Genomic DNA, 55,679 nt, shown 5'->3' on the forward strand with positions numbered 1-55,679 from the left:
CCAGCAGGCGGTAAAAACTTTTGGCGAACACCTGCCCGCTCTGCGGCTGCATGACGATGAACACGGTGATAATCGCCGTATGCGGCTGCGGCAACTCCAGGCGCAAAGCCAGCCAGTAGGTCAGAAAAGCAGCGATCAATACTTTGAAAAGGTAAACCCAGGTCACCCCGTCACTGCGCGCCCAACTGCGAAATTCACGACGCCAGGGCAACGCCGCCATGTGCTCAAAAGCAGCAATCATTTCGCACACTCAAGATCGGCCGTGGTGCGTAAGGAATGGCAACTGCCGCTCTCCCCACCTAGCGCCACCACCAATCCGGCATAGGCATTCAGGCGCGCAGCCTCGACCTGTTGCTGAATCTGCTGCTGGCGAAACAACTGGGTCCGGGCGTTGAGCACGTTCAGGTAATCGGTCAGCCCGCGCTGCCAGGCAATCAATGCGATGTCATAGGTCTTTTGTGTCGACGCTACCGACTCGGCGGCAAATGCCTGTTGCTTGTCCATCGAGGCGCGACGAATAAGCTGGTCGGAAATACTTTTCAACGCCATCACCAGCGTCTGGTTGTAATGCGCCACGGCCTGGTCATAAGCGGCCGACGCCTGCCCCAGTTCTGCCCGCAAGCGTCCACCGTCGAAGATCGGCAGGCTGATGGCCGGTCCGACCTTGTAACCCAACTTGCTGCCGGTCAGAAACTCCAGCATGCCGCCGCCCGTGGCCATGTAGCTCAGGCTGCCGACCAGATCGACATTGGGATAAAAGCCCGCATGCGCGACATCGATACCGCGCGCCTGCGCCGCAACCTGCCAGCGCGCGGCCACCACATCGGGCCGCCGTCCCAACAGTTCGGCGGGCAATGCCGACGGCATTTTCAGCTCGGTGTGCAACGACAGCGTAGGCCGTTGCAGCGCCGCGCCCTCTCCCGGCCCTTTACCTGCCAGAGCAGCCAGCTGATTGCGGCTCAGGGCGATGGCCTCTTGCAGCGCATCAATCTGCCGGTGGGCCTCGGGCAATGGCGTTTCGGCCTGACTGATCTCGAAATGCGTGCCGATCCCGCCCTTGAGGCGACGCTGCGCCAGATCGAGTATCTGTTGCTGCTGGGCCAGCGCTGCCTCGGCGATATCCAGTCGGGCGTATTCAAGGGCCAGCTGGATGTAGGCGCGAACCACGTTTTCCTGCAATTCGAGCTGCGCCTGACGCTGCTCGGCAGCGCTCATGTGCGCCAGATCAAGGGCCTGCTCGCTGGCATTGCGTTCACGTCCCCAGAGGTCCAGCGCGTAGCTCAGACCCAGCGACGCATTGTTGTCCCAGGTGCGAGTATCGGCCAGCGCTCCGGGACCATAAAACTGATCCTCGGGCCAGTCGTGGCGCATCAGGCTGGCACTGCCCTGCACCTGCACCGACTCGGATGACTCGGCGATCTGCGCCATCGCTCTTGCCTGGCGCACACGGGCAGCGGCCAGCGCCAGACCCGGGCTGCCAAGCGTAGCAATATCGACCCAGTGATTGAGTTGCGCATCGCCATAGGCACGCCACCATTGCGCTGCGGGCCAATGGGCGTCGAGGGCAGCGCTCTGAATCGCCTGATCGGTGGCCAGGCTGTCCGCGTGCAGAAAACTGCCCTGCGGTTTGATTCCATGTGTTCCGATACAGCCGTTGAGGACCAGCGTAAAAGCCAGGATACCGACGGGCCAGAGCCCTCTGATGATGCGACGCGGCACAGCTGCGAGTTCCCGAACGGAGGTAATACACCTTGAATGGCGGCGATTCTAGGCGGCGCTTGACGCGGCGATAAGCGGGGAGATTTGTGAATCTTTGTTACTGAAACGGCGATAATCCTTTGGTCTGGATACATGCATCCGTTACTTCATGTCACAATTTGCCATCTACTCAGAGAAGTACCCATGGACACCCTGCAAAACATGCGTGCCTTCAGTTGCGTGGCGCAAGCGGGCAGCTTCACTGCTGCCGCCGCCGTGCTGGATACCACCACCGCCAACGTCTCGCGCGCGGTCTCCAACCTTGAAGCACATTTACAGACGCGCCTGCTCAACCGAACCACCCGGCGTATTGCCCTCACTGAAGCAGGCAAACGCTACTTGTTGCGCTGCGAGCAGATTCTGGCCTCGGTCGAAGAGGCAGAAGCCGAAGCCAGCGACGCGCATGCCCGCCCGGCCGGGCAACTAAAGGTGCATTCGATGCCCGGCGTCGGCCAGCATTACGTGATCGACGCCATCGCCCGTTATCGCCGCAACCACCCTGATGTCGCGTTCGACCTGACCATGACCCACCGCGTGCCGGACTTGCTGGAAGAAGGCTATGACGTGTCGATCGTGCTGGCCAGCGAACTGGCAGACTCGGGCTTTGTGTCTCAGCGGCTGGGCATTACCTATAGCATCGTGTGTGCATCGCCCGAGTACGTCAAAACCTTCGGCATGGCCCACAAGCCTGCCGACCTGCTGAATCATGCGTGCCTGCGCCTGGTCAGCCCGGTGTTCCCGCTGGACAAATGGCTGTTCGATGGCCCGGAAGGTCAGGAGATGGTCACCATCAACAGCTCGCCGCTGCTGGTCAATTCTGCGGATGCCATGAAAACCGCGATTTCCAGCGGCATGGGGATTGGCATTCTGCCGATCTACTCGGCGATCGAGGGGCTGCGCAACGGCACACTGGTGCGCGTATTGTCGGATTACCGCTCGCAGGAGCTGAACCTGTACGCCATCTATCCGTCACGCCAGTATCTGGATGCCAAGATCAGAACCTGGGTCGAATACCTGCGAGGTTCCCTGCCGGAAATTCTCGCGGCCGATGAAGCGGATCTGCATGTGCAGGCACTCAAGTCCTCGTTCTGACATCGTACAACTGTAAAAAGCGGCTGCCAAAGAGCGGAGAGGAATGTTAGCGTGCTACTCATTCAACCGCTCAAGAGTGACTGCCCAATGAAAAAAACCGTACTCGCCTTCAGCCGTGTTACTCCAGAAATGGCCGAGCGCCTGGCGCAAGACTTCAACGTGATCGTGCCCAACCCCAAGCTGGGCGACATCAACGCCCAGTTTGATGAGGCCTTGCCTGAATCCCACGGGCTGATCGGCTCCGGCCGCAAGCTGGGTCGCGAGCAGCTGCAAAACGCAGCGAAACTGGAGGTGGTGTCCAGCATCTCGGTGGGCTACGACAACTACGACGTCGACTACCTGAGCGAGCGCGGCATTCTGCTCACCAATACGCCGGATGTACTGACCGAGAGCACCGCCGACCTGGGCTTCTCGCTGATCATGAGCAGCGCCCGGCGCGTCGCCGAACTGGACGCCTACACCAAGGCCGGACAGTGGACACGCAGTATCGAGCCTCCGCACTTCGGCACCGACGTGCACGGCAAGACGCTGGGCATCGTCGGCATGGGCAATATCGGCGCAGCCATCGCCCGCCGTGGTCGTCTGGGCTTCAACATGCCGATCCTGTACAGCGGCAACAGCCGCAAGACCGAACTTGAACAGGAACTGGGCGCACAGTTTCGCAGCCTGGACCAATTGCTGGCCGAAGCGGATTTCGTCTGCCTGGTAGTGCCGCTGAGCGAAAAGACCAAACATTTGATCGGCCGTCGCGAGTTGAGCCTGATGAAGCCCGGCGCCATCCTGATCAACATCGCCCGTGGCCCGATTGTCGACGAGCCTGCGCTGATCGAAGCCCTGCAGAATGGCACCATTCGCGGTGCCGGTCTGGACGTCTATGAAAAAGAACCGCTGAAAGAATCGCCGCTGTTCCAGCTCAAGAACGCCGTCACCCTGCCGCACATCGGCTCAGCCACTACTGAAACCCGTCAGGCGATGGCCGACCGCGCCTACCACAACTTGCGCAACGCGTTGCTGGGCGAGCGGCCGCAGGACCTGGTCAATCCGCAGGTGTGGAAGGGCTAAGGCGTTTCTGCTCTATAACCGAGTATGAACATCGACTCAGGCCAGTTTGCCGCCGACCAGGACGGCAACCGGTCTGGTCTTCCTGAATACCAGCACGTTCCCCGCCATCACCAGCACAAGCCCCAGCAAGGCAGCCGCGGTCCACTGGTAGCCTTCGACCCACGTCGAGATGTTCAGCGCCACAATCGGAAACAGCACAGTGCAATAAGCTGCGCGTTCCGGCCCCATGCGCCCGACCAGGGTCAGGTAGGCGGTAAACGCAATCACCGAGCCGGGAATAACCAGAAACAGCAGTGAGCCTACGTAACGCGTGTTCCATTCGAAGGTGAACGGCGTGCCGCTGAGCAGGCAGTAGAGGCCAAGTATGGTCGCCCCGTAGAACATTCCCCACGCATTGGTGGTCAGCGGACGCAGGCCGGCTTTCTGTTGCAGGCTCGACAGCATGTTGCCCGCCGAGAAGCACAGTGTGCCCAGCAGGGCCAGGCCCAGACCGATCAGGGTCTCGCGGCTGGCGCTGTGCCCGGACAGCTCGGGCCAGAACAGACACGCCAGACCGATCAGGCCCATGGCACCACCGGCCATAACATTACCGGCGATTTTCTGGCGAAAGAATACCCGCGCATTCAGCGCATTCCACAGCGTCGAAGTCGAGAACACCACCGCGATCAAGCCGCTGGGTATCCACTGACTGGCCGTGTAGAAACACATGAAGTTGACGCAGAACAGGCACACGCCTTGCGCAAGACAAATCAACTGACCACGACGGTTGACCGGTTGCAGACGCTTTGTCAGCAGCAGGAATGCGAACAGCACCAAGGCTGCCAGCGCGAAGCGATAGACGATCGATACCGGAATCGCGACATCGCCGAGTTGAAGTTTCAGGGCGATCCAGGTCGTCCCCCAGATCAGCACAGTCAGCAGATAAAGCGAAATGTTCATGGTGCAGGCTCCTTGATGAGCCATCAGTCTGCTGCGTGCCGGTCTGCCAGCGCTTGCACAATCTTGCGCATTTGCGTCAGGCGCTACTGGCAGCGGCGTTGCCAGCGAGTAGGATACAAATCCTAGAGGAATCGTCATGCCCGCCATTGAATCCATCCAGGTCTTTCAGGCCCTGAACAGTTCACCCAATGCCAATCTGGAGCAGAGCGCGCCGCTGGGCGACGGGTTGGTGGCAGCGTTGTGGAACAATCGGCATGACTCGCAGGAATATCACGCACCGACCCACCACACGCTGTCGTGCTACATCGAGGACGGTACCGGGACTTTTCGGCGCGGCAGACCCGACCAGAAAGGTGCGCCGGGCAAGCTGTGCATCCTGCCTGCCGGTCATGAGTCCGCCTGGGTGGTGAACGGCGAGATCCGTCTGGCGCATCTGTATTTCAGCCCGGAACAGTTTGCGCTGGGCTGCGTGACACTACTGGATCGCGAGCCGCGCGAGATGCAATTGCGGGAAAACACCTTTCTGGAAGACCCCGCACAAGCCGCACGCTTCCGGCAGTTGATTCGCCTGAACTGGGCAGAACCCGGTGAGCGTTTGTTGACCAGCAGCCTGGCGCACGAGATGGTCAGCCATGCGTTGCTCAGTCAGGCAGGGCTGCGCGAAGGTTTACGTCTGAAAGGCGGCCTGGCACCGCACCTGCGGCGGCATCTGGTGGACTTCATCGAAATGCACCTCGCCGATCCGCTGAGCCTCGGTCAACTGGCTGGCATGTGCGCGCTGTCGGAATACCACTTCGCGCGAATGTTTCGCGAAAGCTTCGGCTTGCCGCCACACCAGTACTTATTGGCGCGACGTATCGAACAGGCTCGCCAGTTGTTGCGCAGCACCGGCAAGCCATTAGGCGAGATAGCGCTGGCCTGCGGCTTTGCCAGCGCCAGCCATTTCAGCAATCGGTTTCGTCAGGCCGTGGGGGCCACGCCGGGCGAATACCGGCTGGCGTTAGGCCAATAATTGACTCACGGCTGCCAACGGGCTGAGCAGCACGCCGCATCCTGCCAGCGCCAGCACCCAACTCGGCCGGAACGGCAGCAACGCAACCAGCAACACCGCACTGCTCATCAATGCGGCGAACCAGTGCACCGTGCCCATCATCCAGCCATCAGCCTGAACCGCCGCCCATGACGACAACAGCAGCGCGCCCCAGCCAACCAGCTTGAGCGCCCGACGCCGCTGTTCGGTAAACGGCCCCTTGAGCAGTTCGCTGTAATGGCGCGCCATGGACAGGCACAGGCAGGTAAACCCTACGTAGCACAGTAAGGCAGCCAACAGCATCAGTGGCTCTCCCGAGGTATGGCTTGCAAGGCGACGCGGGCTGTTTCGGCGGCGGGTAGCGCTTTGAATTTCAGCGCTGCCCAGCCAAGAAACAGCCCGGTGACCAGCGCCGTCAGGTCAAAGGCCGTCATTATCCAGCTTCCCGACATCAGCGAACCCAGCAGATAGCGGCCGCTGGTCAGCAGATCGAGCAGCGGCAGCCCGGCAAACAGCACCGCGCCCAGCCCCAGTTGTTCGCGCCATGCGCTGCGCCCTTTGCGCACCAGGGCGTGCACCACTGACAACGCCCAGCATGTGAAGAACACGCTGACTTCCCAATCGGCACGCCCGATGAAACCCGAAGGCAGCAGACGATTGGCCCAGAAGAAGCTGGCCACGGCAATCATCAACCCGGACATGCTGGCGATGTTCAGCACTTCCACCAGGCGCAACTCCAGTGGCAGCACGCCGTTTTTGGCGTGCTTGAGCTGACGCTTGCCCAGCCACATCACCAGCCCGGTGCCGATCATTGCGGTTCCGGCGACACCGAAAATGAAGTACATCCAGCGCAGCAGCGGCTCGGCAAAATGGCCTACATGCAGACCGTACATCCCACTGGAGATCAGCAGCGCAACGGGGCGCTCGGGTACTTCGTTCAGCAACGCGCCGCTGGCCCCGCTGAACGTCAGCGCGCCGCCCCGATCCGGCACGATGCTGCCCTTGTCATCACGCGTCAGCAGAACCGTGGCGGTGCTGTCGCCCGGATTATTGACGATCACCCGCCCCACCTGACCGCTGTCCCACTTCGCGTTCGCCGCATTGACCAACGGTGCAAGTGCTACCAGCGGCGCAGGTTTGCCTTCTCGCTTGAGCATTTCCGGGGACGGATAGGCTTCGCGGTAGAACGCTTGAACCGTGTCGTACTGGCTGAGGATGCTCGCGGGCATCACCATCGACATGAAGATCACCAGACTGCTGTAAGTGATCATCAGATGGAACGGCAACACCAGCACGCCAAGCGCGTTATGCCCATCCAGCCAGGAACGCTGACCCTTGCGTGGACGAAACGTGAAGAATTCCTTGAAGACTTTTTTGTGAATGATGATGCCGGTGATCAACGCAACGAACATCACCATCGCGGCGCTCGTCGCCAGCCAGCGCCCCCAGGGATAAGGCATCTGCAGTTGATAGTGAAAACGGTAGAAGAAATCACCGCCGCGCGTGTCACGTGCCAGCACCTCGCTGCCGGTCTGCGGATCGAGCAGCTTGCGCACGAAGTTGTTGCGCTGGCCCTGCTTGCCTTCGGGCAGCCAGCCGACCATCAGGCCGGGCGTGCGCTGATCGGGCAGACTGATGAACCAGCGCGTAGCCCCGGCGGCGTGGCTTTGCAGATAATCCTGAGCCCGCTGCACGCTGGCACCGGCATCCAGAGCGCGCACTGGAATTTCCGGCTGCATCCACTGGGTAATTTCATCCTTGAAGTAGGAAAGCGTGCCGGTCAGAAAAATCGCGAACAACAGCCAGCCGAACAGTAAGCCGACCCAGGTGTGCAACCAGGCCATCGACTGACGAAAACCCTCTTTCACAATAGCCACCGACCGCAGGCGCAGGCAGCCGCCAGCAATGCGCACGGCGCCAGCACTCCGACCCAGGCCTGCAACGCCGTGCGACAGGCAAAACACCAGAGCACCGCGGCCAGATAAACCAGAAAGGACAGCATCATGCCTGTCACCACTGCTTCGGCGCGGGAGATGGGCAGCCACTGCGCGACGCAGATGCTGACCACTGACGCGAGCAGATAACCGGCAAACACCGCCGCCAGCGCCCGCGAGGTAACGGCAAGCCGATAAGCAACCGTCAGGCCCTTGCTTCTGGCTTTCGCCATGCGTTTTTCCGGCAGCGAACCGCTTTCGGTGGTGACATCCATCAAAGGGTCTTCATTGATTCATGAAACCTGGGAAGCCGGATCACCAGCCCTCGGGAAGAGGCCGCAATGAGTGCCAGCTGTTTGCGCCATTCGTCCCTGAGCAAGACAAATGAACCGCAATATTAATGATAAATATTCTCATACGCAAAAGAGTCTGCCAGAATCCACGCCATCAACGAGTCCCCGTGGATTGTTCCCTGTGATGCCCATCGCCCACTCCGCTCTCAATCACACTGTCGAAAGCCTGTACAGGGCACACAACACCTGGCTGACGACCTGGTTGCGACGCAGGCTCGGCTGTCCGCACAGCGCAGCGGATCTGGCCCAGGACACCTTCATCAAGGTATTGGGCGCACGCGATACGCCGCAGATCATTGAGCCTCGCGCTTTTCTGACGACGATTGCCAAACGTGTATTGTGCAATCACTACCGGCGTCAGGACCTGGAGCACGCCTACTATCAGGCGCTGGCTGAGCTGCCGGAATGCGTGGCACCTTCGGAAGAAGAGCGGGCGATCATTCTCGAAACCCTGGTGGAACTCGATCAACTGCTGGACGGCCTGCCGGTGCTGGTCAAGCGGGCGTTCCTGATGTCGCAGGTCGACGGGTTGAGCCACGGCCAGATTGCCGCCGAACTGGGCATCTCCATCGCAACGGTCAAACGCCATCTGAACAAGGCCGCACTGCGCTGCTATTTCGCCTTATGAACCCGAGCAACGAGTCCTTGAACAAATCCGACATCTCGCCTGGCGTGGCGCAGCAAGCGGTCGGCTGGCTGCTGGAAATGCAGGAAGGCACGCTGGATGCGCGTCGTCAGCAGGCCTGGCAGCTCTGGCTCAATGGCAACGCTGAACATCAGCGGGCCTGGGCGCATATGCAGCGGGTCAATCAGCGCCTTAGCGGGCTGTCTTCGCCGCTGGCGCATGCGGCACTCAATGCGCCGAAATCCGCCGGCCGTCGGCACGCTCTGAAACTGCTGTTGCTGCTCGGCGCAGGCTCGGCAGCGGGCTGGAGCCTGCGCGAGCAGATCGCCCTGCAACCCTTGCTGGCTGACTACAACAGTGGCGTTGGCGAGCAGCGCAAGGTGGCATTGAGCGATGGCAGTCAGGTGCAGTTGAACACCGCCAGCGCGGTCGATGTGCGTTTCGATGCACAGCAGCGCCTGATCAAGCTATTACAGGGCGAAATCCTTATCAGCGCCTCGGCGGACAGCCGCCCGCTGAGCCTGCTGAGCACCGAAGGCACGGTCAGGGCGTCGACGGGGGCCAGCCGTTTCAACCTGCGCCAGCTGGATGGGCGCACGCAATTGGCGGTGTTTGCCGGAGCCCTTGAAATAGCCCCGCTCGGCAGGAGCGGTCCGGGTTTGATGCTGCGGTCCAGCCAGCAAGTGACTTTCAGCCGTGATGCCTGGGACAGCGTGAAACCGATAGATGCGGGCAGTGGCGCGTGGGCGGACGGGATGCTGGTGGCGTCGCGCATGAAGCTCTCCGACTTCCTTGCCGAGCTGGGTCGCTATCGACGCGGTCGTTTGAACTGCGACGCGAAAGTGGCCAACCTGTTGATCTCCGGCAGCTATCCGCTGGCCGACAGCGAGCGCATCCTCGACATGCTGGAACTCGCCCTCCCTGTGCATGTACAACGCTTCACCCGGTATTGGGTGAACGTACAGGCGCGGGTTTGATCGTGATTACCCGTTTATACGCTCAGCGCTCATGGTGACACAGTCGTCCTGGAGAGCCCGGAAGACGGGACTGAAACTACGCCGATTATCGTTCCCACGCTCCGCGTGGTAATGCAGTTCGTGACGCTCCGCGTCACACAGCGGTTCTTCGACATCAGGTGAGTTGGCGCCCGACTCAGGTCACCTTTTCGCCCCTCGGCGAGTTACTTTGATGGGGCCAAAGTAACCAAAGCCCCTCGCTCCTGTTTCCGGCCCGACTTCGTCGGGTTCCTTCGCCCTGTCACTGATCCGGGGGTCGCCGCAACGGGCCATCCATGGCCCGGTGCGGCTAGCCTGGCGTCCTGCCAGGCTACCCCCGGATCAGCGCCAGGACTCAGCCGTCACCAAGGTCGCAATTTGCGTCGTCTGTGCCATCGAGGTAGACAAGCGCTTTTATGCGCAGTGATCACTGCCGCACGGCGCAGAGCGTCGCCAAACGCATCACCACGCGAGGCGCGGGTACGATAATCAAACCCGGAAAAATAATTTCAAAAACCGTGAGCCGTTTTCTGTTGCTCGCGTGACAGACAGGGAAAGTATCTCTCAACCTTCCGGTCAAAGGACTCCTGCATGTCAGCCCGCCCTACCCAACTTTCACCGCTGGTGCGTACGTTGCGCCATGTCATTTTCGGTGCCAGCCTTTCGGTCGGCAGTCTGTCGATGGCGCAGGCTGCCGAGGTGGCACCCAAGGCGTATCACATTGCGCCAAGCGAGCTTGAAGCTGCGCTGAGCCAGTTCGGTCGAGAGTCCGGCGTGTTGATTTCCTATGGTTCGCAAATCACCAGCGGCCTGAAGAGCCGCGGCCTGGAAGGTCAGTACACGCCCGAGCAGGGCCTCAATGCGTTGCTCGAAGGCACCGGGCTGCAGGCCCTGGCCGACGGCAATAACGGCTTCACCCTGCAACCGGTCAATGCTGCTGGCGCGCCTATCGAGCTGGGTGTGTCCACCGTGGTCGGCGACTGGCTGGGTGCCGCGCAGCAGACCAACGTTTTCGAACACCCCGGCGCACGTGATGTGATCCGTCGTGAAGAATTCGAGCGTGTCGGCGCAACCTCGGCGCGTGAAGTGCTCAATCGCATCCCGGGCGTCAATGCCCCGGACAACAACGGCACCGGCAGCCACGACATGGCGCTTAACTTCGGCATTCGTGGCCTCAACCCGCGTCTGGCGTCACGCTCCACCGTATTGATGGACGGCATCCCGGTGCCGTTCGCACCTTATGGTCAGCCGCAGCTGTCCTTCGCGCCGATCAGCATGGGCAACATGGACGCGGTCGACGTGGTGCGTGGCGGTGGTGCTGTGCGTTACGGCCCGCAGAACGTGGGCGGTATCGTCAACTTCGTGACCCGTGCCATCCCTGACGCACCCACCCTCAAAGGCGGCATACAGACCGAAACCAGCCCGTCGTCCAGCCACGATGGCTTCAAGACCACCGGCAACCTGCTGGCAGGCGGCACGGCGGACAATGGTCTGGGCGGCGCGATTCTGTATTCCGGAGTACGCGGCGGTGACTGGCGCGAGCACAGCGATACCCAGATCGACGACTTGATCCTCAAGGGCAAATACCAGATCGACGAAGCCAACAGCCTCAATGCCATGGCGCAGTATTACGATGGCGAAGCGCAGATGCCCGGCGGCCTGAACGTCAGGGATTACGATGCCGATCCGTACCAGTCGACGCGTCTGAAGGACAAGTTCTGGGGCCGTCGCACCATGTTCAACTTCGGCTACCGCTATGAAGAGGATGCCCGCGTCTTCACCGCCAACACGTTCTTCACCAAAACCCTGCGCAGCGGCTATCTGGATCAGGGCAGCTTCGTTTCCCTGTCGCCCCGCGAATATTGGGTACGCGGTCTGGAAACGCGCTTCTCGCAAGGCTTTGCACTGGGCGAGACCTGGCATGAAGTGGGCGTCGGCTACCGCTACGTCAACGAAGCGGGTCACGAACTGCGCTATCGCGAACCGGTGACCGGTAACCTGCCGACCACCGCCAGCCGCAACGACCGTGACACCCGCGGCGCGACTGAAGCGCATGCGTTCTACATCGATGACCGTATCGACATCGGCAAGTGGACCATCACGCCCGGCGTTCGCTACGAGATGATCGACACCGCGCAGAACAACAATCTGACCAACGCCCGCTATCAAGGCGACTACAGCACCGCACTGCCAGCGCTGAATGTGCTTTACCACCTGACCGACACCTGGAACCTGTACGCCAACACCGAAGGCTCGTTCGGCAGCGTGCAGTACAGCCAGATGCCTAACCGCGTTACCGGCGATGAAGTCAAACCGGAAAAAGCCCGCACCTGGGAGCTCGGCACGCGCTATGACAACGGCAACCTGCGAGCCGAGATCGGTGCATTCCTGATCAACTTCGATAACCAGTACGACAGCAATCAGACCAACGACACCGTAATTGCACGCGGCGAGACGCGTCATCAGGGAATCGAGACCAGCGTCAACTATGCGCTGGAAGGCCTGAGCCCGGTATTGGCCGGTTACGATGTCTACGCGAGCTACGCTTTCGTTGACGCGACAATCCGTGAAGACGGCCCGAACAAAGGCAACCGTGTGCCGTTCTCGTCAAAACACAAAGGAACGATGGGCGTCAGCTACACCGAAGGGCCGTGGAAGCTGAATTTTGACAGTTCTTTCCAGAGCGACCAGTTCGCCGACAACGCCAACACAGCAACCGAAAGCGCCGACGGCAGCACTGGCAAGATCCCTGGGTACATGCTGTTCAGCACCCGCGCCAACTACGATTTCGGCCCGCAATTGTCGGACCTCAACGTGGCGGTCGGGATGAAGAACATCTTCAACCGCCAGTACTACACCCGCTCGTTCGACGACAACAACCGTGGCAAATATGTCGGCGAACCGCGCACGGTGTACGTACAGACGTCAGTCGCATTCTAGTTCCCGGACGCCAGAGCGTGAGAGAAGTGTTCTCCCGGATACTTCTCGTTCCTCACGCTCCGCGTGGGATGCCGTTCTGGACGCTCTGCGTCCGCTCCTGATTCTCAGCCTTGAATCAGGGCGGCCATTTTTTGCTGCGAAATATTTCTTACACATTGGGGTTGAATTGTCAGGCCATTGCCGCCAACACTGTGAATGAGCGCAAACGAAATCGATTCCGCAAGGAATCACGTAGTCCAGCCTCGCACGAGCAAGCCCTAATAAGGATTAACTATGCAAATCCAGGTCAATAGCGATAATCACATCGAAAGCAGTATCCGACTGGAGGAGTGGGTTCGTACCACCGTTGAAAGCACGCTCGAACACTACGATGAAAACCTGACCCGCGTGGAAGTCCACATCCGCGACGAAAACGGCGACAAGCCTGGCCCGCACGACATCAAGTGCCAGATGGAAGCTCGCCCCAAAGGACACCAACCTATTTCTGTTTCCCACAAGGCCGATACGGTAGATCAGGCTGTGGATGGCGCTGCTGTAAAACTCGATCACGCCCTCGAGCATCTGTTTGGCAAGCTGCGCGGCAAACGAGGTGCCGCACCGATTATCGCCGAACAGGATGAAGATCCGGTCAGCCCGGACGCGCTGCTCGAAGAAGAATTTCTGGAAAAAGAGCAGGAGAAAGAAGCCGCTCGTCTGACCTGATGTTCCACTGACACGTTTTGCAAAAAAAGGGCGAACCGACAGCGGTTCGCCCTTTTTGTTTGCCATGCGTTGTTCCCCATGAGCAGGCAAGCGCAGCGCTTCACGCACACCGAAAATTTGTCGGCCAGCGTGCCCGACAGACTGTTGTGCCCCAATCAATGCGCACCACAAACGCTCGCTGCACAGCTTTGGCCACCTCGCACCATCGCTCGCCTCGCAGCCATCTCGATCGCCGGTCGCCGTCCATCGAATTTAACATTCAGCACCGGGCAGCCTGAGCGCTGCATCTGACAGCAATTGGCGAGCAAAAAATCATGCCGCTCGCCTACATGAGCAGTCGGCTCAGCCCTTCATACGACAAGCGTTCAACACTCACCCCGCCGCTCTGCAGCAAGACGGTCAACATCAGGACCTGGACAGCAGGCGAGTACGGTTTCGACCCGTCTTTACGAATCTTTGACGCCAGGATTCGGTTGTCGGAGTGTCAGACAATCACTCAAAAAAGTCGTACGCAAACTGGATTCGCGAAAGGAGCAGGCCATATCCGGGAAGTGTTCTCCTCCCCTTTTCGAGAGCACGTTTGCCGGCCGGATCGACCGGTTCGCATTGCAGCAGAGTAAGCCGTGAAGCAACTGCAATGGGCTCCCGTTCAGCGGCCTCTCGCGCATCACCCCTGCAATATGGCCCGAACCATGCAGTGTCCTGTAGTACGCGCCACGAGGCCGGCCATCAGGACGGCCACCTCCAGGCGCGGACTCACGCCGTGGGTGCGTTAAAGCGTCTTAAACGAAACCTCTCATCAACGCGAAAGACGACAGCAAACCTGTCAGCAGCAAGCGAAGGAGTAACGCAACCGCTGATCAGTCGTCGAGAACCAAAAGGACTATTACCCGGTCAACTTATGCAGACCATTTAGCAGGTGAATGATATGGACAATCCTTTTCAGATGATCACGGATACTTTTCACCCCGACTATCGGGTGAATCTGAGCATTCAAGGGCTGGACGGCAGCATCATGCTGACCCTGTCCAACGAATGCGGAGTCGTTGCCAAGCGTCTGATCAGCGCAGCGCAACGCAATGACCCGCAACGCCTGCGCAAGCTTATAGAAAGCGTGCAATTCGGCATCGCCATCGAGCGTGGCGAAAGCGCGATCAAGATTCTTGCAGCGATGACCGACGGTGCCACGCTGAAAAAGACACCCGGTCCGGCCAATGGTCTGTGGTCGCAGAGTCAGGCCGCGGTGAATGCCGGGGTTTAACGGGGGTCTCTTCTTCCGGTTCAGTGCCTTAGATGGCGCTGAATCGGTATGGAATTTATTGATGCCGTTTTTTATCAGATACATCCACTGAGTATCTTCAGCAGCGTATATCGCGGTCGCCTCGTCGCCAATTTCAAAAAAAATCCCATACTCGACACGCCCCTTGAAGCAGCTTGCAACGCCTGAAAAATCGGGCAATTCGCCATCAATCTCCCTCCCGCCTCTTCAGCAAAAGTACAGATACATTCTGATACAACAACTCTTGCGCAGAAACATTCGAGCGACTGGACACTGCGTTCAGCGCCACTGCACCTGCGGATGATTCCGAGGAGGCAACATGTTCTTGAGGTATGGGGTATTGATCGCATCTCTTGCGATAGCGTCAGGCTGTGTCGAGGAGCGGGTAGTCCATGAGCGACCACACGTACATCATGAATACGTCGAAGAAGTCATCGCCCCGCAACCACCCCCTGAGCGGGTAATCGAAGTAGAACCAGCGCCTCGTCCCGGCTACATCTGGGCGCGCGGTTACTGGCACTGGAACGGGCAGCGTTTCGTGCCGGTTCATGGTCACTGGGAGGCGGAACGACCTGGCTACCACTACGTGCATCCGCACTGGGAAAGCGCCGGAGACGGCTGGCACTGGCATGCCGGTGTGTGGCTTAACTGACAAGCGACTTCCATGCAACACGCTGGCGGCATCGATCACCGATGCCGCCAGTGTCTCGATCATATCTCGCCCTTCTCCTCCGTCACCGCGCCTTTGACCGCGCTGGACGAATCGGGAATCTTCGCCGACGGGTATTTGTAAGACGCGTAGCGCACCACCAGAATTGCAAACGCCAGCAGCAGAATGCCGCCACACAGGTAGATGATGCCGATGTCCGGCGGGTTGTGGTGGGACACGTCGGAAATCAGCAGGCGGGTCAGTGCAGTGATCGCAACGTAGATCAGGAAGCGCACGGGCATGTGGTTGGTCTTGAAATAAATCCCGGTCATCGCCCCCAGCTCCAGATAGATGAACAGCAGCAGGATGTCATCGACCGTGACGTTGCCTTTCTCGACCATACCCAGGAATGCAACCACTGACGCCCAGGCAGTGATCGCGCCAATCGCGAACAGCGCCAGAAAGTGAAAGCTCTCGACGCAGAGATTACCCAGTGACTCGGCCTGGCCGTGCACGCGGTGTCTTATCTTTACTGCCCATTTGTTTCCCATGACGCTCTACCTCTGAACCTTCGTTTATGCCGACCGGATGATGCCGGGTACTCGTGACACCTTTGTGGCCTGCTTTTTAAAGCAGGAACAGGGCCATAGGCTATGGTTGAGAGCGCGACGGGTTGTCGCAAGGCACATTTGCGGCGCAAAAAAGATGCTTAAACGCCACTATTCAGAGAGGGGTTGATTGGTGCAGCCTTTTTACTGTATAAAAACACAGTAATCAAGAAATCACCTTCAACGCCGATGCGTCGGAGAGCGGCCTTCATGCAGACCCTCATTTGGATATGCATGCAGCGCCCCGCTAAACCTGACCGGCATGCTGGTCTTGCAGGATCACTGCTTTTGCATACCCGCTGGTCAGAGCGTGAAGCGCTGAACGTCCGGGTCTAGCCCCTTTCAACACTGGATAACACGACGAGGCCAAAATGGCTGTTGAAACCCTTTACCGCAGCACCCGCGATCTGGAGACTACTTTCGTGGACCGTAAACTCGCCGATGCGCACGATCAAATGCTCGAGCTGGCCGAGCTTCTCACCGACGTCCTGATCAAGAACGTGCCGGGCATCACGGAGAAGCATGCAGAGGATGCGAGTATCTACATGGCGAAAAATCGCGCCGTCTTTGCCGCCGCCTTCAAAAACAACGCGACTGCACTCAGTGAGCTGTCGGAGCCTACCGAGTCAGAAGGCTGATTGCGTTCTGCACTGCGACCCCCTCATTCGGAGGGGTTCGCTAATCATTCTCATTTAATAACTGGGCAACTGCCCGCATTGCTGCTACAACTCAATAGTGCAGCTCACCTAACTTTAGCGGTATGTAAGCTATTCCTTAACATCTCGTTCACCTGCAGCGCCTCAAACTCGATACAAAAGCAAAGTTCCACACTGTCATTATATCAGCGCCATTTTTGTGAACCCCTTCGCTTTTCCTGTCATTAATCAGGCGTCAGTATTCTGCTGTAGTGAAGCACGCCACAGCACGGCTATTTTTGTTGGAACTTTTTGCCATCATGGCGACTTTCAGCACATTAGCGTCCTTTGAAAACAGCCTGACCGACGCTATCATGCGCCCGCAAAACCCCCGTATTCATTGGGCAAAACGGATTTTTCAAAAGTTATAACCCTGAACTGACCATCCTGAAAAACCAAAGTTCCTGAAAACTATTACTTTGAAAAATAGTTAATAAAACATTTTGCTTTATTATTTTGTTCTGCTAATAATCCCGACAATTCCGGGTAACAAGGCACATTGCTACATCACATTGAAGTGAATATCGAGCTATGCACTCCGATCTTCCCCGCCCGAGAAACTCATTAACTCGCCAGCTGGCCACGCTGCTCTCAGCCTGGCTTTGCTATTGCGCGGCGCGCTCAAAGCGCGGGAGGAAATAATGGCTGGTCAGCAACCCAGGATGAAGGTCCTTTCCATATTCGGCACTCGCCCAGAGGCCATCAAGATGGCTCCGTTGGTCAGAGCACTGGCCGCAGAGCCGGGTATCGATTCGAGAATCTGCATCACCGGGCAGCATCAGAGCATGCTGCAACAGGTGCTGGACATGTTTGAGCTCAAAGCCGATTACAGCCTTGATGTGATGCGCCCCGATCAGACGCTGAATTCCCTGACCGCGGCGCTTTACGCGGCTATCGATCCGATTCTGGACGAGATGAAACCGGACAAGGTGCTGGTTCATGGCGACACAACCTCAGCAATGGTGGCGGCCATGTCGGCTTTTCATCGCCGCATCCCCATCGGCCACGTCGAAGCCGGTTTGCGCACCGGTGACATCCGTCAGCCATGGCCTGAAGAGATGAACCGCCGCTGCATCGATCTGATTTCCGATCATCTGTTTGCACCGACGGCCGAGTCGCGCCGCAACGTGCTGGGCGAGCGCCTGCAAGGTATCTCGTTCGTGACCGGTAATACCGTGATCGACGCCCTGCACCTGACCGCTCAGCGGATCGACAGCAACCGCCAGCTGCGCCACGCACTGGATCGCCAGTTTTCCTTCCTGGTGCCTGAACGCAGGGTGTTGGTGGTGACCGGGCATCGGCGCGAGAATTTTGGCGACGGCTTCCTGAACATCTGCAAGGCGCTGGGCGAACTGGCCCGACGCGACGACATACAAATCGTCTACCCGGTGCACTTGAACCCCAACGTACTGGGGCCGGTCACCGAGCATCTGGGCGATTTGCCCAACGTGCACCTGATCAAGCCTCTGGATTACCTGTCGTTCGTGCGCCTGATGCAACGCGCCCACGTCATCCTTACCGACTCCGGCGGCGTGCAGGAAGAAGCGCCGTCGCTGGGCAAGCCGGTGCTGGTCATGCGCGATGTCACCGAGCGTCCCGAGGCAGTCGCCGCGGGTACCGTACGCTTGGTGGGCACCGAGACCGACGCGATCATTCGCGGCGTGAACGCCCTGTTTGATGATGACGCCCTGTGGCAGAGAGCCTCCCATGCCGCCAACCCTTACGGCGACGGCAAGGCCAGTGCGCGCATCGTCGATGCCCTGATGGGTCGTCCGGTGGATGAATTTGTCGCCGAGCTGCCGCGTTATCGCACCGACCCGGTCGATGTGCAGCTCGACACGCTGATCCAGCCTCAACTTCAGCACCAGCATGCCCAGATGCGCTCGATGGCAAGTTAGCGAAAACACGCGCAGGTAGCGCAAACGAATACCAAACATATCCGCAGGAAGCAGTCCGCAAACGATACGGGCACCCGGTTCAGACCGAGTGCCCGAAAAACGTTGTAGCAGACCGGCAGCCTGTATCAAGACCCAATGGCCTTGAGCCTTTACCGAGATCTGCACAATGAAATCTTCCGTTGCCGTAAACATGGGCACGTTGAACGTCCTTGCCTGCGGGATGAGCCTGCTGGCTCTGATGCCAGCGTTTGCCCTGGCTGCCGAAAGCCCGTTGACCCAGGCGATCAACCGAATCACCGCCGACAGTCGTCAGGAGCGAGTGATCGAGCTGAGGGAGCTGGGCATTGATCGCCCGATCATTCTCAATGCCACTGATGCGCGCCGTGAACTTTACCTGCCAGTGCCCGCCAATGTGCCGCTGACGGATGCGACGCTGAATTTTGACGCCAGCTATCTGAATGGCGAAGCAGGCCGCAACACACTGCTACTGTCGCTGGACGGTTATCCAGTGCGCGCGCTGGGCCTCAACGAAGAACAGGGTAATGCCAGCGCCGTACTGGGCGTCGACAAGGCAGCCCGGGAAAGCGGCTCGGTGCGCCTGGGCATTGCCTGGTCCTCTGTGATCTCGAAAGTGCTCTGCGAAGACGAACGCGCCATCGGCAATGTGCTGCGCATCGATCCGCACACGCGCCTGACTTACGGCTATGACGCCAGCCAGTTGCAGGATGTGGGTGCAGCGTGGAACGCGCTGCCCGGCAAACCTGGCCTGTTGGTCGCACCCGGCACCTTGTCGAGTGCAAGCTACGACGCCGCCTGGCGTCTGGGCGTAGCGCTGGAACGCATCGGTAAACAGGCACGCATCCTGCCGTTTCCTGCCGTGCAGGACAGCGTGGACCTGAGCGGCCTGACTATTCCAGCGGAACTCAAGCAGATTCCGGCGTTTGCAGGGCTCGAAGGCAAGGGCCAGTACACCCTGCGCAACCCGGCGGAAATCGGTGCATTGTTGATGCTTGGCCAGACACCTGCGTTGCAGGCCGACCTGGCGATCAGCGATCCACAGCTGCTCAAGGCCATCGACGACGCCCTGAACGCCCTTCAGGCTCAGGTACAAGGACTTGACGCAACGGCCGCCGCCGCACTGGGCCAGTGGCGCGAACGTCATATCAAGCAACCGCTCGCCAACAGCAGCGAAGACGTGAGTCTGGCCCTGCAGGGCAATCGCGCGCTGCTGATGATCAAGCCGGAGTCGGCGAACAAGGCCATCGGCCTGTTCAGTTCAGCGTGGAACAAACTGGCGCGCAATCGCCAGTTGACCATTGGCGAAGAAGCCGCGATGCCGCTCAGCGAAGACGGTCGCGTTGCGCTGACGCGCCTGGGCGGCAAGCCCGGCACGGTGGATGTGCTGGCTAAAACCGACTGGAGCGCCTCGTTCCCGCTGGGCAGCGTGGCCTATGACGGGCGCGTACCGGTAACTGCGATGATTGATGTCGCTGCGGCCCCCGGTGCATCCGGAACGCCACCGGTTGCGACGCTGTTTCTCAATGACTACCTGATTGGTGCGATGCAACTGACTGCCGATGGCAAGAAAGAGCGCATAGAAGCAAGAATTCCGCAATATGCACTGGCAGCGCAGAACACCTTGCGCGTCTCGTTCCAGCGTCAGCCGGTCAGCAACCAGTGCCTGGAAACGCCGCAGGCGTTCCCGATCTCGGTATTGCCGACCAGCCATGTGGTGCTGGACAAGATCACTCCCGACGAAAACTTCTCGGGCATGGCGGCACGCTTCGCTACGGACACCCAGATAATGGTGCCCAAGGCCTATCTCGAGCGCCCGGCCAGCAGCCTGCCGCAAGTGATCCGCGTCGCCAGCGCTTCCGGTGTCTCGCCGTTGCGTGCGCAACTCAGCGTCAGCGATGACGCCAGCGTAGCCGTGACGCCCGCCAAAGCGTTTTTGGCGTTCGAACTGCCAGTCAAGGATGGCGCCGAGTCGGTCAAGGCCAGCAACGACGGGCATCTGCTGATCAATCACAAAGAGCAGACGCTGCTCGACCTCAAATCCCTCAACCACCTGGCCTCGCTGCAAGTGATCGACGCGGGCGGCCAGCACGGTATGGTCTATCGCACGCTTGGTGGTCAGGCCCCGGTTTTCGAGCGCCCGCTGCTGCTGGAGCGCGGCAACGCCACGCTGCTGGCTGACAACGGCCCGATCGCCACCTTTGACGCCAAGGACCCGACCGGCAGCCAGATGATCGAGGACGAGCAAAGCACTGGCCTCGACGCCTGGCGCAAACCATCGCTGCTGTGGCTGATTCCGGCTGGCATCGTACTCTTTCTCATCCTGTTGCTGGCTGGCCGTAGCGCCCGTCGCAATCGCTCGTAACGGGCCGCCGCAATGACGTCGCTCTATTGGCCTTACTGGCTGGCCCATTACTACAGCGTGCTGGAAGTCGCGACGATCGTTGTCGGGCTGATTATCCTGGTATCGAGTATCGATGACCTGTTCATCGATATCTGGTACTGGGCCAGGCGGCTGTACCGCAAGTTCACCGCCGAACGTCGCTACCGGCCACTGACTGCCGAGCAGTTGATTGCCCGCGACGAGCAGCCGCTGGCGATCATGGTCCCGGCCTGGCTGGAATACGACGTCATCGCGCCGATGATCGAAAATATGGTGTCGACGCTCGATTACCAGAACTACGTAGTGTTCGTCGGCACCTACATCAACGACCAGCGCACCATCGATGAAGTGGAGCGCATGCGTCGTCGTTACAAGCAATTGCACCGCGTGGAGGTGCCGCACGCCGGCCCGACCTGCAAGGCCGACTGCCTGAACTGGGTCATACAGGCGATTTTTCTGTATGAGAAAACCCACGCTGTACAGTTTGCCGGGACCATCCTGCACGACAGCGAAGATGTACTGCACCCGCTTGAACTGCGCCTGTTCAATTACCTGCTGCCACGCAAGGACATGATCCAGTTACCGGTCGTGTCGCTGGAACGCAACTGGTACGAATGGGTGGCCGGCACCTACATGGACGAGTTTGCCGAATGGCACGGCAAGGATCTGGTGGTACGCGAAAGCATGACTGACACCGTGCCTTCGGCGGGCGTCGGCACCTGTTTCTCGCGACGTGCACTGATGGTGCTGGCCGATGAAAACCAGAACCAGCCCTTCAATACCGAAAGCCTGACCGAAGACTACGATGTAGGCGCTCGGCTGGCGAAATACGGCATGCAGGCGATCTTTGTGCGCTTCCCTGTGCAATTTCGGGTGTTGCGCAAATCGTGGTTCCGCAAGCCCTATGAGTCGACGCTGGAAATGCCGCTGTGTGTGCGTGAATTTTTCCCGGACACCTTCCGTACCGCCTTTCGCCAGAAAGCACGCTGGACTCTGGGCATCGGCCTGCAGGGCTGGGAGCAAATGGGCTGGACCGGGTCGCTGGCCAACCGTTACCTGCTGTTTCGGGACCGCAAGGGCGTAGTGACTTCGTTCGTCAGTATCCTGGCTTATGCGATTCTGATTCAGTTGCTGGCGTTGATAGTTCTGCGCTCCAGCGGCCTGTGGAACACCAGTTTTCCGACACCGTTTGAAACCAGTGGCCTCATTCAGTACCTGCTGGTGGCCAACGGCATCGCGTTGCTGTGGCGGATCCTGCACCGCTGCTACTTCACCACCGTGCTTTACGGCTGGCAGCACGGCTTGCTGTCCATACCACGCATGGTGGTGGGCAACTTCGTCAACTTCATGGCTGCAGCGCGCGCCTGGCGCATGTTTCTGGTAGGCAAGGTGCTCAACCGCAAGCTGGTCTGGGACAAGACCATGCATGACTTTCCGTCTTCCGACCTGATTGCCGTAGCGCCCCGCCGCCTGGGTAGCGTGCTGCTGTCCTGGCAAGCCATCAACGATGAAAAACTGCAGACCGCACTGGCTGAACAACAGACCCGTCAGCTGCCGCTGGGCAGGATTTTGCTTAGCCACGGCTGGCTCGACGATGAAACCCTGGCTGAGGCCATCGCTTTTCAGAACGACCTGCCACGGGTATTCGACATTGCCGGCAAACGTGCGACAAACGATGTGCTGGCCGATGAGTTCTGCCTGCGCTGGCGTGTCGTGCCGTTGCAAATGAATGCGCTGGGTCGCCAGGAAATTGCCGTGGCCAGCCCGCTGCCGCCTGACGGTCTGCAACAGATTACCGAGCAACTGGGTGCCGAGCCGGTGCAGTTGATTGCCCGTGAAAGCGACATCGTCGCGCAGTTGCGTCAGCTTCAGGTGGTCGAGGGTCAGCCGCTTCCAGCCAAAGCGCCACTGCTCGGCGATCTGCTGATCGAGCAAGGCCTGCTGGACCGCGAAGTGTTTCAGAAAGCCATGCTCGGCTACCGCCCGCATGTGCATGGCCGGATCGGCGATTACCTGGTCGACATCGGCGTGCTGTCCAGAGAAACCATCGAACAGGCTGTGGCACGTCAGCACAACCATTACCGATCTGACGATCAAACGGAGCAGCCACTATGAAGCGCCCCTTCATCCTGTCGCTGCTAGTGAGCGGCCTGGGTCTTGTTGCACCGCTCAGCCAGGCGGAAACACTGCCCCTGCCGTTGACCGGACCCGCCTACGCCATCGCCAACGAAGCCTACATGGCCTACAACCGCAAGGACTACGACCTGGCCATCGCCAAGGCGCGCGAAGCGTTGCGTCAGCGTGCGGATGCCGATCAGTTGCGCGATCTGATTGCTCTGGCCGAACGCGACAAATACCGACGAGATCACCCTCAGCGCTTCCCCAAGGCTCGCCCAAAACCGGGCTATCTGGAGGGCAATCAGGCGCTACGCGCGTATGCCAATCGCGACTACGACGGCTCGGCAAACCATGCGCGCAAGGCCATCGCACAGGCACCGAAAAATCTTGATTACCGCATGATGCTGATCGAGGCGCTGCAACGTCAGCAGCGTCTCGACGAAGCACAGCTGGCCATCAACGATGCAGAGCAGGCAGTCGGTCCACAGCCGGTTTTGACTCGTCGTCGGCAAGCTATTCAGGAACAGGCAGCAGTCGATAAGGCAGCCTCGGGTTATAAGGCACTGGCACGCGGAGATAACGACACCGCTGTCAGCGAGGCGCGGGAGGCTGTGCGCAGTTTTCCCAAACAGATGGCCTACCGCAAGCTGCTGGTCAGCGCATTGATCGCTCAAGGGCAGTATGCCGAAGCGCGCTCTGCGGCTACCGAAGCATTGGCGCTCAATGGCAACGACGCCACCCTGCTCGTCCAGCGCGGACAAATGCGTCAACGCCTGGGCGATCAGGACGGTGCGCGTCAGGACTTCGCTCAGGCACTCGCCGTGGGTAATCTGCCCCTGCGCGAGCAAGCTTCCTTGTACGCAGCGATGGGCCAGCCGAGCGAGGCGCTGCAACGTCTGCAGAAAGCTCGCGATGCGGGCGAACTGCAACCCGGCGATGAAGTGCAGATTGCCTATTTCCTCAGCCAGGCGGGCGACGATCGTGGCGCGCTTGACGAGTTCAAACGGGTCGACCGCAGCTCCGGCCTCAAGCCGCGTGAAGTTCAGGACGCAGCCTACAGCGCCATGCGTACACCAGACGATGCACAGGCCATCGCCTACTTCAAGCGCGTGCTCGATTATCAAAAGGCCGGTGATTTGCAGATGCCCGCGCAACAGGTGTTCGACACCCGACGCGCCGTCTCCGACCTGTCCCGTGAATGGGGTTTGACCAACACCACGACGTATCGCGGTGCCAGCACCAGCAGCGGCAGCGGCCTGAACAGCGCACCGAGCAGCAACACTGACAGTGTGCAGAACAGCACCGAAGTGTTCTGGCGCCCATTGGGCTACCGCAATGCACGCTTCGTCGAGCTTTACGGGCGCGTGACCGACACGTTGTGGAGCAAGGAAGGCGACTCCGACACCGGCGCGGATGCATTGCAGGGAGCGCTGGGGATCAGGGTCAAGCCGTTCAGCTCAGTCAACGTCATCGGTGCCTTTGAGCGTACCTTTCCGTTGGGCAATTCCAACGCCGATGGCGACTGGCTGGTACGTCTGGGCTACGGCTCCAGCATCGGTACTGACTTGCGTGTCGACGTGCCCAGTTGGTGGACCTCGCAGCTGTATGCTGAAGGTGGGCGTTATTTGCAGGACAAGCGCAACTATTTCAACAGTGAATGGCAGGTCGGACGCAGCTTTCGTCTGGACAGCATCAGCCCCAGGCTGGTGGTGTTTCCACATGTGGTCGCCGCAGTGGACTACGATTCAAAGATGCGTAGCGAAGTCGACAGCCTGGGCCGCAGCAGTACGTCATCCGGTAACGCTGGCGGGCTGGGTGTTGGTACCGGCGTACGCTACTGGTTTCGCGAGGACACGTACAAGGCGCCACAGTCGTATGTCGACTTCTCGGTGCAATACCGCGAGAAAGTCTTTGGCGACGACCGCGCAGAAGGTGTGTTCGCACGTATGACATTCTCGTGGTGACAATCACGAGTCATCCATCAGGGAGTAATGTTTGAAGGCTTTGGCCGCACTGCTACGACAGACAATATTGATCAAGACCTCGCTGGCAGCCGCCCTGGTAGGTGCGCTGACCCTCGCCTCCAGCGAGCTGTATCAACTGATACAGCCCAGCGGGCCGGGAATTGTAGGCATCGTCTGGCAACCGGATAACGCAACGGTGGGCATAAGCGGCAATTGGGACAAACTCGGCGCACGGCAATTGCTCGTGCAGTGGACGGCGGTCGATGACCAGTCGTTCATACCAGGTACTCAGATGACCAACGTGCCGGTGCTGCCGGACTGGGCGCGGATCGCCAAGGAGCCTTGGGCGCAGGAGGTGATTCTCGGGCTGGCGGGGTACTTCAGCGAAAACCGCTCACGGGACAATATCGAACAGTTGGCGGTGCTTTCGGCACAGCTGGCCAAAGTGAAAACGCCGCTCAATGTCACCGGCTGGTACTTCCCGGCCGAGGTCGACCCCAGCTGGAGTCGTGCCAAGGAATTACCCGCGCTGCTGGCGAAGCTGCCCAGGCCGTTATGGATCAGCGTCTACGATGGTGCCAACATCGGCCCCGCCGCCACTGCGGACTGGCTGAAAACCTGGCTGCCGGACGATATCGGCGTGTTCTTTCAGGACGGTGTGGGTGTCTATGCGCGCACCGCTCCGGTTGCCCGAACCTACGCAGACGCGTTACGTAAACGGCTGGGCAAAAATCGCGTCAGAATCATCGTCGAAGCGTTTCGCCCGCAAGTGGGTGGAGGTTTCCGACCGGCGACGGCTGCCGAACTGAAACCGCAAATAGCGGCTTTCGATGGCTATCCGCTGTACCTGTTCGACGGTCCGCACTATGTGACGCCCGACTTGATAAAAGCCCTGAACAAGTAGAAACAACTGGCGCTGGACGAAATTCCCGCGCGGGGCTACAAAGAGTCTTCCTACTGGATTTTCAGTTGCACGGAGCGGTCGATGACTCCACGTCAGCATTGCCTGGCCTGTCTGCAACAGACACCGCCCTCGGTGTTTGAAGCAGCGCTATGGGTGTCGAGCGAGCATGACGCACACTTTGCCCGGCATGCGGTGATCAGTGACATGGACCTGTTACAGCGCCAGATCGACGCTGCGCTGCCGGTCCTGCCTGCCCCCGAACTCGCGCAACCGCTTTTGCGACAACTCAATGCACTGGGTTTTCAGCAAGATGACTGGAACCCGCCCAAACCCGACTCGGCGCTGCTGCACAAGGTCGTGCAGCAGCGTCGCGGTCAGCCATTGGGTCTGGCACTGATCGCGCTGGAGATAGCACGGCGGCTGGAGATTGCGCTAGAGGGCGTGAACTTTCCAGGCCACTTTCTGCTGCGCGTGCCGGGCGCCGATCATTTGCTCGACCCCTGCAGCGGGCGCAGGCTTTACCCCAGAGACTGCCGTGAGCTGTTGATCCGGCAATTCGGCCCGACCATGCAATTGCGCGCCGAACACATGACACGCGCCACACCCACCAGCATGCTGCAGCGATTGTCGCGTAACCTGCGGCATCTGCATCAGATCAACGATGATTTTCTCGCTGCGCTCAAAGACGCCGACCGCATCGTCGAACTGGGCCAGGCAACCAGCGGAGATCACCTGGCCCGTGCCAGCCTGTATCAACTCCTTGAATGCCCGCAGGCCGAACGTTTCGACCTGGAACGCGCGCTGTTGCTCAGCGAAGACCCACTGCAACGAATCGAGCTTGCCGAGCGCCTGAGTCGGTTGCCAGCGAACCACAGCGTTCATTGAGCCACTGGCACACTCCCCGCGAATTGTTACCTGTCGGGTAATGCTGCATATCCTGTACGGGGATTTTTCAGAACAGGGATGGAGGGTAACCTGCGCCCGTTAAATCGACGTGGATTTGCAAGCTCCCTTGATCCTGCGTTTTGTTTGGCCGCTGCGTGGCTATCCATGCAGCGGCCTTTTTTATTGCCAGACGTTTTAGTATCAAGACACCCTCACGCTTTGGCGTTTGGTGTTTTTTTGACCAGCCCCTTGTTTTCCATATCCTTGATCTTGCGCATCTCGTAACTGTCGCCAGACTCGGCAAACGTTTGAAGATTCTGCATGATATGAATCGTGCGAATGTAATCAGGCAATAACACTTTGGCGTACGGGTCTCCGCTCATTGCCTTTTCTTTCATTTCAATGATCCGATTGGCAAAGAACTCCAGCGCATTGATTTCCTTGCTCGGGTCGACCAGCTTGCCTTTCTTGTCGAACTCATCGCCCGCTCGACTCATGAGTTCGGCCGTATGATTGTCGATCATCCCGAACTTGTACAAGATCATTCCTGCCCTGTTGAGATCCTTGGGCGTAATCTGTTCGGGGTTGAAACCCTTGAACAGTGGCTTCATCCTGCGTTTTTCCATCGCCAGCGAGTTGAGCGCAACGGCGTTCTCACCGACCTCCTGCAACACCTGACTGACCTGCGCTGCGGCCTTCTTGAGCTTGAGTCTTTCAGGCGGCGCAGCAACAGTGACCGGTGGCAGGTCACCCCACATTGTTCTTCCCACGTGATACTCCCTATATGAATGTGTTCAAACTTCATATCGGAGTAAAAGCTGCTTAATGAATAGTTGTACAGAAATCCATACCAAACCTACAAAGCCAAAAGACAGTTCTTACAGAACACGGTAAAAATTCCGATAAATAATTAACCAGTTATAAAGTCGTGCACCAAACAGAGACTTTTTTTTCCAAAGCCGCCGCATATCTCAGAACCTGCTTAATTAGCGTATTTTTGCAGATTGGCCATCATTTCTTTCAACGCCTCGATATTGTCGGCGGGGTGCGCGGCTTGATCGAAATCACCAATCGTCTGCCATTGTGCAGCAACCTCCTCCGGGCTGAAGCCCGCCTGTGGGTCGAAGCATGCTCCCTGACTGCGCTCCCAACGGACCTTGCCGATCCAGCCGCCGCCCACTTCAAACAGATCGCCACTGTCCTGACACTGTTCGCTGCCCAGATACACCACCAACGGGCTGATCAGTTCAGGTTTGAGCAGCTCGAATACGTTGGCAGGAATAAGCCCCTCGGTCATGCGCGTGCCCCCGGTCGGGGCTATGGCGTTGACGAAAATCCGGTGCTTGCGGCCTTCCAGCGCGAGGGTGCGAGTCAGTCCGTAAAGCCCGAGCTTGGCGGTTGCGTAATTGGATTGGCCGAAATTGCCATAGATGCCGGATGTCGATGAAGTGAAAATCACCCGCCCGTAGTTCTGCTCACGCAGGTATGGCCAGGCGGCATGTGTGACCTTATAGGCGCCCTCGACATGGACGCGGTAAACCAGGTCCCAGTCGGCGTCCTCCATTTTGGCGAAGGTCTTGTCGCGCAGGATGCCAGCGTTGTTGACCAGCACATCTATGCGACCGAAGGCATCGAGCGCGTGTTGCACTATGCGCCCGCCGTCGGTCACCGAGTCATGGTTGGCCACAGCGGTGCCACCGGCTTCACGAATCTCGGCTACAACGCGATCAGCAGCAGAAGCACTGGCCCCTTCGCCATGGGCAGAGCCACCCAGGTCGTTGACCACCACCCGCGCGCCGTGCTTTGCAAACAGCAGCGCATGAGCCCTTCCCAGCCCGCCTCCTGCGCCAGTCACAATGACGACTTTATCTTCAAAACGCACCGACTCACTCATCGCAGGCTCCAGGATCAAAAGAAACGTTGCGATGAGTGTCGTCCAGGCACCTGCCAGTCACAATCAACACGCGCAGTGCTGAATCATGCTCAATAAAGCAGCGGGATGATTTCAGCCCAAGTGCTTGATGAACGCTGCCAGCCAAGGCTCGGCGTCGGTTTCCGGGGTCACGCTTTCACTTCCGTCCAGACGCAGCATGTCCTGCACTTCATTCACACCCAGTTCAGCGAACAATTCACGCATCTGCTCGCCGCCTGCACAGAAGGTGTCGCCGTAGCTGGCATCACCCAATGCGATCACACCACCCGGCAAGCCACGCAGTTGGCCAGGCAAAAGATCACGAAGCTCTGAATAGAGAGGCATGAGGTTGTCGGGCAGCTCCCCCATCCCGGTGGTCGACGTCACCGCAAGGATGGCCTGAGGCTCGAAAGCCAACACATCAGGCAACGCGAGCCTAGGGTTGACGAGTGTTTCGTGACCAGCGGCACGCAACAGTGCAGAGGCGTGTCTGGCAACTTCTTCGGCCGATCCGTAAACCGTTCCACACACGATGGCAACTTTCATGGCTATTCCTGCAGCAGCTGAAAAAAAGTGAAACATTATGCCCTAGAATGCCATCTGAATTTTCTACGGACCCTTTTGCCTTTGGCCGGCACGGAAAAAGCACAGCCAAGTTGAAACATTAAAATGGAAAAATATGATGAGCGGTCCGAACAACTTGCGGAATCAATGGTCTTTGTTCTCAATAACCGGTCAGACCGAGCTCTCCGCCAATGCAACCTGATTCTCTCCTCACACAGGCTGAACTGGATTTTATCCAGAGCATGCAGCGCAATCCGAAGCTGAATGTGCGCGACAGCACGCGTAGCCTTCTGGTCAATGGCGGGGTTCAGATTCAGGATCTGCTGACACGTCTGGCTGCTCACGAGCAGGTCACGATCCATGCGCAGTTCGAAAACCAGCAGATGAATTTCCCTCTGCATCTGGTCGAGGACGAATTCCATGCGCTGCATCTGGAACTGGGCGCACCGAGTATTTTCGAGGAAGGCCCGAAGATTCGCCCCTGGCGGCTCGTGCTTGAAGAGCCAATCCCGCTTGAGACCGAAAAGGGTGCATTGACGGCGCTCTGGGTTCACGAGCTGTCGTTCAAGGGGGTGCTGCTTGAGTACCGCAAGGAAGGCAAGCTGCCGAGAAACTTTTCCGCCTGGTTCAACCCGCCAGGTCAGGCCCCTATTCCAATGCGCGGCAAGCTGGAGCGAATGACCGAACACAGTTTCGGTGCCTATCACTTCAGCAAGCATGGCAAGGACGACGCCGAGCGCTTGCGTCAGTACATCCTCCAAGAGCATCGCCGCAAGCACCCTTCCCTGCACAAGTAATCAGCCAACACCGCAAAGCTCTACCGGTCCGTCAGCGTTTCAGGAATAATCCTTGCTTGCTTTTCAAGTGAAGCTGTCGCGACCCACCACCCCGGATCGCGGCATGTGACCTCCCTACCCGGGAATCTCACGCCTCTACCGGAGATACACAATGTCTACCTCACCCGTCACCTTGATGGTCGCCCGCCGCGTGGCACAGGGTCGTTACCATGAAATGATGGCCTGGCTGCACGAAGGCGAACAGTTGGCCACGGATTTCCCGGGGTATCTGGGTTCCGGCGTGCTGGCGCCTCCGCCTGGCGATGATGAATTTCAGATCATTTTCCGCTTTACCGATGAGCACACCATGCACGCTTGGGAGCATTCCGCCTCTCGACGCTCCTGGCTGGTGCGCGGCAGCGGTCTTTTCGCGCAGCCCTCGGAACATCGCGTCAGTGGTATTGATGGCTGGTTCGGCGCAATCGATCAGCGCCCGCCACGCTGGAAACAGGCCGTTGCCATCTGGCTGGCGTTTTTTCCCGTGTCACTGATCTTCAATTTCCTGCTTGGCCCGCTGCTCAATCATCTGGACCTGTTGCCGCGCATCATGATCAGTACAGCGGTGCTTACCCCGCTGATGGTCTACCTGTTCATTCCCCTGTCCACGCGCCTGCTTGCCCCTTGGCTGCAAAGCACGCCTGCACCGGCACGCCCGACACAATCACCTTCCCCTCGCTAGACTCATAAAGACCTGTACACCTTTACACCTCGGTACAGGTCTTGGTCGCGTCCCAGCCCCGCTCGTTCCCTCAGCCTCCACGTGCTCAGCGCCTTCGAGCACTGCCTCGGCGAGTTTCATGATGTCCAGGGTTGTACAAAAAAATTCTCTGGTATAACTTTGCCTGTAAACCGGAAGGAGCAATCGACCGTACAATCCCCGTCCACTGTGGATAACCGATACGTGAGCTGTCGATGACATTATCTTCTGCACCGATTCTGATCACCGGAGCCAGCCAGCGCGTAGGCCTGCATTGCGCCTTGCGACTGCTTGAGCATGGGCATCGGGTTATCATCAGTTATCGCACTGAACACGCAAGCGTGACGGAACTGCGCCAGGCCGGAGCGGTGGCCCTCTACGGCGATTTTTCGTGCGAAACCGGGATCATGGCGTTCATTGATCTACTGAAAACCCAGACTTCAAGCCTGCGTGCCGTTGTACACAATGCATCCGAGTGGCTGGCAGAAACCCCGGGCGAGGAAGCGGATAACTTCACGCGTATGTTCAGCGTACATATGCTGGCACCCTACCTGATCAATCTGCACTGTGAGCCGTTGCTGACCGCCAGTGAAGTCGCTGACATCGTGCATATCAGCGATGACGTGACCCGCAAGGGCAGCAGCAAGCACATCGCCTACTGCGCAACCAAGGCCGGCCTGGAAAGCCTGACGCTGTCCTTCGCTGCCCGGTTCGCCCCTCTTGTCAAAGTCAACGGCATAGCACCGGCGCTGTTGATGTTTCAACCCAAGGACGATGCGGCCTACCGCGCCAACGCCCTGGCCAAATCGGCTTTGGGCATAGAGCCTGGTGCAGAAGTGATCTACCAGAGCCTGCGTTACCTTCTGGACAGCACCTATGTCACCGGCACAACACTGACCGTAAACGGCGGACGGCACGTCAAGTAAGCCGCCCCGAGGAACATTCTGATGAGTTCGTCCCTGCCCCAGCACTATCGAGACATTCTGCTCGGCCTTGGTGAAGATCCAGACCGCGAAGGCCTTCTGGACACCCCGAAACGCGCTTCCAAAGCGATGCAGTATCTGTGTCACGGCTACACCCAGAGCGTCGACGAAATCGTCAATGGTGCCCTGTTCGCATCCGACAATGATGAGATGGTCATTGTCCAGAATATCGAGCTGTATTCACTCTGCGAGCACCACCTGTTGCCATTCATAGGCAAGGCGCATGTGGCTTATATCCCTACCGGCAAAGTGCTGGGCCTGTCGAAGATCGCGCGCATTGTGGACATGTTTGCCCGCCGCCTGCAGATTCAGGAAAATCTGACCAAGCAGATTGCCGATGCCATTCAGCAAGTCACGGGGGCGGCAGGTGTAGCCGTGGTCATCGAGGCAAAGCACATGTGCATGATGATGCGCGGTGTCGAAAAACAGAATTCGACCATGAACACTTCAGTGATGCTGGGGGCCTTCCGTGACTCGAGCACCACCCGCATGGAGTTTCTGCAATTGATCGGACGGAGCAGACAATAATGGCAAGACTCGAACCTGGCACCGCGCGCATCCGGGTCAAGGACCTGCGCCTGCGCACATATATCGGTATCAACGAAGACGAAATCGTCAACAAGCAGGATGTGCTGATCAATCTGACGATTCTCTACGCCGCACAGGAAGCCGTTCGCGACAACGACATCGAGCATGCTCTCAACTATCGCACCATCACCAAGGCCATCATTCAGCATGTCGAGGGCAACCGCTTCGCTCTGCTGGAAAGACTGACACAGGAAGTGCTGGACCTGGTGATGAGCCACAAGGCCGTGACCTACGCAGAAGTGGAAGTCGACAAGCCGCATGCGCTGCGCTTTGCCGAATCGGTATCGATCACGCTCGCCGGTCAACGCTGAAACTCTTATCATGACGCGAACCGTCTATTGAAAAGAGCCCGTCATGACCGAGCAAGAACGCCTCGAACTCGAAGCTGCAGCCTTCCGTCGCCTGGTCGCGCATCTGGACAGCCGCAAGGATGTCCAGAACATCGACCTGATGAACCTGTCCGGTTTCTGCCGTAACTGCCTGTCCAAGTGGTACAAGGCCGCCGCCGATGAAAAGCACATCGACATCAGCCTCGATGATGCTCGCGAGGTGGTTTACGGCATGCCGTACAGCGAGTGGAAAGCTCAATACCAGAAAGAAGCAAACGCCGAACAACAGGCGGCGTTCGCCAAGGAACCCAAACATGACTGATCTGAACTCCCTGCGCACCAGCCTGCGCAGCGGCGAGCATGTGTTCGCTGATACCCTGGCCTTTATCGCCGAAGGTTACGATTATCAGCCTCAGCCGTTCAGAAACGGCGCCGTCGACAATGCTGCCGGGCAAAACGAAGGGTCTTGCAAGACGCTAGGCCTGGCATTGCTGGAAGGTTTGAGCGATGAAGAGGCACTGTTGGCATTTGGCGAGCACTACCGCTCGGTGCAAGCCACACCTGAAGGCAGCGACCACGGCAATATTCGTGCGCTGATCGAGCATGGGCTGGCAGGTGTGAAATTCGAAGGCGAGCCGCTCAAGCGCAAGGCTTGAGCTGACAGGTTCTCGTGCCAACGCATTGGCACGAGAACCTGGTTGCAGAGGCCTGGAGGGACGCCAATCAGAACGTGGCGTTTGCCAGACCGTCCAGATAACGCTCGACGTCCAGTGCCGCCATGCAGCCTGCACCAGCCGAGGTGATGGCCTGACGGTATACGTGGTCAGCCACATCACCGGCCGCGAATACACCTTCAACGCTGGTAGCAGTCGCGTTGCCTTCACGGCCACCGTGCACAACCATGTAGCCATCTTTCAGAGCCAGTTGCCCTTCGAACAGCGAGGTGTTCGGCGTGTGGCCGATGGCGATGAATACGCCGTCGACTTTCAGCTCGTCACTGGTCCCGTCATTGTTCTTCAGACGCGCACCGGTCACGCCCATGTTGTCACCCAATACCTCGTCCAGCGTGGCATTGAGCTTGAGCTCAATCTTGCCTTCGGCGACACGTGCGTGCAGCTTGTCGATCAGGATCTTCTCGGCGCGAAAGGTTTCGCGACGGTGAACCAGAGTCACCTTGCTGGCGATGTTGGCCAGATACAGCGCTTCTTCCACCGCCGTGTTACCGCCACCGACTACCGCGACTTCACGGTTGCGGTAAAAGAAGCCATCGCATGTGGCGCAGGCAGAAACCCCCTTGCCCATGAACGCTTCTTCCGAAGGCAGGCCCAGGTAACGGGCGCTGGCACCGGTGGCGATGATCAGTGCATCGCAGGTGTAGGTTGCGCTATCGCCCTGAAGGCTGAACGGCTTGCCGGCCAGATCAACGGAGTTGATGTGGTCGAAGACGATTTCAGTCTCGAAACGCTCGGCATGCTCACGCATACGCTCCATCAGCGCCGGACCGGTCAGGCCATGGGGGTCGCCCGGCCAGTTGTCGACTTCAGTGGTGGTGGTCAACTGACCACCAGCCTGCATGCCGGTGATCAGCAGAGGCTTGAGGTTGGCGCGGGCGGCGTAAACCGCAGCGCTGTAACCGGCAGGGCCGGAACCGAGAATGATCACTCGGGAATGACGTACGTCTGACATGACACACTCCTGTCGACCGACTGTTCAAGCCGCAATCGAAACAGCTGGATAAAAAAGGACCGCCGAAACACTTGGGGAAGTGCCATTCACTCGGCGGATCCTGAAAGTTCTGACTCCTGAGACAGGTCCTGAAATTGGTGCCAAGCCTATCGGGGTAGCAAAGGTTAAGGAAATATCGTTTCACAATCCACCCCATAGGTCACTTCTATAGGGTGACTGACCGACAGCAGTGTACTCGCGCGAACATCCGGCCCCGGCAAGCGCGTTCAGGGCTTGAGGAATGGTGCTGAGCGCCGACAGCCATCAACTCTTTCATGGCTATCACAAAGCCGGTAAGGTCACGCCTTTCAAGCACCTGGAGACTGCCATGCCCGCGCCCGCCCTTACCGGCCCGCAATACCTCAGAGAAGGACTGAACCTGGTTCTCAGTCCTGGTTTGCGATTGTTCGTCCTGCTGCCCTTGAGCATCAATGTGGTGTTGTTCTGCGGCCTGATCTATCTGGCGGTGCACCAGTTCGAGCTGTGGGTCGACACCTTCATGCCTACGCTCCCTCACTGGCTGAGCTTTCTCAGCTATATCCTCTGGCCGCTGTTCGTGGTGCTGGTCCTGCTGATGGTGTTTTTCACCTTCACCGTGGTCGCCAACATCATCGCCGCGCCGTTTAACGGGTTTCTCTCCGAAAAAGTCGAAGCCGTGGTTCGTGGCGTGGACGATTCACCGGATTTCAGCTGGGCCGAACTGGTGGCTATGGTGCCACGTACCCTGGCCCGCGAAGCCCGCAAGCTTGGCTATATGCTGCCGCGCATGCTCGGGCTGTTCATTCTGTCGTTCATCCCTGTGGCCAACATCATCGCCGCTCCGCTGTGGCTGTTGTTCGGCGTCTGGATGATGGCGATCCAGTACATTGACTACCCCGCCGACAACCACAAACTAGGCTGGAACGAAATGCTCGGCTGGCTGAAAAGCAAGCGCTGGCAAAGCCTGAGCTTCGGCGGCATTGTCTACGTCGCCTTGCTGATACCAGTGGTCAACCTGCTGATGATGCCCGCCGCAGTGGCCGGAGCAACGCTGTTCTGGGTGCGCGAGCGCGGGGCGGATGCGTTGCCGGTGACGCAGGCACGGGGCTGAACCCCGAAACATTGCCGGGCCGCGCAACACGGCCCGGACTATCTGAAAAAAATCACTCGCTATATATATTTACCGCACAAGGCTCTTTCGACTGAGGCTCAATAGAGCCTCAACCAACCCGTTCATGTGAAGTCTGCTTCCATCGAACATGCGACACATGAACTTAACAAGGAAGTTAAATCATGAATACTCCAGTAAACCCTGCAGCATTTGCCGCTGAAAACGCCACAGTCGAAGAAAAGATTCGGGCGTTTCTGGTCAGTGAACTGGCCGAATGGTCGATCAATCCGGACAACGTTTACATCAACGGCGTAAACAACCCGGAAGAACGTTTGGTCATCAGTTCCAGCTCCCTGACTGCCGAGGCAGCCAACCGTGTTTTCGAGAAAGACGCTCCGTCTTACTCTACTCGCACCGCAGGCTTGTTCACCGTGGCGTATTCGTATGCCGATGAACATCGCCTGGCTGCGCCGGACCTGGCCAAGGTAGGTGAAGTGATCGGCCAACTGGTCAATGACCTGGGCTGATTACTCTGATTGACTGGCTGAGTGACGACAAAGCCTGAAAGAGTGCCGAATAGATAATGGATGATCTGTTCGGCACTTCAATTGGCGTCAGTAGTATCTACGCTGCAGCAGACGCAGAGAGGTAGGTCGGTATACTCATCAACCAGATAGCACACCCGGCAAGAATCCATAGGCCATTGGCCCATGTCAATCTTGAGTTGGTACTTCCGTCTGGATCAAGCGCCGCGGCATTCATCTTCGACTGCACCAGCATTAAATTAAATGTTTGCGCAGTGGCCAGCAGAACCGCCCATACCAGCCAGCCGCCGACCGGTTTGAATTGCACATGCCCGGAAACACCTTGCGAAAGCACCATCCCCGCAATAGTCAACGCCAGCAACACCAGGCCGCTAATCGCCCAGTACGCCATGTGACCACGCCCCTGTCGCCGCAGACTTTTGTCCACAGTGCGAAATAGTGGAAAGGCGTAAATAACGGCGAAGATCACACGCGCAGCGGGCCACACCTTACTGCCTGAAAATTTCTTATTCAGCGACCAGTTTCGATAAAACCAGTGAATCGCGAAAAAGCCCGATGTCAAAAGATACAGAATGAAGAATTTCTTTAGAGACACGACATAAAATTCCGGACCTCTACTGTCCGTTTCATCTTTTTCCAGACTGGCTTTCGGTGGCGCATACATTAAATCTGACATTTCATATCCCTTTAAAAAGAAAGCGGATGCTATCAGACGAATCAAAACCCTGCAAAAAATATAGCTATAAAGAAGCTTCCTACAAACAAAAACCTCAAGCCTTACAACCATGAGCAAACTCGTCTACCTGACAGTCGGCAAGCGGTTGCCGCTAAAGAACAAACGTTGCCAGCGTTTCAAAAAATTTCATGTAGGCCGTCTCTGTAGGCCAAAAAAATTAACACCCTGCCCACTCGGCTCAAGCGTGTAGGACCAAACTAATATATCAATATTGGCATTGCGCTTGCTCTGTTGCGTCTAGACAACAGGAGCCATAGAGCAATGGAAAACATCGTAAACACCGCAACAGTCAAACCCATTAACACCAACCGGCCTGCCGGTCTCGAAACACTCCCGCAATCGCGATCAGGCAGGTTTGCTCAGATATTGAGCCAGAGGGTCGAAGACCTTACAGCGGACGAACCTGCCACTCTAGGCAAACATATCCAGCCCCGCTCGAACTTTTTTTTGGACAACATGAGCCTTGAGCAGCGCAGATCTGTGGTCGACGAAAAGGGATTTCTGCCGAGACCTGCGGCCATGGAGCGAATAGCAGACCCTCAGAATCACCTATTGAGATGAATCGAGGCGGTTGATGTGAAGCCACTTGAAGTTCACACAACCGCCACATAACCGAAATGTAACCAGCCGAAACTGCTCCCATGAGCAAAATTCTTAACGTCACCCTGATTACTGAAACCTTCATTCCCGAGATCAACGGCGTTGCCAATACCCTGGGGCGTCTTTGTGAAGGGTTGCGGTTGCGCGGGCACCGGGTCGAGCTGGTTCGGCCGCGCCAGAATGACGAGACCCATGCAGGTGCCGCAGAAGACCTGTTGCTGTGCCGGGGCTGGCCGATACCGGGCTATCCAGGGTTGCAATGGGGCCAGTCTTCGATGCACAAACTGCTGCGCCGCTGGCAGCGGCGTCGACCGGATGTGTTGTACATCGCCACTGAAGGTCCGCTGGGGCTGTCGGCGCTACGGGCAGCACGGCGTCTGGGTATAGCGGTGATCAGCGGCTTTCACACCAACTTTCCACAGTACACGCAGCAATACGGCATGGGTTTTATCACCCGGCTGCTGACACACTACCTGCGCTGGTTCCACAATCGCTCGCGCATGACGCTGGTGCCGAGCATCAGCCAGAAGATGGAACTGGAGCGGCGCGGCTTTGAAAGAATCGAGTTGTTGTCTCGCGGCGTGGACAGCCAGATGTTCAACCCGTCCAGGCGTTCGCAGGCTCTGCGCGAAAGCTGGGGCCTGCAAGCGGGTGATATCGGCGTCATACACGTCGGCCGCCTGGCACCCGAGAAAAACCTGGGCCTGCTCAAAGCCAGCTTCGAAACGCTCAAGGACAGTTACCCGCAACGTAATATCAAACTGATTGTTGTCGGCGATGGGCCTCAGCGCCAGCAGCTTGAGCAGCAGATTCCGGATGCGATCTTCTGCGGCACTCAACGCGGTGAAGTGCTGGCCATGCACTATGCCTCGGCAGATATGTTTCTGTTCCCCAGCCTGACCGAAACGTTCGGCAACGTGGTCCTTGAAGCGCTGGCCTCAGGGCTGGGTGTGGTTGCTTACGACGAAGCCGCTGCCGGGCAGCATATTCGTCATGGCCACAATGGGGCCTTGGCCATGCCGGGTGACGAGGCGGCGTTCATCGACGCAGCACGCTGGTTGCTGGAAGACAGCGAAACGTTGCGCCGGGTGCGCCTCAATGCCCGTCAACACGCCAGTCGCCAGGGCTGGACGACGATCATCGATCAGTTCGAACGACAATTGCGTGAGGCCTGCCCGGGCGAAAAACCTGTAAATACCAAAGAGACCAGGCAGGTGGCTACCAAGAAGATCAGACCAGTGTCGTCAGTGCCTCTCGACTGAATGGCAGGATGTCATGCTCGCGTCCCTCACGCACTTTCAATGCCCAGTCCGGGTCGACCAGCAAGGCACGTCCCACCGCAACCAGATCAAACTCGTCGTTGCCCAGCCGCTTCAGCAGATTTTCCAGGCTGGCCGGCTGTGCGACCTTATCGGTGTTGACCATGAACTGCAGAAACTCACCGTCCAGCCCGACACTGCCGACGGTAATGGTCGGTTTGCCGGTCAGTTTGCGCGTCCAGCCTGCGAGGTTCAGGTCAGAGCCTTCAAACTCGGGTTCCCAGAAACGACGCGTAGAGCAATGGAAGATATCCACTCCGGCGTCAGCCAACGGTTGCAGGAATTCGCCCAGCGCCTCGGGCGTCTGCACCAGACGTGCGGTGTAATCCTGCTGTTTCCATTGTGAGAAACGGAAGATGATCGGATAGTCCGCCCCTACCGCGACGCGCACTGCCTTGATCAGCTCGATGGCAAACCGCGAACGGTTGGCCAGGCTGCCACCGTACTCGTCACTGCGCTGATTGCTGCCCTCCCAGAAGAACTGATCAATCAGATAACCGTGGGCCCCATGAATTTCGACACCGTCCATGCCAATCGCCTTGGCATCGACAGCAGCCTGAGCAAAAGCGGCCACAACATCATCAATGTCCTGTTTGCTCATGCCATGCACCAGCACTTGACCGTCCTTGACCTTCTCCATCGGCCCATAGGCAGGCACGCTACCGTCCGGCTCGGTACCGGGACGACGAACCGCACCTACGTGCCAGAGTTGCGGGACGATCTTGCCACCCTCTGCGTGCACCGCCTCAACAACCTTGCGCCAGCCCGCCAGTGGCGCATCACCAAAAAACTGCGGAACGTTCGGGTAGCCGTTGGAAGCCTTGTGGTTGACCGTCGTTCCTTCGGTGATAATCAGCCCGACACCTGCCGCCGCCCGACGCCGGTAGTACTCGATCACCTTTGAGTTGGGGACATGTCCCGGCGAGAACGAACGGGTCATGGGTGCCATCACCACCCGCGACGACAATTCCAGGCTGCCCAGACGGAAAGGCGTAAACAAGGCTTCTACCGACATGCGAAACTCCGGAAAAATGGTCGATTGCACTACGGCGACAAGCGCCGGATCAGGCGCGCAGAATATCGCTGGGCATCAGCGCTGGCCCAGTACTATTGATTTGGCTGATTTGAGTGCAAAAGCCGCCAAGGCGCAAGACAGCCGGGCAAGCACACGCTAACCCGGTGCTACCTCGACGAGGTGATCAGCTTTGTGCCAAGGCCTTTTCAATGGCCTGAATCACTGCGGGATCATCCGGTGCAGTACGCGGAGAGAAACGCGCGCTCACGCCACCGTTCTTGCCGACCAGAAACTTTTCGAAATTCCAGGTGATATCCCCGGGAAACTCGGCGCCTTCGCCAGCCAGCAGGCGATAAAGCGAATGCCGGTCAGGGCCATTGACGTCGAGTTTTTCACCCAGCGTAAAGGTCACGCCGTAATTGAGTTCGCAAAATTCGGCGATCTCTTTTTCGCTACCCGGTTCCTGCCCGGCAAACTGGTTGCACGGCAGCCCGAGAATCTCCAGGCCCTTGTCCTTGTATTGCTGATAGAGGTTTTCAAGTGCTGCGTATTGCGGTGTCAGCCCGCATTTGGACGCGACGTTGACCACCAGAACCACTTTGTTCTTGAAACCCGCCATCGGCAGTTCCTGACCACCCAGCGCTTTCAATTTGATGTCGTGAAAAGCACTCATGAGAACCCCTTTTGAAACAAGTAACCCAAAGCCACAACCTGAAAAAAGGCACCGTGACCGCACGCGTAACGAAAGTCGTCATCGCAGAACAGCCAGGGCGCCTTTTCAGTGACCTGAGCTTAGCAGCACAAATCAGTGTTGATGACCGCCTTCACCGTGAACATGGCCGTGAGCCATTTCTTCTTCACTGGCGTCGCGGATAGCCACAACCTTTACGTCGAAGTTCAGGCGCTGGCCCGCGAGCGGGTGGTTGCCGTCAACAGTGACGTCATCGCCGTCCAGATCGCGGATGGTCACGATCTGCATGCCGCCGTCCGGACCGGATGCGTGGAACTGCATGCCGACTTCGAGTTTGTCGACACCTTCGAACATGCTGGCGCTCAGGGTGCTGACCAGTTCGGCGGAGTATTCACCATAGGCATCTTCCGGCTCGACGGCTACCTTCAGCTCGTCACCGACGTCCTTGCCTTCCAGCGCCTTTTCCAGGCCCGGGATGATGTTGCCTGCACCTTGCAGGTAAACCAGCGGCGCACCACCGGCAGAGCTGTCGATGACCTCACCAGCGTCGTTGGTCAGGGTATAGTCAATGGAGACAGCCTTATTGGCGGCGATCGGCATGGGGACAAGACCTTTTGCTTAAGATTGAAGAACGAGCAAGTTTAACCAAGCAATCGCCCGAAAGCGAACGCAACTCTGACAAACGGCCCAGAATGGAAGGTTCAACTGTTATCAACTTGCAACAGGATCAAGAAGGGCACTGGATTGCCGTGCTGTCCTGCGGCCACACTCAGCACCTGCGCCATCAGCCGCCATGGCAGTCGCGAGCCTGGGTTCTTGACCCGATAAAACGCCAACAGATGACAGGTCAGGCCTTTCGCTGCGGCTGGTGTGCTAACGCCGCAGATAACGATAGTCTTGCCGCAGAGAAATCGCGTTAGACGATTTCCGGACTTTTTTGGTCAGCAGCTGTTCCCTATGTGCTGCGACCCTTGCACTGCTCAATCGAGAAGCCAGTATGCAGACTTTTTTTATCGCCCCCACTGACTTCGGCGTGGGGTTGACCTCTATCAGCCTGGGCCTGGTGCGCACACTGGAGCGCGCAGGCTTGAAAGTAGGTTTTTTCAAACCGATTGCCCAGCCGCACCCCGGCGATCTGGGCCCCGAGCGCTCGACTGAACTGATGGCCCGCACCCACGGCCTGAAGCCGCCCAAGCCTCTGGGGCTGGCGCATGTCGAGCGCATGCTCGGCGATGGTCAACTGGATGAACTGCTCGAAGAGATCATCAATCTTTATCAACAGGCAGCTGTCGGCAAGGACGTGCTGGTGGTCGAAGGCATGGTCCCGACCCGCAGCGCGAGCTATGCCGCGCGGGTCAATCTGCACCTGGCCAAGAGCCTGGATGCTGACGTCATTCTGGTCTCTGCCCCGGAAAACGAAGTGCTTGCCGAGCTGTCGGGCAGGGTCGAATTGCAGGCCCAGCTGTTTGGTGGCCCCAAGGACCCGAAGGTGCTGGGCGTGATACTCAACAAGGTGCGCACCGAAGAGAGCATGGAAGTCTTCTCCTCTCGCCTGAAAGAGCACTCTCCACTGCTGCGCAGTGGCGATTTCCGACTGCTGGGCTGCATTCCCTATCGTGCTGAACTCAATGCCCCGCGCACTCGTGATGTGGCCGAATTGCTAGGCGCGCAGGTACTCAACGCAGGCGATTACGATCAGCGGCGCATGTCCAGAATCATTATCTGTGCCCGAACGGTGCTCAATACCGTTCCACTGCTCAAGCCGGGCGTGCTGGTCGTGACGCCGGGCGACCGTGACGACATCATTCTGGCAGTGAGCCTGGCGGCAATAAATGGCGTACCGCTGGCGGGCCTGTTGCTGACCAGCGATACCGTGCCCGACCCTCGCATCATGGAACTGTGCCGAGGTGCATTCCAGGCCGGTCTGCCTGTGCTGTCGGTCAGCAGCGGTTCCTATGACACGGCAAACCGGCTCAATCAGTTAAACAAGGAAATACCCATCGATGACCGCGAGCGCGCGGAAAACATCACCGATTTCGTGGCCGGCCATCTGGACGCCGGCTGGCTGCACCAGCGCTGCGGAACACCCCGCGAGCTGCGCCTGTCGCCTGCCGTGTTTCGCTATCAACTGATCCAGCGAGCGCAGGCAGCCAACAAGCGTATTGTCCTGCCCGAAGGCAACGAACCGCTGACCATTCAGGCGGCGGCCATCTGCCAGGCGCGCGGTATCGCCCGCTGTGTGTTACTGGCCAGGCCCGAGGAAGTGCAGGCCGTGGCTCAGGCACACGGTATCGAGCTGCCACCGGGGCTGGAGATTCTTGACCCGGAGCTGATTCGCGAGCGCTACGTTGCGCCGATGGTGGAACTGCGCAAAAACAAAAGCCTGAACGCGCCCATGGCCGAGCAACAGCTCGAAGACCCGGTGGTCATCGGCACCGTAATGCTGGCGCTGGACGAAGTCGACGGGCTGGTATCAGGCGTCATTCACTCCACCGCCAACACCATCCGGCCGGCCCTGCAACTGATCAAGACCGCGCCGGGCTGCACGCTGGTGTCTTCGGTATTTTTCATGCTGTTCCCCGAGCAGGTGCTGATGTACGGCGACTGCATCATGAACCCGCATCCGAGTGCCAGCGAGCTGTCCGAGATCGCCTTGCAAAGCGCCGACTCAGCCACTGCGTTCGGCATTTCGCCACGGGTAGCGATGATCAGCTATTCCAGCGGCAACTCGGCCAGCGGCGAAGAAGTGGAGAAGGTCCGCGAAGCAACGCAACTGGCACGAGAAACCCGGCGCGATCTATTGATCGACGGGCCGCTGCAGTATGATGCGGCCGCCAACGAACATGTCGCCCGACAGCTGGCTCCGGACAGCCCGGTGGCAGGACGTGCCAACGTGTTCGTGTTCCCGGACCTCAATACTGGCAATACCACCTACAAGGCGGTGCAACGCAGTGCCGACTGTGTAAGCCTTGGCCCGATGCTGCAAGGCCTGCGCAAGCCGGTGAACGACCTGCCACGTGGCGCACAGGTGGATGACATCGTCTATACCATCGCACTGACGGCGATACAGGCCGACACGCTGTCCTGATACCTACTCATGATGCCGCAGCCCCATCTGCGGCTTCCGACAACTTCCGGAGCCATCTCCTTCATGGATTTCCTGCCTGCCCCGTTGCGCGGCGTCATCGCATCGCTGTTATTGGCGCTGAACACCATCGTCTGTTGCACGGTGCTGTTCGCGGTCACGATCCTCAAGATCTGCCTGCCTTTCTCTGCGGCACAGCGCTTTACCGACTGGCTGATGAGCCACATCCATGAAACCTGGATCGGCAACAACAATGCCTGGATCAAGCTGCTCTGCCACACCCGCTGGCACCTGAGCGGGCTGGAAGGGCTCGATTACAAACACTCGTATCTGGTCACCAGCAATCACCAGAGCTGGGTCGACATCATGGTCTTGCAATACGTGCTCAACCGGCGCATTCGTCCGTTGAAATTCTTCCTCAAGCAGGAGTTGATCTGGGTCCCGATCATCGGTCTGGCGTGGTGGGCGTTGGGTTTTCCGTTCATGAAGCGTTACTCCAAGGCGTACCTTGCGAAACACCCGGAAAAGAAAGGCAAGGACCTGGAAACCACCCGCCGCACCTGCGCGAAGTTTCGTCACAACCCGGTGGGCATCTTCAACTTCGCAGAAGGCACGCGCTTCACCGCCGGTAAGCACGCGCAGCAGAACTCGCCCTTCCGCCACTTGCTCAAACCCAAGGCTGGCGGCATTGCCTTCGTGCTCGATGCGATGGGCGAACAGCTGGAGTCGATCATCAACGTGACCATCCACTACCCGGGCGGGCAACCCGGCTACTGGGACCTGTTGTGCGGCAATGTGAGGGAAGTGGTTGCCCACTTCGAAGAGATCAAAATCCCGCAGCAGTTTCTCGGCAGGAACTACGACCAGGACGGCGAGTACCGCCTGGAATTCCAGCAGTGGATCAATGCGCTATGGGAACAGAAAGACCGGCTGCTGGACAGCTTGCATGAGCAGTATCCAGCACAGCCGCGAGCGTGAGGCACGATAATATCCCTATCGTGCGACGCTCCGCGTCGGCATGCCTTTCAGGACGCTCTGCGTCCTCTTGCGACGCAGAGCATTGCGAACTGCAGTTCACTGGAGCGTAAGGAACGAGAAACCAATATCGTGCCAACGCAACGTTGTTGATCAGTACTGCTGACCCGGAATCGGCTTGAGGTTTACCTCGACACGGCGGTTCTGGGCGCGGCCATTGACATCGGCGTTGCTGGCAATCGGTTGGTCGGGGCCCGCGCCGCGCACTGACAGGTGCGATTGATCAACGCCCTGCGAAGTCAGGTACGTCGCAACGCTTTGTGCGCGCTGCTGCGACAGGTCCATGTTGTGCTGGCGGCTGCCGGTGCTGTCGGTGTAACCGACGATTTCAATGTTGTTCTGGTTGAACTGCTTGAGTGAATTCGCCAGGTTGTTGAGCGGCGAATAGAAGCTGCTGGCGATTGCCGAAGAGTCCGTTGCGAACGTTATGTTACCCGGCATGATCAGTTTGATCTGGTCACCCTGACGCTGCACCTCGACGCCAGTATTGGCCATGCTCGCGCGCAATGCTGCTTCCTGCTTGTCTGCGTAATAGCCATACCCCGCCGATGCAGCGCCCGCAACGGCAGCACCAATCAATGCGCCCTTGCCACGATGATTGTGGTCGATGGCGGCACCTGCTACTGCACCGGCCAATGCGCCGAGTCCGCCGTACTTGGCTGTTTTGCTCATGCCACCGGAGCTTTGCGCCTGGCCTTGATTGTCATAGGGATTGGATGTTGCACAGCCCGACAGCATGGCTACGGCGGTGGCAACAATGATCAAACGACGCGAGGTAAACATTCAGGAGCTCCTGGTTTTGACGAACGCTGGTAACCGGATTAGAGCATGCCAGCTGTCAAAAATTCCTTAACCCCTGCTGAACCGCCCGTATTACGGCGCTTGACGTGTTTTGCTCAGCGTCGTTCCTCACGAATATAAGGCTCGCCCAACGCACCCGGCTGACTGCTGGATTGACGCTTGCCGCTTGCCACCCAGACCATCACCAACAACGTGACCGCGTAGGGCGTCATCAAGACGAAATACTGAGGCAGGCGCACCCCCGTGGCCGCCAATTGCGGAATCAGCGCCTCGATGCCACCGAACAGCAAAGCACCGGCCAACGCACGCCAGGGCGACCAGCGCGCGAAGATCACCAGCGAAACCGCAATCCAGCCGCGTCCGCCTGTCATGTCCGCGATCCACATCTTGGTACTGAGTACGGCAATGAAGCCGCCCGCCAGCCCCATCAATGCAGAACCGGCGACAATTGCCGCCAGGCGGTAACCCAATACAGAAATGCCTGCGGCATCGGCGGCCTGCGGGTTCTCGCCAACCGCCCGCAAACGCAGCCCGGTTCGGGAGCGGTCAAGCAGCCAGACCACCGCAATGAAAATCACCACGGTCAAATACACCAGTGGGTTCTGAACAAACACCCTGCCTACCACCGGCAGCTCGGACAAAGGCCATAGTTCCAACGCCTGCAAGCCGCAGACTGGCCGGTTGGTCCAGCCAAGCAGCGTACCCAGCAGACCGGTCAAACCCTGACAGAAGAACACCAGCGCCAGGCCGGCAATCACCTGATTGATCCGCAGCACCAACACCATCAGCGCAAACAGCAACGAAACCAGGCCTGCCGCCACCATCGACGCCAGCAGCGAAAGACCAGGCGAGCCCAGGCTCAACTGCATACCGATGCCCGCCAACGCGCCGACCAGCATCAGCCCCTCGACGCCCAGCGCCAGTACACCGCTGCGCTCGATGAGAATCAGGCCCAGTGCGGCCAGCGCAAACGGCACGGCGAAATCCGGTGCGCTGCCCAACCAGTGGGAAATAAGCTCCATCAACATTCTCCTGCCTGAATGCGCCGCAGGCGATGGCGGATGAAAAAGTCCGACGACGCGACGCAGATCACCAGGATTGCCTGGATCAGTTGCACCATCGAAAACGGAATCTGATAGAACACCTGCAGGTTGCGCCCGGCCACGAACAGCATGGCGATCAGCAGCGCGACCACGGTAGCGGCCACTGGGTTATTGCGGGCCAGAAAGGCGATGAGAATCCCGGAAAAACCGTAGCCCTGATAGAACGACTGGGTAAGGCGCCCTTCCTGCCCGGACGTCACAACGAAACCTGCGAGCCCTGCCAGTGCACCTGAAAGCAGCACAGTGCCGATAATCATCTTGCGCACCGGCACACCCACAGCCCCGGCGACCTTCGGGTTGGCATCGACGAAGCGCAGGTACAGCCCGGCCCGCGAGACGCCGACAAACCACAGAGTCAGGCCGGTGACCAACAGCGCCAGGGGGATCGCTGCGTTATACCCCGCAAACAGATCAGGCAAACGCTCAAAGCTTTGAAACGCAGGCGAGTAGGGAAAGTTGTCTCGCGGGTCCTTCCAACTGCCATAAACCAGATGCAGAAGGAAGTTGGCGGCGATGTAATTGAGCATCAGGGTCGAGATGATCTCGTTGACCTGCCACTTTAGCTTCAACAGTACCGGCCCCAGGCTCCACAGCAACCCGCAGATCACAGCCGCCGCCATCATTAGCGGCAGGCGCAGAACTTCCGGCCCCACCTGGAACAGCGAAATCGCCGTGGCACCAATCGCTCCCCAGATCATCTGGCCCTCCAGCCCCAGGTTCCAGAAGCGCGCACGAAACGCCATGCACCCGGCCAGGCCGACCATAATCATCGGCGACGCCTGAAACAGCACAGCCTTGAAGTTTTGGGCATCGAACACCGTTTGAACGACGAATTCGTTGAGCAACTCGTCAGCAGGCACCCCGGCAAGAATCAGGATAGTAGTACAGATCGCCAGGCCGACCAGCAACGCCAGGGCTATGATCAGCGCCTGCAAGGGCCAGCCAGTCTGCTGACGAAGTTCCAGCGTGTAGCGGCGCGAAAGCAACGGTTGGCGTGCCGGAGCAGTCTGTTGCAATGCAGTTGTGTCACTCATGGCTCACCATCGCTTTGCCGATAGCCTGACGGTCAGCGGGGTAATCGAACTCGGCGACGACACGCCCGCCGTTCATTACGCCGATACGGTCAGCCAGGCTCAATACTTCGTCCAGGTCTTCGCTGATCACCAGCACCGCAGCGCCTGCATCGCGTGCCGCGCGCAGGCGGGCATGCACCGCCTGTGTGGCACGCACGTCCAGGCCACGGCTCGGGCTATGCACCAGCACCAATTGCGGGTCGCGGCTGAATTCACGGGCGATCACCAGTTTCTGTGCGTTGCCGCCCGACAGCAGTGCAGCTTTCTGGTCGAGAGAGCGCACGCCCTGCACATCGAAGTCCGCCACCGCGCGTTGCGCGTCCTGCTTCAGGCGCTTGTAACCCAGACGCCAGAAAGAACCGTATTGCCCGCTATGGATGTTGCCGATGCCGAAGTTCTCGGCCACCGACAGCGACCCGGCCAGCGCCGCGCCGTAGCGGTCCGCCGGGATGGAAGCGATGCGCAGTTGCCGACGCTGATCAGCTGACGCACTGCGCAGGTCGCCAAAAGAGGCCATGTGGATTTCGCCCTCGGTGGCCTGCGGCAGCCCCATCAATGCGTTGGCCAGTTCGGCCTGACCATTGCCGCCAACGCCCGCAATACCGTAGATCTGCCCGGCGTGCAGGGTCATGTTCACGCCGTTGAGTGCGCCGCTGCCGACGCTGCGCAAATCGCGTACCTGTAAACGCACCTCACCAGGCGTTGCGCAATGATGTTCTGCGACCGGCACCGACTCGCCCACGGTCAGTTGCACCAGTTGCTCGACACTCACCTTCTGCGGGTCAACAGTCTGCACGGTGCGCCCGCCGCGCATCACGGTCACGCGGTCGGCATAGCGTTTGACGTCGGCCATCTTGTGCGTCACCAGAATCACCGCAGCGCCCTGCCGCGCAAAGGCCTGAACGGTCAGCAGCAAACGTTCGGCCTCCTGATCGGTCAGGACTGCGGTCGGCTCATCAAGGATCAGAATGCGCGCACCGGCCAGCAGCACCTTGAGGATCTCGACGCGCTGCTGCTCGGCGACCGACAGGCTGTCGACGGTCCGGGCCGGGTCAATCGCAAACCCCAGTTCGTCCGCCTTGCTGACAATCTCTTGCTCCAGCGCACGCAGACGCTTTCGATAGCTGCCTTCGCCCGGTTGCTCGGGCAGTGCCAACAGAATGTTCTGCGCCACTGTAAAGGGCTTCACCAGCTTGAAGTGCTGGTGAACCATGCCAATCCGGTAACGGCTGGCGTCCCTGGGCCCCTGAAGCCGAACCGGGTTGTCGTCCAGCAGCAGCGTGCCGGTTTCCGGTGCGTACAGCCCGGCTGCAATGTTCATCAGCGATGACTTGCCTGCACCGTTCTCGCCCAGCAACGCATGCACTTCGCCCCAACAGGCGGTGAAATCGGCATCGATCAGCGCCTTGAAGCCATCGAACGATTTACTGATGCCGGTGAGTTGCAGCGCGTTGACCTGACTCATTGCTGAGTCTTCACGCCTTCGACAAACCAGTCCATCTTCCACAGATCCGGGTCAGACAATTGCTGACCGGCCGCAACCCGCTCCTTGCCGTCACGGTCCGCCAGCGGTCCGCTGTAGATGATTTTCCTGCCTGCCAGCAGTTCGTCACGCTCGGCCATGATCTTCTTGCGATTGTCTTCCGAAATGATCGGGTCTTTGCTCAGCGTGATATCGGTGCCGCCCTGCTGCATCGACAGCAGTGCACCGTTGGCGGGCGGGGTCCAGTTGCCCGCGATGACCTTTTTGAGCTCTGGCCCCAGGAAGCGGTCCCAGACCCACAACGAGGAACAGACGGTTGCCTTGGGGGCAAACTCGCTCAGATCCCGATGGTGGCCGGTGCCATGAATGCCGCGCTCCTGAGCGACGATCTGCGGTGTCGGGCTGTCGACGTGCTGGCCGACCACATCGACGCCGTTGTCGATCAATGCCATGGTTGCCGCGCGCTCCTTGACCGGGTCATTCCAGGCGCCGGTATAAACCACAGTGACGGTGGCTTTCGGATTGATCTGCCGGGCACCCAGTTCGTAGGCGTTGATGGTCCAGTTGACCTGGCCGAACGGGTTGGCGGCGACGAAGCCCAGCTTGCCGGTTTTCGACGCAGCACCAGCGGCCATGCCGCACAGGTACTGGCTCTCGTAGGTACGGCCATAAAACGATTCGAGGTTGGCCGCGTTGGTGGTGCCCGAGCCGTTCAGGAACGCGACATCAGGGTATTTTTTGGCCAGCGCAAGGAAGGTGTCTGAGTAACCGAATGCAGTGCCGACGATGATGTTGGCACCGCGTGCGATGAGTCGGTCGACCACGGGGGTAATGGCAGCGGCGTTCTCGGGCACGCTTTCCACGAACTGGATTTTTGTGTCCAGATCCTTCTCAAGCTTCACGCGCGCCTCATCGAATGCCTGAGTCCAGCCGCCATCATTGCGCGGGCTGATGTAGACCATGGCGATTTTCGCAGGTCCCTTCAGGGTCAAGCCCTCGGCCTGAGCGAAGCCAGCGGCCCCGAACGCTACAGCCGCACACAATGTCCCGGGCAACAGTTTCTTGTACATAGACGTTTTCCTGAGGGTAATGGCCGATGAGGGCAGCACGTGGCCGACTCTCAGGCCGTAGCAGCATCCATGCCACTACCGGGAAAACGCTATGGAACAACGGCCTGACTCGATTTCACCGCGCAGAACAGATCAAATGGTCTGAATCAGAGCACTTGGTTTGTGCATGACCTGCATTCACTGCGCGTCCAGGGTGCGCGTGTCGGGGCCCGCGCAATTTTTCAGGCAGTACGCGGCAGGATGCCGTCCAGGATCATGCTGCGCAGGCTCGCCAGCACTTCTTCGAAAAACACCGGGTCGTCCAGCGTCTTGCCGGTCACGGCCTCGACCTGAGTGCGGAAATCGGCGTAATGCTGAGTGGTCGCCCACAGGGTAAAAATCAGATGGTGCGGGTTGATCGGGGCCAACTGGCCGCTGTCGATCCAGTGCTGAATGACTGCCACCTTGGCCTGCACCGTGTCGCGCAACGGGTGCTGCAACTCGCCCTGAATCAGTGGCGCGCCCTGCATCACTTCCATACAGAACAGCCGTGATTCGGCCGGGTGATCACGGGACATTTCCAGTTTGGCCTTGATGTAGGCGCCGATAGCCTGCACCGGCTCCTTGTCGGCAGTGAAATGCACCAGCGGGCTTAGCCAGACTTCAAGCAACTGACGCAGTACGTTGAGGTACAGATCATCCTTGCTGCTGAAGTAATACAGCAGGTTGGTCTTGGAAACATCCGCCAGGCTCGCGACCTGATCCAGGCTGCTGCCGTGCACGCCATAGCGGGAAAATATCTCCAGCGCCGCATCGAGAATCAGCGTGCGCTTGCCTTCCATCAGGCGCATGCGCCGCTTCAGGGAAGTAGCGCTGGGCTCGCGAGTGGTCTTGACCACGGTTTCGGGCTTGACCTTGCGTCCGCGCTTGCTCGCGGGCTCCGTCACAGGAGGTTTCTTGTTCACGCACATCCATCCAGTGATGCCGAAATGAGCGGGCATCTTAACGGGCGCAGCTGTTTTGTCGATATGGGTTACCCAGCCGGTCGACTCTGCCCCATCTGCGTGCGCCCTGCACAAACCAAGTGCTCTGATTCAGACCAAATGGTCTGCAAAAAATGAGTTTTATTTGTAAGCAATTGAATAAAAACAATAAAAATTTATGGCCCGCTTAATGCAATGGCGAATTAAGAGATGAATCAAGTGCTCTGGCACGCATCGACCAACGCAGAGAGGCCTTATATGGACATCGGTATCTTCATCCCCATCGGCAACAACGGCTGGCTGATTTCCAGCAACGCACCGCAGTACATGCCGACTTTCGAGCTGAACAAACAGATCGTGCAGACGGCCGAGGGCTACGGTTTCGACTTTGCGTTATCGATGATCAAACTGCGCGGCTTCGGCGGCAAGACAGAGTTCTGGGAGCACAACCTGGAGTCCTTCACGCTGATGGCGGGTCTGGCGGCAGTGACCAGCAAGATCCAGCTGTTCGCCACCGTGGCCACGCTGACCATTCCACCTGCCATTGCTGCACGCATGGCCTCGACCATCGATTCGATCTCCAACGGCCGCTTCGGGATCAACCTGGTCACCGGCTGGCAGAAACCCGAATACGAGCAGATGGGCCTGTGGCCCGGCGATGAGTTCTTCCACACCCGCTATGAATACCTGGCTGAATACGCCCAGGTTCTGCGCGACCTGTGGGCCACCGGCAGCAGTGATTTCAAGGGCGAGCATTTCAGCATGCAGGACTGCCGCGTCAGCCCTCGTCCAAAGGCTGACATGAAGCTGATCTGCGCCGGTCAAAGCGAAGCAGGCATGGCTTTCTCAGCACAGTACGCCGATTACAACTTCTGCTTCGGCAAGGGCGTGAACACCCCTACTGCGTTTGCGCCCACCGCACAGAAACTGATCGAAGCCAACGAAAAGACCGGCCGCAACGTTACCTCCTGCGTGCTGTTCATGATCATCGCCGACGATACTGATGAAGCGGCAAGGGCTCGCTGGGAGCACATCAAGGACGGTGCCGACGAAGAGGCCATCGCCTGGTTGAGCGAGAAGGGCTCGGCGGATAAGAGCGCCGGTTCGAACCTGCGGCAGATGGCCGACCCGACCTCGGCGGTCAACATCAACATGGGCACGCTGGTCGGCTCTTGGGCCACCGTGGCGCGAATGCTCGATGAAGTCGCCAGTGTGCCGGGGACTCAGGGCGTGATGCTGACCTTCGATGACTTCGTGAAAGGCGTCGAGGATTTCGGCGAGAAAATCCAGCCGCTGATGACCAGTCGCAAGCACATCGCGCAGCTCAAGGAGGTGGTCTGATGAATGCTTCGGCAACTGTCGCAGGCGTCGACCTGCCGGACGGGCAACCCGCCCGTGTGCTGCCCGCCCGTCCCGAGCCGCTGCGCATGAAACCCGGCGAAACAGCGCTGGTGGTCGTCGACATGCAGAACGCCTACGCATCGCTGGGGGGTTATCTGGACCTTGCCGGGTTCGATGTCAGCAGCACCGGGCCGGTTATCGCCAATATCAACAAGGCCTGTGCCGCAGCGCGTGCAGCAGGCATCCCGGTGATCTTTTTCCAGAATGGCTGGGACCCGGCCTATGTCGAGGCGGGAGGGCCCGGCTCGCCGAACTGGCATAAGTCCAATGCACTGAAAACCATGCGCAAGCGCCCGGAGCTCGAAGGGCAACTGCTGGCCAAAGGCGGATGGGACTATCAACTGGTCGATGAACTAAAGCCACAGCCTGGCGACATTGTGGTGCCGAAAATCCGTTACAGCGGCTTCTTCAATTCCAGCTTCGACAGCGTGTTGCGCAGCCGCGGCATTCGTAACCTGGTGTTCACCGGCATCGCCACCAATGTGTGCGTTGAATCCACCCTGCGTGACGGTTTCCACCTGGAGTACTTCGGCGTGGTGCTGGCCGATGCAACCCATCAGGCAGGCCCCGAATTCGCTCAGCAAGCTGCGCTATTCAACATCGAAACCTTCTTCGGCTGGGTTTCCAGCGTCGATGACTTCTGCACCACCTTCAGCCCTGTCGGGCAACCCTCGTGAGGACATACGCATGACCAAGAAAGCGATTATTCCTGCTGGCACCACCAAGCCCATTGCTCCGTTTGTGCCGGGCTCCATGGCCGATGGCGTGCTCTACGTTTCGGGCACGTTACCGTTCGACAAGGACAACAACGTGGTGCACGTCGGCGATGCGACCGCCCAGACCCGTCATGTGCTGGAAACCATCAAAAGCGTGGTCGAAACCGCTGGCGGGACAATGGACGATGTCACCTTCAACATGATCATGATTCGCGACTGGGCCGATTACGCCAAGGTCAACGAGGTGTACGCCGAATACTTCGCGGGCGAGAAACCGGCCCGTTACTGCATCCAGTGCGGCCTGGTGAAACCCGAGGCCCTGATCGAGATCGCCAGCATCGCCCACATCGGCTGAGCACTGACTTAAAAACCGACCTGAAGCCCACCCGGAGAACGTGCATGTTTCATGAAATTCATCGATGTCAGCATGCCGATGCGCCCCTGTTGGTGCTCAGTTCCGGGTTGGGCGGATCCAGCCGTTACTGGGCAGATGACCTGGCTGCGCTGACCCGCGACCATGACGTACTGGTCTACGATCATGCAGGGACTGGACGCAGCCCTGCGGATTTGCCGGCAGACTATTCGATCCGCCATATGGCCATGGAATTGCTGACCCTGCTCGACTCGCTCGATATCCAGCGTTGCCATTTCATGGGCCATGCGCTGGGCGGGCTGGTGGGCCTGGAGATTGCGCTGTTGCGCCCCGAATTGTTGCAAAGTCAGGTGCTGATCAATGCGTGGAGCAGCCCCAACCCACACAGCGCGCGCTGCTTTTCAGTGCGCAAAAAACTGTTGTTGAACAGCGGGCCGGACGCCTACGTGCAAGCGCAGGCACTGTTTCTGTACCCGGCAGACTGGATCGCCGCCAACGGTGCCCGGCTGGCTGATGACGAGGCCCATGCGCTGGCGCATTTTCCCGACACCGACAACCTGCTGCGACGTATTCATGCACTGCAAACCTTCGACGTGGAGGCCAGTCTGGCTCGTATCCAGACGCCGACCCTGCTGATTGCCAACCGCGACGACATGCTGGTGCCCTGGCAACAATCGCAACATCTGGCCGAGACACTGCCCAACGCCAGGCTGGTGCTGCTGGAATATGGCGGCCACGCCTCGAACATCACCGACCCATTGCCCTTCCAACGCACCCTGCTCGACTTTCTCAACGCACAGACCTGAAAGGACTCATCCCATGCATGCCGACTCTGAAGCCCTTGCCACCCTCCCCGCTGACCCGGTCAGCCAGCTGGCGTTTCGCGATGCAATGTCCAGCCTCGCCGCAGCCGTCAACGTCATCACCACCGATGGCCCCGGCGGCCGCGCCGGTTTTACTGCGACAGCGGTCTGCAGCGTGACCGATCAGCCTCCCACGCTACTGGTTTGTATCAATCGCAGCGCCTCGGTGTATGAAACCTTCATCGAGAACGGCCTGTTATGCGTCAACACACTGGGCAACGGTCAGCAGGACTTGTCCAACCTGTTCGGTGGCAAGCGCTCACAGCAGGAGCGTTTTGACGGTGGCCAGTGGGAAAGCGGGGTGACGGGTGCGCCGATACTGAACGGCGCCAAACTGGCCCTCGACTGCAAGGTGACCCAATCCGTCAGCGTCGGCACACATGACATTCTCTTTTGCCAAGTGCTGGATATAAGGGATCAGGGTGAGTCAGACGCCTTGGTGTACTTTGCCCGTCAGTATCATCACTTGCCAGGTGCGGCACCGGCTGCCTGAAAATACTTTTCAGCACTTGAACGCGTCAGGAAATCTACACTGCGCCTGTTTTGCACAGGGCACTGCGGGCTGCCTGACGGGTTGCTGACACAACAAATAGACAAGATTTTTTCGCAGGCAGCGCCCTATACTGGCACCTTGAGATCAGGATGATCCTTGCAGTCAACGAGGTGAAATCATGTCGATCGGTAGCTCTTGCACTCTGCTGGCCTCATCTGGCAGTTGGCCGTCTGCTTTCTTCGCTTGCCCGTTGCCTGCCGTGCCAACACACCCGGGTGACTGAGCATGCTGAAAAAAATCCCTGTCGCTGAGCTTGCCCTTGGCATGCACATCCATAAAATCTGTCGCCGCTGGACCAACGATCCATTCTGGATAGGCTTGGTCGAAGTCATGCTTGCTGACGTCGAGGTGCTCAAGCGCATCCAGCAATCGGGCACCCGGGAAGTCTGGATCGAAACCGGCAAAAGCCGTGTACTGGCACCCCAAACAGCACCAGCACCCTCCATAAATGACACCGCACCAGCCAGTCTGGACAAGGAAGTCCTGCGCGCCCGGGCCATTTGCGGTAGAGCCAGAAACGCCGTCATGGCCATGTTTACCGAAGCCCGCATGGGCCAGGCGATGGATGTCGACAACGTGCAGTTGCTGGTGGAAGAAATCTCCAGTTCGATCCTGCGCCACCCGCATGCGCTGATCAGCCTGTCACGCTTGAAAACGTCCGACGAGTACACCTACATGCATTCGGTGGCGGTCTGCGCGCTGA

General features: G+C 58.8%; 57 protein-coding genes (2 of these 57 running past the window's edge). 36 read left to right on the top strand and 21 right to left on the bottom strand.

Going from position 1 to position 55,679, the window contains the following annotated elements; translation table 11 throughout:
- Both RYB66_RS01650 and RYB66_RS01655 read right to left on the bottom strand, forming a co-directional pair.
- Positions 1 to 241 carry the 5' end (the start) of an FUSC family protein gene (locus RYB66_RS01650; protein WP_005746028.1) on the bottom strand. It extends 1,946 nt beyond the left edge of the window, so 241 of the gene's 2,187 nt are visible here — the first part of the coding sequence; its start codon is at positions 239 to 241; the stop codon falls past the left edge of the window.
- Positions 238 to 1,719, bottom strand: a complete 1,482-nt coding sequence (locus RYB66_RS01655) for an efflux transporter outer membrane subunit (protein ID WP_016981539.1) — start codon at positions 1,717 to 1,719, stop codon at positions 238 to 240. Before RYB66_RS01655 ends, RYB66_RS01650 begins: the two co-directional genes overlap by 4 nt.
- A gap of 183 nt (positions 1,720 to 1,902) precedes the next feature.
- Here RYB66_RS01655 and RYB66_RS01660 point away from each other — a divergent pair, with 183 nt between their 5' ends.
- The gene (locus tag RYB66_RS01660) at positions 1,903 to 2,850 is read left to right on the top strand and encodes a LysR family transcriptional regulator (RefSeq protein WP_002552240.1); all 948 of its coding nucleotides are present in this window, start codon (positions 1,903 to 1,905) and stop codon (positions 2,848 to 2,850) included.
- Between the two features lie 87 nt (positions 2,851 to 2,937).
- Positions 2,938 to 3,912: a 2-hydroxyacid dehydrogenase gene (locus tag RYB66_RS01665; RefSeq protein WP_005733186.1), complete on the top strand. Its 975-nt coding sequence runs from the start codon at positions 2,938 to 2,940 to the stop codon at positions 3,910 to 3,912.
- 36 nt (positions 3,913 to 3,948) lie between these two features.
- Here the strand turns inward: RYB66_RS01665 and RYB66_RS01670 are convergent, their stop codons facing one another.
- Positions 3,949 to 4,851, bottom strand: a complete 903-nt coding sequence (locus RYB66_RS01670; RefSeq protein WP_044318230.1) for a DMT family transporter — start codon at positions 4,849 to 4,851, stop codon at positions 3,949 to 3,951.
- Between the two features lie 136 nt (positions 4,852 to 4,987).
- Between RYB66_RS01670 and RYB66_RS01675 the strand changes: the two genes are divergently transcribed.
- Complete coding sequence (locus RYB66_RS01675) at positions 4,988 to 5,863, top strand: AraC family transcriptional regulator (protein WP_192485608.1); 876 nt, start codon at positions 4,988 to 4,990, stop codon at positions 5,861 to 5,863.
- Here RYB66_RS01675 and RYB66_RS01680 read toward each other — a convergent pair.
- From RYB66_RS01680 to RYB66_RS01690, 3 genes are read right to left on the bottom strand one after another with little or no spacing between them, the layout of a single operon-like run.
- Entirely contained in the window at positions 5,852 to 6,184 is a 333-nt protein-coding gene (locus RYB66_RS01680; RefSeq protein ID WP_044293504.1) for a DUF3325 domain-containing protein, read from the bottom strand. The two genes, RYB66_RS01675 and RYB66_RS01680, sit on opposite strands and share 12 nt — an antisense overlap.
- Positions 6,184 to 7,725 carry a PepSY-associated TM helix domain-containing protein gene (locus RYB66_RS01685; RefSeq protein ID WP_044293502.1) on the bottom strand — a complete coding sequence of 514 codons (1,542 nt, stop codon included), beginning with the start codon at positions 7,723 to 7,725 and terminating at the stop codon, positions 6,184 to 6,186. Before RYB66_RS01685 ends, RYB66_RS01680 begins: the two co-directional genes overlap by 1 nt.
- Before the next feature lie 20 nt (positions 7,726 to 7,745).
- Entirely contained in the window at positions 7,746 to 8,090 is a 345-nt protein-coding gene (locus RYB66_RS01690; protein ID WP_044293499.1) for a DUF3649 domain-containing protein, read from the bottom strand.
- 202 nt (positions 8,091 to 8,292) lie between these two features.
- On the opposite strand from RYB66_RS01690, the gene RYB66_RS01695 reads away from it, so the two are divergent.
- From RYB66_RS01695 to RYB66_RS01720, 6 genes are all read left to right on the top strand, one after another.
- Positions 8,293 to 8,796 (top strand): sigma-70 family RNA polymerase sigma factor, encoded by a 504-nt coding sequence (locus RYB66_RS01695; RefSeq protein ID WP_005746036.1) that lies wholly within the window; start codon positions 8,293 to 8,295, stop codon positions 8,794 to 8,796.
- Positions 8,793 to 9,770: a FecR domain-containing protein gene (locus RYB66_RS01700; protein ID WP_044293494.1), complete on the top strand. Its 978-nt coding sequence runs from the start codon at positions 8,793 to 8,795 to the stop codon at positions 9,768 to 9,770. Before RYB66_RS01695 ends, RYB66_RS01700 begins: the two co-directional genes overlap by 4 nt.
- Positions 9,771 to 10,379: 609 nt before the next feature.
- The gene (gene fecA, locus RYB66_RS01705) at positions 10,380 to 12,728 is read left to right on the top strand and encodes a TonB-dependent Fe(3+) dicitrate receptor FecA (protein ID WP_016980423.1); all 2,349 of its coding nucleotides are present in this window, start codon (positions 10,380 to 10,382) and stop codon (positions 12,726 to 12,728) included.
- A gap of 273 nt (positions 12,729 to 13,001) precedes the next feature.
- Positions 13,002 to 13,430: an HPF/RaiA family ribosome-associated protein gene (locus RYB66_RS01710; RefSeq protein WP_002552231.1), complete on the top strand. Its 429-nt coding sequence runs from the start codon at positions 13,002 to 13,004 to the stop codon at positions 13,428 to 13,430.
- Positions 13,431 to 14,358: 928 nt separating this feature from the next.
- On the top strand, positions 14,359 to 14,691 hold the full coding sequence (locus RYB66_RS01715; protein ID WP_002552230.1) for a DUF3509 domain-containing protein: 333 nt from the start codon (positions 14,359 to 14,361) through the stop codon (positions 14,689 to 14,691).
- A 337-nt stretch (positions 14,692 to 15,028) separates the two neighbouring features.
- A complete protein-coding gene (locus tag RYB66_RS01720) occupies positions 15,029 to 15,361 on the top strand; it encodes a YXWGXW repeat-containing protein (protein WP_002552229.1) in 333 nt (110 codons plus the stop codon).
- A 59-nt stretch (positions 15,362 to 15,420) separates the two neighbouring features.
- Here RYB66_RS01720 and RYB66_RS01725 read toward each other — a convergent pair whose 3' ends face one another.
- Positions 15,421 to 15,909, bottom strand: a complete 489-nt coding sequence (locus RYB66_RS01725) for a phosphate-starvation-inducible protein PsiE (RefSeq protein WP_002552228.1) — start codon at positions 15,907 to 15,909, stop codon at positions 15,421 to 15,423.
- Between the two features lie 428 nt (positions 15,910 to 16,337).
- Here RYB66_RS01725 and RYB66_RS01730 point away from each other — a divergent pair, with 428 nt between their 5' ends.
- From RYB66_RS01730 to RYB66_RS01760, 7 genes are all read left to right on the top strand, one after another.
- On the top strand, positions 16,338 to 16,604 hold the full coding sequence (locus tag RYB66_RS01730; protein WP_316893596.1) for a YebG family protein: 267 nt from the start codon (positions 16,338 to 16,340) through the stop codon (positions 16,602 to 16,604).
- A gap of 698 nt (positions 16,605 to 17,302) precedes the next feature.
- Positions 17,303 to 18,559, top strand: coding sequence for a non-hydrolyzing UDP-N-acetylglucosamine 2-epimerase (gene wecB / locus RYB66_RS01735; protein ID WP_005746045.1), 1,257 nt, complete (start codon positions 17,303 to 17,305; stop codon positions 18,557 to 18,559).
- A 166-nt stretch (positions 18,560 to 18,725) separates the two neighbouring features.
- Entirely contained in the window at positions 18,726 to 20,939 is a 2,214-nt protein-coding gene (locus tag RYB66_RS01740; RefSeq protein WP_316893597.1) for a cellulose biosynthesis cyclic di-GMP-binding regulatory protein BcsB, read from the top strand.
- Between the two features lie 12 nt (positions 20,940 to 20,951).
- Positions 20,952 to 23,072, top strand: a complete 2,121-nt coding sequence (locus RYB66_RS01745; protein WP_316893599.1) for a glycosyl transferase family protein — start codon at positions 20,952 to 20,954, stop codon at positions 23,070 to 23,072.
- Positions 23,069 to 25,039 carry an NfrA family protein gene (locus tag RYB66_RS01750; RefSeq protein WP_316893601.1) on the top strand — a complete coding sequence of 657 codons (1,971 nt, stop codon included), beginning with the start codon at positions 23,069 to 23,071 and terminating at the stop codon, positions 25,037 to 25,039. Before RYB66_RS01745 ends, RYB66_RS01750 begins: the two co-directional genes overlap by 4 nt.
- Positions 25,040 to 25,070: 31 nt before the next feature.
- Complete coding sequence (locus tag RYB66_RS01755; protein ID WP_002552222.1) at positions 25,071 to 25,943, top strand: hypothetical protein; 873 nt, start codon at positions 25,071 to 25,073, stop codon at positions 25,941 to 25,943.
- A gap of 81 nt (positions 25,944 to 26,024) precedes the next feature.
- Positions 26,025 to 26,828, top strand: coding sequence for a SirB1 family protein (locus RYB66_RS01760; protein WP_316893603.1), 804 nt, complete (start codon positions 26,025 to 26,027; stop codon positions 26,826 to 26,828).
- 212 nt (positions 26,829 to 27,040) lie between these two features.
- Here RYB66_RS01760 and RYB66_RS01765 read toward each other — a convergent pair whose 3' ends face one another.
- The 3 genes from RYB66_RS01765 to RYB66_RS01775 all read right to left on the bottom strand — a co-directional run bounded on the left by RYB66_RS01765 (position 27,041) and on the right by RYB66_RS01775 (position 29,286).
- Positions 27,041 to 27,586 carry a hypothetical protein gene (locus RYB66_RS01765; RefSeq protein ID WP_004658362.1) on the bottom strand — a complete coding sequence of 182 codons (546 nt, stop codon included), beginning with the start codon at positions 27,584 to 27,586 and terminating at the stop codon, positions 27,041 to 27,043.
- Between the two features lie 224 nt (positions 27,587 to 27,810).
- On the bottom strand, positions 27,811 to 28,722 hold the full coding sequence (locus RYB66_RS01770) for an SDR family oxidoreductase (RefSeq protein WP_316886164.1): 912 nt from the start codon (positions 28,720 to 28,722) through the stop codon (positions 27,811 to 27,813).
- A gap of 111 nt (positions 28,723 to 28,833) precedes the next feature.
- Positions 28,834 to 29,286, bottom strand: a complete 453-nt coding sequence (locus tag RYB66_RS01775; RefSeq protein WP_002552219.1) for a flavodoxin — start codon at positions 29,284 to 29,286, stop codon at positions 28,834 to 28,836.
- Positions 29,287 to 29,495: 209 nt separating this feature from the next.
- Here RYB66_RS01775 and RYB66_RS01780 point away from each other — a divergent pair, with 209 nt between their 5' ends.
- The 7 genes from RYB66_RS01780 to RYB66_RS01810 all read left to right on the top strand — a co-directional run bounded on the left by RYB66_RS01780 (position 29,496) and on the right by RYB66_RS01810 (position 33,393).
- Entirely contained in the window at positions 29,496 to 30,101 is a 606-nt protein-coding gene (locus RYB66_RS01780) for a hypothetical protein (RefSeq protein ID WP_002552218.1), read from the top strand.
- A gap of 151 nt (positions 30,102 to 30,252) precedes the next feature.
- The gene (locus RYB66_RS01785) at positions 30,253 to 30,819 is read left to right on the top strand and encodes an antibiotic biosynthesis monooxygenase (RefSeq protein WP_003346204.1); all 567 of its coding nucleotides are present in this window, start codon (positions 30,253 to 30,255) and stop codon (positions 30,817 to 30,819) included.
- Positions 30,820 to 31,052: 233 nt separating this feature from the next.
- Positions 31,053 to 31,763: a dihydromonapterin reductase gene (gene folM, locus RYB66_RS01790; RefSeq protein ID WP_002552216.1), complete on the top strand. Its 711-nt coding sequence runs from the start codon at positions 31,053 to 31,055 to the stop codon at positions 31,761 to 31,763.
- A 21-nt stretch (positions 31,764 to 31,784) separates the two neighbouring features.
- Positions 31,785 to 32,348: a GTP cyclohydrolase I FolE gene (gene folE, locus RYB66_RS01795; RefSeq protein WP_004659974.1), complete on the top strand. Its 564-nt coding sequence runs from the start codon at positions 31,785 to 31,787 to the stop codon at positions 32,346 to 32,348.
- A complete protein-coding gene (gene folX, locus RYB66_RS01800) occupies positions 32,348 to 32,719 on the top strand; it encodes a dihydroneopterin triphosphate 2'-epimerase (protein WP_002552214.1) in 372 nt (123 codons plus the stop codon). Before folE ends, folX begins: the two co-directional genes overlap by 1 nt.
- 43 nt (positions 32,720 to 32,762) lie before the next feature.
- Positions 32,763 to 33,059, top strand: coding sequence for a DUF1244 domain-containing protein (locus RYB66_RS01805; protein ID WP_002552213.1), 297 nt, complete (start codon positions 32,763 to 32,765; stop codon positions 33,057 to 33,059).
- Positions 33,052 to 33,393, top strand: coding sequence for a HopJ type III effector protein (locus tag RYB66_RS01810; RefSeq protein ID WP_005746057.1), 342 nt, complete (start codon positions 33,052 to 33,054; stop codon positions 33,391 to 33,393). The genes RYB66_RS01805 and RYB66_RS01810 overlap by 8 nt, the downstream gene beginning before the upstream one ends.
- 67 nt (positions 33,394 to 33,460) lie before the next feature.
- Here RYB66_RS01810 and trxB read toward each other — a convergent pair whose 3' ends face one another.
- Positions 33,461 to 34,423: a thioredoxin-disulfide reductase gene (trxB, locus tag RYB66_RS01815; RefSeq protein ID WP_004659967.1), complete on the bottom strand. Its 963-nt coding sequence runs from the start codon at positions 34,421 to 34,423 to the stop codon at positions 33,461 to 33,463.
- Positions 34,424 to 34,790: 367 nt separating this feature from the next.
- On the opposite strand from trxB, the gene cysZ reads away from it, so the two are divergent.
- Complete coding sequence (cysZ, locus tag RYB66_RS01820; protein WP_029240951.1) at positions 34,791 to 35,552, top strand: sulfate transporter CysZ; 762 nt, start codon at positions 34,791 to 34,793, stop codon at positions 35,550 to 35,552.
- 182 nt (positions 35,553 to 35,734) lie between these two features.
- The gene (locus tag RYB66_RS01825) at positions 35,735 to 36,079 is read left to right on the top strand and encodes a hypothetical protein (RefSeq protein WP_004659963.1); all 345 of its coding nucleotides are present in this window, start codon (positions 35,735 to 35,737) and stop codon (positions 36,077 to 36,079) included.
- A 97-nt stretch (positions 36,080 to 36,176) separates the two neighbouring features.
- Here the strand turns inward: RYB66_RS01825 and RYB66_RS01830 are convergent, their stop codons facing one another.
- Complete coding sequence (locus tag RYB66_RS01830; RefSeq protein ID WP_057401707.1) at positions 36,177 to 36,773, bottom strand: hypothetical protein; 597 nt, start codon at positions 36,771 to 36,773, stop codon at positions 36,177 to 36,179.
- A gap of 321 nt (positions 36,774 to 37,094) precedes the next feature.
- Between RYB66_RS01830 and RYB66_RS01835 the strand changes: the two genes are divergently transcribed.
- Positions 37,095 to 37,394, top strand: a complete 300-nt coding sequence (locus RYB66_RS01835; RefSeq protein WP_117139494.1) for a hypothetical protein — start codon at positions 37,095 to 37,097, stop codon at positions 37,392 to 37,394.
- Positions 37,395 to 37,474: 80 nt separating this feature from the next.
- Positions 37,475 to 38,695, top strand: coding sequence for a glycosyltransferase family 1 protein (locus tag RYB66_RS01840; protein ID WP_316893605.1), 1,221 nt, complete (start codon positions 37,475 to 37,477; stop codon positions 38,693 to 38,695).
- Here the strand turns inward: RYB66_RS01840 and RYB66_RS01845 are convergent.
- From RYB66_RS01845 to RYB66_RS01855, 3 genes are all read right to left on the bottom strand, one after another.
- Positions 38,664 to 39,767: an NADH:flavin oxidoreductase gene (locus RYB66_RS01845; RefSeq protein WP_004659956.1), complete on the bottom strand. Its 1,104-nt coding sequence runs from the start codon at positions 39,765 to 39,767 to the stop codon at positions 38,664 to 38,666. The genes RYB66_RS01840 and RYB66_RS01845 overlap by 32 nt on opposite strands.
- Before the next feature lie 184 nt (positions 39,768 to 39,951).
- Entirely contained in the window at positions 39,952 to 40,440 is a 489-nt protein-coding gene (locus RYB66_RS01850) for a glutathione peroxidase (RefSeq protein ID WP_002552206.1), read from the bottom strand.
- A gap of 132 nt (positions 40,441 to 40,572) precedes the next feature.
- Positions 40,573 to 41,058, bottom strand: a complete 486-nt coding sequence (locus RYB66_RS01855) for a peptidylprolyl isomerase (protein WP_002552205.1) — start codon at positions 41,056 to 41,058, stop codon at positions 40,573 to 40,575.
- Between the two features lie 14 nt (positions 41,059 to 41,072).
- Here RYB66_RS01855 and RYB66_RS01860 point away from each other — a divergent pair, with 14 nt between their 5' ends.
- The 3 genes from RYB66_RS01860 (at position 41,073) to RYB66_RS01870 (ending at position 44,521) form a co-directional block, all read left to right on the top strand.
- Positions 41,073 to 41,378, top strand: coding sequence for a DUF3565 domain-containing protein (locus RYB66_RS01860; RefSeq protein WP_005733216.1), 306 nt, complete (start codon positions 41,073 to 41,075; stop codon positions 41,376 to 41,378).
- Positions 41,379 to 41,455: 77 nt separating this feature from the next.
- On the top strand, positions 41,456 to 43,546 hold the full coding sequence (pta, locus tag RYB66_RS01865; RefSeq protein WP_002552203.1) for a phosphate acetyltransferase: 2,091 nt from the start codon (positions 41,456 to 41,458) through the stop codon (positions 43,544 to 43,546).
- 63 nt (positions 43,547 to 43,609) lie between these two features.
- A complete protein-coding gene (locus tag RYB66_RS01870) occupies positions 43,610 to 44,521 on the top strand; it encodes an acyltransferase (RefSeq protein WP_005778018.1) in 912 nt (303 codons plus the stop codon).
- A gap of 150 nt (positions 44,522 to 44,671) precedes the next feature.
- Here the strand turns inward: RYB66_RS01870 and RYB66_RS01875 are convergent, their stop codons facing one another.
- From RYB66_RS01875 to rutR, 6 genes are all read right to left on the bottom strand, one after another.
- On the bottom strand, positions 44,672 to 45,361 hold the full coding sequence (locus tag RYB66_RS01875) for an OmpA family protein (protein WP_005733218.1): 690 nt from the start codon (positions 45,359 to 45,361) through the stop codon (positions 44,672 to 44,674).
- 113 nt (positions 45,362 to 45,474) lie between these two features.
- Complete coding sequence (locus RYB66_RS01880; protein ID WP_316893608.1) at positions 45,475 to 46,401, bottom strand: ABC transporter permease; 927 nt, start codon at positions 46,399 to 46,401, stop codon at positions 45,475 to 45,477.
- A complete protein-coding gene (locus RYB66_RS01885; protein WP_316893611.1) occupies positions 46,401 to 47,516 on the bottom strand; it encodes an ABC transporter permease in 1,116 nt (371 codons plus the stop codon). The genes RYB66_RS01880 and RYB66_RS01885 overlap by 1 nt, the downstream gene beginning before the upstream one ends.
- Positions 47,509 to 49,020, bottom strand: coding sequence for an ABC transporter ATP-binding protein (locus RYB66_RS01890; protein ID WP_005746192.1), 1,512 nt, complete (start codon positions 49,018 to 49,020; stop codon positions 47,509 to 47,511). The genes RYB66_RS01885 and RYB66_RS01890 overlap by 8 nt, the downstream gene beginning before the upstream one ends.
- Entirely contained in the window at positions 49,017 to 50,108 is a 1,092-nt protein-coding gene (locus tag RYB66_RS01895) for a BMP family ABC transporter substrate-binding protein (protein ID WP_004659938.1), read from the bottom strand. Before RYB66_RS01895 ends, RYB66_RS01890 begins: the two co-directional genes overlap by 4 nt.
- A gap of 221 nt (positions 50,109 to 50,329) precedes the next feature.
- Positions 50,330 to 51,058: a pyrimidine utilization regulatory protein R gene (gene rutR / locus RYB66_RS01900; RefSeq protein WP_005752985.1), complete on the bottom strand. Its 729-nt coding sequence runs from the start codon at positions 51,056 to 51,058 to the stop codon at positions 50,330 to 50,332.
- Between the two features lie 270 nt (positions 51,059 to 51,328).
- On the opposite strand from rutR, the gene rutA reads away from it, so the two are divergent.
- The 6 genes from rutA to RYB66_RS01930 all read left to right on the top strand — a co-directional run.
- Positions 51,329 to 52,411: a pyrimidine utilization protein A gene (gene rutA / locus RYB66_RS01905; protein WP_002552196.1), complete on the top strand. Its 1,083-nt coding sequence runs from the start codon at positions 51,329 to 51,331 to the stop codon at positions 52,409 to 52,411.
- Entirely contained in the window at positions 52,411 to 53,148 is a 738-nt protein-coding gene (gene rutB, locus RYB66_RS01910) for a pyrimidine utilization protein B (protein ID WP_002552195.1), read from the top strand. Before rutA ends, rutB begins: the two co-directional genes overlap by 1 nt.
- A gap of 10 nt (positions 53,149 to 53,158) precedes the next feature.
- Positions 53,159 to 53,542: a pyrimidine utilization protein C gene (gene rutC, locus RYB66_RS01915; RefSeq protein WP_002552194.1), complete on the top strand. Its 384-nt coding sequence runs from the start codon at positions 53,159 to 53,161 to the stop codon at positions 53,540 to 53,542.
- A 44-nt stretch (positions 53,543 to 53,586) separates the two neighbouring features.
- On the top strand, positions 53,587 to 54,366 hold the full coding sequence (gene rutD / locus RYB66_RS01920) for a pyrimidine utilization protein D (protein WP_005746195.1): 780 nt from the start codon (positions 53,587 to 53,589) through the stop codon (positions 54,364 to 54,366).
- A 13-nt stretch (positions 54,367 to 54,379) separates the two neighbouring features.
- The gene (rutF, locus tag RYB66_RS01925) at positions 54,380 to 54,916 is read left to right on the top strand and encodes an NADH-dependent FMN reductase RutF (protein ID WP_005746196.1); all 537 of its coding nucleotides are present in this window, start codon (positions 54,380 to 54,382) and stop codon (positions 54,914 to 54,916) included.
- A gap of 285 nt (positions 54,917 to 55,201) precedes the next feature.
- Positions 55,202 to 55,679 carry the beginning of an HD-GYP domain-containing protein gene (locus RYB66_RS01930; protein WP_005746197.1) on the top strand. Its footprint extends 704 nt past the window's final position, so the window shows 478 of its 1,182 coding nt (coding positions 1–478); its start codon is at positions 55,202 to 55,204; the stop codon falls past the right edge of the window.

Source organism: Pseudomonas syringae group sp. 243L2 (assembly GCF_032587875.1).
Taxonomy (GTDB): domain Bacteria; phylum Pseudomonadota; class Gammaproteobacteria; order Pseudomonadales; family Pseudomonadaceae; genus Aquipseudomonas; species Aquipseudomonas amygdali.

What these genes read in the sequence shown, in the direction of transcription:
- RYB66_RS01660 (WP_002552240.1), top strand. Translation starts at nt 1,903, where the DNA reads ATGGACACCCTGCAAAACATGCGTGCCTTCAGTTGCGTGGCGCAAGCG.
- RYB66_RS01665 (WP_005733186.1), top strand. Translation starts at nt 2,938, where the DNA reads ATGAAAAAAACCGTACTCGCCTTCAGCCGTGTTACTCCAGAAATGGCC.
- RYB66_RS01670 (WP_044318230.1), bottom strand. Translation starts at nt 4,851, where the DNA reads ATGAACATTTCGCTTTATCTGCTGACTGTGCTGATCTGGGGGACGACC.
- RYB66_RS01675 (WP_192485608.1), top strand. Translation starts at nt 4,988, where the DNA reads ATGCCCGCCATTGAATCCATCCAGGTCTTTCAGGCCCTGAACAGTTCA.
- RYB66_RS01680 (WP_044293504.1), bottom strand. Translation starts at nt 6,184, where the DNA reads ATGCTGTTGGCTGCCTTACTGTGCTACGTAGGGTTTACCTGCCTGTGC.
- RYB66_RS01685 (WP_044293502.1), bottom strand. Translation starts at nt 7,725, where the DNA reads ATGGCCTGGTTGCACACCTGGGTCGGCTTACTGTTCGGCTGGCTGTTG.
- RYB66_RS01690 (WP_044293499.1), bottom strand. Translation starts at nt 8,090, where the DNA reads ATGGATGTCACCACCGAAAGCGGTTCGCTGCCGGAAAAACGCATGGCG.
- RYB66_RS01695 (WP_005746036.1), top strand. Translation starts at nt 8,293, where the DNA reads ATGCCCATCGCCCACTCCGCTCTCAATCACACTGTCGAAAGCCTGTAC.
- RYB66_RS01700 (WP_044293494.1), top strand. Translation starts at nt 8,793, where the DNA reads ATGAACCCGAGCAACGAGTCCTTGAACAAATCCGACATCTCGCCTGGC.
- fecA (WP_016980423.1), top strand. Translation starts at nt 10,380, where the DNA reads ATGTCAGCCCGCCCTACCCAACTTTCACCGCTGGTGCGTACGTTGCGC.
- RYB66_RS01710 (WP_002552231.1), top strand. Translation starts at nt 13,002, where the DNA reads ATGCAAATCCAGGTCAATAGCGATAATCACATCGAAAGCAGTATCCGA.
- RYB66_RS01715 (WP_002552230.1), top strand. Translation starts at nt 14,359, where the DNA reads ATGGACAATCCTTTTCAGATGATCACGGATACTTTTCACCCCGACTAT.
- RYB66_RS01720 (WP_002552229.1), top strand. Translation starts at nt 15,029, where the DNA reads ATGTTCTTGAGGTATGGGGTATTGATCGCATCTCTTGCGATAGCGTCA.
- RYB66_RS01725 (WP_002552228.1), bottom strand. Translation starts at nt 15,909, where the DNA reads ATGGGAAACAAATGGGCAGTAAAGATAAGACACCGCGTGCACGGCCAG.
- RYB66_RS01730 (WP_316893596.1), top strand. Translation starts at nt 16,338, where the DNA reads ATGGCTGTTGAAACCCTTTACCGCAGCACCCGCGATCTGGAGACTACT.
- wecB (WP_005746045.1), top strand. Translation starts at nt 17,303, where the DNA reads ATGGCTGGTCAGCAACCCAGGATGAAGGTCCTTTCCATATTCGGCACT.
- RYB66_RS01740 (WP_316893597.1), top strand. Translation starts at nt 18,726, where the DNA reads ATGAAATCTTCCGTTGCCGTAAACATGGGCACGTTGAACGTCCTTGCC.
- RYB66_RS01745 (WP_316893599.1), top strand. Translation starts at nt 20,952, where the DNA reads ATGACGTCGCTCTATTGGCCTTACTGGCTGGCCCATTACTACAGCGTG.
- RYB66_RS01750 (WP_316893601.1), top strand. Translation starts at nt 23,069, where the DNA reads ATGAAGCGCCCCTTCATCCTGTCGCTGCTAGTGAGCGGCCTGGGTCTT.
- RYB66_RS01760 (WP_316893603.1), top strand. Translation starts at nt 26,025, where the DNA reads ATGACTCCACGTCAGCATTGCCTGGCCTGTCTGCAACAGACACCGCCC.
- RYB66_RS01765 (WP_004658362.1), bottom strand. Translation starts at nt 27,586, where the DNA reads ATGTGGGGTGACCTGCCACCGGTCACTGTTGCTGCGCCGCCTGAAAGA.
- RYB66_RS01770 (WP_316886164.1), bottom strand. Translation starts at nt 28,722, where the DNA reads ATGAGTGAGTCGGTGCGTTTTGAAGATAAAGTCGTCATTGTGACTGGC.
- RYB66_RS01775 (WP_002552219.1), bottom strand. Translation starts at nt 29,286, where the DNA reads ATGAAAGTTGCCATCGTGTGTGGAACGGTTTACGGATCGGCCGAAGAA.
- RYB66_RS01780 (WP_002552218.1), top strand. Translation starts at nt 29,496, where the DNA reads ATGCAACCTGATTCTCTCCTCACACAGGCTGAACTGGATTTTATCCAG.
- RYB66_RS01785 (WP_003346204.1), top strand. Translation starts at nt 30,253, where the DNA reads ATGTCTACCTCACCCGTCACCTTGATGGTCGCCCGCCGCGTGGCACAG.
- folM (WP_002552216.1), top strand. Translation starts at nt 31,053, where the DNA reads ATGACATTATCTTCTGCACCGATTCTGATCACCGGAGCCAGCCAGCGC.
- folE (WP_004659974.1), top strand. Translation starts at nt 31,785, where the DNA reads ATGAGTTCGTCCCTGCCCCAGCACTATCGAGACATTCTGCTCGGCCTT.
- folX (WP_002552214.1), top strand. Translation starts at nt 32,348, where the DNA reads ATGGCAAGACTCGAACCTGGCACCGCGCGCATCCGGGTCAAGGACCTG.
- RYB66_RS01805 (WP_002552213.1), top strand. Translation starts at nt 32,763, where the DNA reads ATGACCGAGCAAGAACGCCTCGAACTCGAAGCTGCAGCCTTCCGTCGC.
- RYB66_RS01810 (WP_005746057.1), top strand. Translation starts at nt 33,052, where the DNA reads ATGACTGATCTGAACTCCCTGCGCACCAGCCTGCGCAGCGGCGAGCAT.
- trxB (WP_004659967.1), bottom strand. Translation starts at nt 34,423, where the DNA reads ATGTCAGACGTACGTCATTCCCGAGTGATCATTCTCGGTTCCGGCCCT.
- cysZ (WP_029240951.1), top strand. Translation starts at nt 34,791, where the DNA reads ATGCCCGCGCCCGCCCTTACCGGCCCGCAATACCTCAGAGAAGGACTG.
- RYB66_RS01825 (WP_004659963.1), top strand. Translation starts at nt 35,735, where the DNA reads ATGAATACTCCAGTAAACCCTGCAGCATTTGCCGCTGAAAACGCCACA.
- RYB66_RS01830 (WP_057401707.1), bottom strand. Translation starts at nt 36,773, where the DNA reads ATGTCAGATTTAATGTATGCGCCACCGAAAGCCAGTCTGGAAAAAGAT.
- RYB66_RS01835 (WP_117139494.1), top strand. Translation starts at nt 37,095, where the DNA reads ATGGAAAACATCGTAAACACCGCAACAGTCAAACCCATTAACACCAAC.
- RYB66_RS01840 (WP_316893605.1), top strand. Translation starts at nt 37,475, where the DNA reads ATGAGCAAAATTCTTAACGTCACCCTGATTACTGAAACCTTCATTCCC.
- RYB66_RS01845 (WP_004659956.1), bottom strand. Translation starts at nt 39,767, where the DNA reads ATGTCGGTAGAAGCCTTGTTTACGCCTTTCCGTCTGGGCAGCCTGGAA.
- RYB66_RS01850 (WP_002552206.1), bottom strand. Translation starts at nt 40,440, where the DNA reads ATGAGTGCTTTTCACGACATCAAATTGAAAGCGCTGGGTGGTCAGGAA.
- RYB66_RS01855 (WP_002552205.1), bottom strand. Translation starts at nt 41,058, where the DNA reads ATGCCGATCGCCGCCAATAAGGCTGTCTCCATTGACTATACCCTGACC.
- pta (WP_002552203.1), top strand. Translation starts at nt 41,456, where the DNA reads ATGCAGACTTTTTTTATCGCCCCCACTGACTTCGGCGTGGGGTTGACC.
- RYB66_RS01870 (WP_005778018.1), top strand. Translation starts at nt 43,610, where the DNA reads ATGGATTTCCTGCCTGCCCCGTTGCGCGGCGTCATCGCATCGCTGTTA.
- RYB66_RS01875 (WP_005733218.1), bottom strand. Translation starts at nt 45,361, where the DNA reads ATGTTTACCTCGCGTCGTTTGATCATTGTTGCCACCGCCGTAGCCATG.
- RYB66_RS01880 (WP_316893608.1), bottom strand. Translation starts at nt 46,401, where the DNA reads ATGGAGCTTATTTCCCACTGGTTGGGCAGCGCACCGGATTTCGCCGTG.
- RYB66_RS01885 (WP_316893611.1), bottom strand. Translation starts at nt 47,516, where the DNA reads ATGAGTGACACAACTGCATTGCAACAGACTGCTCCGGCACGCCAACCG.
- RYB66_RS01890 (WP_005746192.1), bottom strand. Translation starts at nt 49,020, where the DNA reads ATGAGTCAGGTCAACGCGCTGCAACTCACCGGCATCAGTAAATCGTTC.
- RYB66_RS01895 (WP_004659938.1), bottom strand. Translation starts at nt 50,108, where the DNA reads ATGTACAAGAAACTGTTGCCCGGGACATTGTGTGCGGCTGTAGCGTTC.
- rutR (WP_005752985.1), bottom strand. Translation starts at nt 51,058, where the DNA reads ATGTGCGTGAACAAGAAACCTCCTGTGACGGAGCCCGCGAGCAAGCGC.
- rutA (WP_002552196.1), top strand. Translation starts at nt 51,329, where the DNA reads ATGGACATCGGTATCTTCATCCCCATCGGCAACAACGGCTGGCTGATT.
- rutB (WP_002552195.1), top strand. Translation starts at nt 52,411, where the DNA reads ATGAATGCTTCGGCAACTGTCGCAGGCGTCGACCTGCCGGACGGGCAA.
- rutC (WP_002552194.1), top strand. Translation starts at nt 53,159, where the DNA reads ATGACCAAGAAAGCGATTATTCCTGCTGGCACCACCAAGCCCATTGCT.
- rutD (WP_005746195.1), top strand. Translation starts at nt 53,587, where the DNA reads ATGTTTCATGAAATTCATCGATGTCAGCATGCCGATGCGCCCCTGTTG.
- rutF (WP_005746196.1), top strand. Translation starts at nt 54,380, where the DNA reads ATGCATGCCGACTCTGAAGCCCTTGCCACCCTCCCCGCTGACCCGGTC.